The following is a 57,349-nucleotide window of genomic DNA, read 5'->3' as shown; positions in this document are numbered from 1 at the left end:
CGAACCAACCACCGTGCTCGCTATCGCGCAGGGGCCCACTCAGGGCGGCCACACCGTGCGCCACCAAGTCGGCATAACCGGGCAACCCCATGGCGTGGGCCATGGCAAAGCTGTGGGTCATGCGGGCGGTGTTCATGGTTTCGGCGTGGGCATCGGCGGGCAACTGGCCGTTGTCGTCCAGGTTGCCGAAGCCCTCGGGCAGTCGAGAGGCCTTGGCGAACGACAGCAGGCGCTGGCCTTCATTGGCAAGCCAGGCGTGATGGGCAGGTGCGTTCAGCCAACTGCTGGCAGGCAGTGGGTGCGTGGTCATGGGTGGCCCTTATTATTTTTTGTGGGATGACCGAAGTCTAAACAAGGGCGAGGTGGGGGCAAGTAACGAAGGGCAAGGGAAATGTCACCGGCCCGTGACAATTCCAACGATGTAAAGAGGGCACTTGTAGTGAGCGGGCTCGCCCCGCGCTGGGTGGCGCAGCCGTCCCAACCCAGGCAGCGCATCTATCCAGTTAACCTGCGTTGGCAGGTTTTGGGGCCCCAGCGCGGGGCAAGCCCGCTCACTACAGGCAGCTCAGCGGGCGGGGGTGTTGAGTTGCTGTTGCAGGTTCTGCACCTGGCTTTGCAAGGTGGTGATGTTGCGCGTGGTCTGGATGCGGAACACGTCGAACTCTTTGTTGGTCGGCGCGTCGCTGTTGCCCGGCTGGTTGTCCTGTGCACTCTTCAACACCACCAGGTCCTGCTCGAGACGGGCGATGGCCGCGCTCGGGTTGCCCTGTTTCTTCAGGGCGGCCACGTCGGCAGACAACTCCTTGATCTCGGTATCACGCTTGCCTGCATCACCTTGCGCGGCTTTCAGGGTCGCGACGGCATCGGTCAGGGCCTGGACCTGCCCCTGCAGCTTGGCGTTGGCGTTCGACAGGTCGGTGGTGCTGGCGGTCATCTGCGCCAGGCGCTGGTCCAGCACGGTGGCCTGGCCGGCGACGCCGACCTGCTGCTTGCCCTGTTCCAGCAACTGGCTTTCCAACTGCTTGATCTGCAACTTGAGGGCTTCGCTGCCATTGTTCACGCTGGCTTCGCTGGCCACCACCTTGCCGGAAATATCCTGCAGGCGCCCCGCCGCTTCTTCGCTGATGCGTGCAAAACTTTCCTGGGTAGCGACCAGTTGCTGACCCATCAGGGAGATCTGCTGGAAGCTCCACCAGGCGAGGCCGGCGAAGGCGATCAGCAGCGCGCCGACCAGCGCCCACAGCGGGCCGGTGCTGGCACTCTTGACCTTGACCACCGGCGTCGTGCGCGAACGCACGGAGGTGGCGGGAGTCGGCTCGAAATCATCATCGTCCCCGTGGTCTGCCCGCAGGCTGGGAACATTGTCGAAATCGTCGTTAGCATCGTTACGCATGTATCAACCCTGAATCGGTGAGATGGCTGCCTGGAAAGCCGAGCGACCGGAGTATAAACCGCGCTCGCGCCGCACTGGTCGACCCGAAACCTCGAATTCGGTTCCCGATGTGTTGCCTGATGTGAGCTTACTTGAGCCCAGGATCCTGGGCTTTCCACCAACTGCAGAACTCGTCGAGGGCGGTCCACAGGCTGACCTTGGGCTCGTAGTCCAGATAATGCCTGGCCCGGCTGATATCCAAGGTGAAATCTTTGTTCATCACCTGCATGCCCAGGCGTGACAACGCCGGCTCCGGACGCCCCGGCCACATCGCGCAGAACGCTTCGTTCAACGCCGCCACGCTGTAGGCCAGGCCGTAGGACCGATATCGGGTGACCTGCGGCATGTCCATCTGGCGCATCACGTAGTTCACCACATCCCACACCGGCACCGGCGTGCCATTGCTGATGTTGTAGGCCTTGCCCAAGGCCGAGCCCGTGGCCAGCAAACTGCTGAGCAGCGCCTCGTTCAGGTTGTGCACGCTGGTGAAATCGACCTTGTTCAAGCCGTCGCCGACGATCGCCAGGCGGTTCTTGCGCTGCATTTTCAGCAGGCGCGGGAAAATGCTCATGTCCCCGGCGCCGGTGACAAAGCGCGGGCGCAGGGCAATCACCTCCAGGCCAAACTCCTGGGCGCCGAACACCTTTTGCTCGGCCAGGTACTTGGTGGCGGCATAAGGATGCTTGAAACGCTTGGGCACCTGCTCTTCGGTCAGGCCCAGGTGGTCGCGCCCATCAAAGTAGATCGACGGCGACGACAAGTGCACCAGGCGCCCCACCCGTTGTTTCAGGCAGGCCTCGACGACATTTTCAGTGACCAGCACATTGCCTTGGTGGAAGTCCTGGTACTTGCCCCACAACCCGACGGCACCGGCGCAATGCACCACGGCCTCGACATCGCGGCACAGCTCGCGCACCAGGTCGGCGTCGTTCAGATCACCCTGGATAAACTCGGCGCCACGCCGTATCAGGTGCTCCACACCTTCGGCACGTCGCCCGTTGACCCGCACGTCCAGGCCCTGCTCCAGAGCGAAACGCGCAAAGCGCCCGCCAATGAAGCCGCTTGCGCCGGTGACCAGAATTTTCATGTATTACCCCGTGTTCTTTCGTTTTTCATCGCTGTTGCCTTGACGCCCGCTGTCACCCCAACGGCACCAGCCATTGGCCACACGCCTGGGCCAGATGGTCGGTCAACAAGCCCAACAATTGCCCGCCACTGCGCCAATGATGCCAGTACAGCGGCACATCGATGGGCTTATCTGGCAATAACTCCACCAAAACGCCCTTTTCCAGTTGGTCACGCACCTGCAACTCCGGCACCAGGCCCCAGCCCAGGCCGGCCTCTGTCAGGCGGATAAACCCTTCGGACGAAGGACACAAATGGTGTTCGAAACCGCCGTCCACACCGAGGGAAGCCAGGTAGCGATGCTGCAGGAAATCATCCGGGCCGAACACCAGCGCCGGTGTGCGGGCCAACTGATCAGCACGTACGCCGTTTGGAAAATGCCGCGCAATAAAGGCCGGGCTGGCCAACGCCCGATAGCGCATGGCACCGAGCAACAAGCTGCGGGCGCCGGCCACCGGGCGCTCGCTGGCGCAAATACAGGCCGCCACTTCACCGGCACGCATGCGCTTGAGGCCCACGGTCTGGTCTTCCACCACTAGGTCCAGCAACAAGTGCTGCTCGGCGCAAAAGCCACTGACCGCTTCGGCCCACCAAGTGGCGAGGCTGTCGGCATTCAAGGCGATGCGCAGGCGCTCGGGCATGCCTTCTTCGTCCAGCGCCGGCACCTGGCTTTGCAGGTCGCGCTCCAGCAGCCGCACCTGTTGCACATGGTTGAGCAGACGGCGGCCGATGTCGGTGGGCGTCGGCGGCGTAGCGCGCACCAGCACCGGTTGGCCAATACGGGCTTCCAGCAACTTGATGCGCTGGGAGATCGCCGATTGCGACAGCCCCAACACCTGGGCGCCGCGCTCAAAACCGGCTTGTTCCACAATCGCCGCCAGGGCGGAAAGCAATTTATAGTCGAACATCAGTTTCTCTAATGAGCGATCAGCAATATTGGTTTTTCTTATACAGCGTAGCCCGTGAGAATGACCAGCATTGCTTCTCTCTACTTCAAGGAACTTCACATGGCTGGCGAAACCGCCCTGGCAACCCTGCTGCGCAGCATGAGCCCGCAACTCAATGACGGCGACTACGTGTTCTGCACCCTGCCCGACAACCGTATCCCGCCAGGGTGCGAGGTGATCGGCAGTTTTCGCGAAAGCGAAGGCCTGACGGTGATTGTCGAGCGCCAACAAGCAGAAGACGCCGGGCTGGGCTTCGACTACGTCGCCGCCTGGATCACCCTGAATGTGCATTCGGCCCTTGAAGCCGTTGGCCTGACGGCTGCGTTTGCCAGCGCCTTGGGCAAGGCTGGCATCAGTTGCAATGTGATCGCCGGTTTCTACCACGACCACCTGTTTGTCGGCCGGGCCGATGCCGAGCGCGCCATGGCCGTCTTGCGGCAGCTGGCAGCAGACGCGGAGTAACTCGCTATGTGGCAAAGCTATCTGAATGGGCTGCTGGTGGCCCTGGGCCTGATCATGGCCATCGGCACGCAGAACGCGTTTGTGCTGGCGCAAAGCCTGCGTCGTGAACATCACTTGCCCGTGGCGGCGCTGTGCGTGGTGTGCGATGCGTTGCTGGTGGCTGCGGGTGTGTTCGGCCTGGCCACGGTGCTGGCACAGAACCCGTTGTTGCTGGCGGTTGCGCGCTGGGGCGGCGCGGCGTTCCTGTTGTGGTACGGCACCCTGGCGTTACGCCGAGCGTTTTCCAAACAAAGCCTTGAGCAGGGCGAAAACCTCAAGGTGCGCTCATTGCGCGCCGTGTTGCTCAGCGCTTTGGCCGTGACGCTGCTCAACCCCCACGTGTACCTGGACACCGTGCTGCTGATCGGCTCGCTGGGCGCCCAACAAACCGAACCGGGTGCCTACGTGGCCGGTGCGGCCAGCGCGTCGTTCCTGTGGTTTGCCACCCTGGCGCTCGGCGCTGCGTGGCTGGCGCCCTGGTTGGCACGCCCGGCGACCTGGCGTCTGCTCGACTTGCTGGTGGCGGTGATGATGTTCAGCGTGGCCTATCAATTGATCGCCGCGTAGCGAATATTCCAAAACGCTCTGGAACCTCTATCCCACACAGTTGTTGCGTGGTTTTGCCGCACCCCCGGTGCTATGATCCAGCCCCTGCGCCGCAAAGAGTACAAACTCCCCGGCGCTTGTTTGGCCGCCCGTGATCGGCCTTGCGCTCACCGCAACTGACCTGATTAGGAGAATCATCATGGCTTTCGAATTGCCGCCGCTGCCCTACGCACACGATGCCCTGCAGCCGCACATTTCCAAGGAAACCTTGGAATACCACCACGACAAGCACCACAACACCTATGTCGTGAACCTGAACAACCTGGTGCCTGGCACCGAGTTCGAAGGCAAGACCCTGGAAGAGATCGTCAAATCCTCTTCGGGCGGCATCTTCAACAACGCCGCTCAGGTCTGGAACCACACCTTCTACTGGAACTGCCTGGCGCCAAACGCTGGTGGCCAACCTACCGGCGCGCTTGGCGACGCCATCAACGCTGCGTTCGGTTCGTTCGACAAGTTCAAGGAAGAGTTCACCAAGACGTCCGTCGGCACCTTCGGTTCCGGTTGGGGCTGGCTGGTGAAAAAGGCTGACGGTTCCCTGGCCCTGGCCAGCACCATCGGCGCCGGCAACCCGCTGACCAGCGGCGACACCCCGCTGCTGACCTGCGACGTGTGGGAACACGCCTACTACATCGACTACCGCAACGTGCGTCCAAAGTATGTGGAAGCGTTCTGGAACCTGGTCAACTGGAAGTTCGTGGCTGAGCAGTTCGAAGGCAAGACCTTCACTGCCTAAGCAACCCTTGCAGTAGAAAGAGCCCGGCAATTGCCGGGCTTTTTTGTGGGCGTTACTTGGAAACACCGACGAAGAATCATGGAACTCACTAATGAAATATTTCCACTCAAGTCGCGGGAGGAATAACCCTCCCAATCAGATGTGGAGTATGACGATGGACCCTATTTCGATGGTTGTAGGTGCAGTGCCGATGGTAACGGGCCTTCTCGATAAGGGAATGGACTTGGCAAAAGGCGCGTTGGACGTGGCTGGCAAGCTGCTGGACAAAATGCCAGATGCAGAAAAAATTGCAGGTAATACAGAGTCGCAGCCTCAGAACCAGATTACTTTCTGACCCAGGCACGTCTCACTGGAAGGCCGGCCCGTACGGCCTTCTATCCTACAAGCCCTCAACATTGAGGGTCAGTGACCGGCACCCAGACTCTCAGCCCCCCACGCTTACCCAGCCACAATCTCAATTGAGTCTTCCCCCCAATGTTCCTTTGACTGCCATCACGAGATTGCCAATACTCATGGCATATTGAGGCTACCCGCATGGAACAAGGAATGACCCTTTGAAGCTGGAACTCAAAAACAGCTTGTCGGTGAAGTTGCTACGGGTTGTGCTGCTGTCGGCATTGATCGTGGGCGTGGCGCTGAGTGCGGCGCAGATCGTTTTCGATGCCTACAAGACGCGCCAGGCCGTGGCCGGCGATGCCCAGCGCATCCTCGACATGTTTCGCGACCCCTCGACCCAGGCCGTCTACAGCCTGGACCGCGAAATGGGCATGCAAGTGATTGAGGGCCTGTTCCAGGACGATGCCGTGCGCATGGCCTCCATCGGCCATCCCAACGAAACCATGCTTGCGGAAAAAAGCCGCGCGCTGCAGCAGTCCCCGAGTCGCTGGCTGACCGACCTGATCCTTGGCCAGGAACGCACCTTCACCACCTCACTGGTCGGCAAAGGCCCGTATAGCGAGTATTACGGCGACCTGAGCATCACCCTCGACACCGCCACCTACGGCAAGGGCTTTCTGGTCAGTTCGGTGATCATCTTCATTTCCGGCGTGCTGCGCGCCCTGGCCATGGGCCTGGTGCTGTACCTGGTCTATCACTGGCTGCTGACCAAGCCGTTGTCGCGGATCATCGAACACCTGACTTCGATCAACCCGGACCGGCCCAGCGAACACAAGATCCCTTCACTCAAGGGTCACGAACGCAACGAGCTGGGCCTGTGGATCAATACCGCCAACCAGTTGCTAGAGTCCATCGAGCGCAACACCCATTTGCGCCATGAAGCCGAAAGCAGCCTGCTGCGCATGGCCCAGTACGACTTTCTCACCGGTTTGCCGAACCGCCAGAAACTGCAGGAGCAACTGGACAAGATCCTGATCGACGCCGGCCGTCGTCAGCGCCGCGTGGCGGTGTTGTGCGTGGGCCTGGATGACTTCAAAAGCGTCAACGAACAGTTCACCTACCAGGCCGGTGACAAATTGCTGCTGGCCCTGGCCGATCGCCTGCGCGCCCACAGCGGCCGCCTGGGTGCCCTCGCCCGCTTGGGCGGTGACCAATTTGCGCTGGTGCAGGCCGATATCGACCAGCCCTACGAAGCCGCCGAACTGGCGCAAAGCATCCTGGATGACCTGGAAGCCGAGTTTGCCCTGGAGCATGAGCAGATTCGCCTGCGTGCCACTATCGGCATCACCTTGTTCCCGGAAGACGGCGACAGCACCGAGAAGCTGCTGCAAAAAGCCGAACAGACCATGACCCTGGCCAAGAGCCGCTCGCGCAACCGCTATCAGTTTTATATCGCCAGCGTCGACAGCGAAATGCGCCGGCGCCGCGAGCTGGAAAAAGACCTGCGCGAGGCCCTGAACCGCGAGCAGTTCCACCTGGTGTACCAGCCGCAGATCAGCTACCGCGACCATCGCGTGGTGGGTGTGGAAGCGTTGATTCGCTGGCAGCACCCGGAGCACGGCCTGGTGCCGCCGGACCTGTTCATCCCGCTGGCAGAACAGAACGGCACCATCATTCCGATCGGCGAATGGGTGTTGGACCAGGCCTGCCGACAACTGCGTGAATGGCATGACCTGGGCTTCACCGACCTGCGCATGGCGGTCAACCTGTCCACGGTGCAACTGCACCACACCGAGCTGCCGCGGGTGGTCAACAACCTGATGCAGATCTACCGCCTGCCGCCGCGCAGCCTGGAACTGGAAGTCACCGAGACCGGCCTGATGGAAGACATCAGCACCGCCGCCCAGCACCTGCTGAGCCTGCGTCGTTCCGGGGCGCTGATCGCCATCGATGACTTCGGCACCGGCTATTCGTCGTTGAGTTACCTCAAGAGCCTGCCGCTGGACAAGATCAAGATCGACAAGAGCTTCGTCCAGGACCTGCTCGATGACGACGACGATGCGACCATCGTGCGCGCCATCATCCAACTGGGCAAAAGCCTGGGCATGCAGGTGATCGCCGAAGGGGTTGAAACGGCCGAACAAGAGGCCTACATCATCTCCGAGGGCTGTCATGAAGGTCAGGGCTATCACTACAGCAAACCGCTGCCGGCCCGGGAGTTGGCGGCCTTCCTGAAGCAGTCCGAGCGCAACAACGCGGCGATTCTCTGAAGCGGCAAAACGATACTAAATATTTCCCTCGTATAAACCTTTACACAAAATGCAAATCTTTCGCATTATGTCGCAGTTTTTTGCGCTCCCCCGCGCGCCCTATCAACAACCGAAGCAGGATGTTCGCCATGATTCGTATGCCCCTGGCCACCGCCAGTCTGCTGGCCATTGCCATTTCTCTCGCCGGTTGCGGCGAAGGTAAAGACAAGGCCACCGCAAACCAGGCGCCGACCCCGGCTGCCAGCACTACCGCTCCAGCGGCTGCCACCCCAGCAGGCCAGGTCGACGAAACGGCCGCCAAAGCCGTGGTCGCGCATTACGCTGACATGGTGTTCGCGGTGTACAGCGACGCCGAGTCCACTGCGAAAACCCTGCAAACCGCCATCGACACCTTCCTCGCCAACCCGAACGACGAAACCCTCAAAGCAGCCCGTACCGCCTGGATCGCCGCGCGCGTGCCGTACCTGCAGAGCGAAGTGTTCCGCTTCGGCAATACCATCATCGACGACTGGGAAGGCCAGGTGAACGCCTGGCCCCTGGACGAAGGCCTGATCGACTACGTCGACAAATCCTACGAGCACGCCCTGGGTAACCCAGGCGCCAACGCCAACATCATCGCCAACACCGAGATCCAGGTTGGCGAAGACAAGGTCGACGTCAAGGAGATCACCCCGGAAAAACTCGCCAGCCTCAATGAGCTGGGCGGTTCCGAAGCCAACGTTGCCACCGGCTACCACGCCATCGAATTCCTGCTCTGGGGCCAGGACCTCAACGGCACCGGCCCTGGCGCGGGCAACCGCCCTGCCTCCGACTACCTGACCGGCGACGGCGCCACGGGCGGCAACAACGAGCGTCGCCGCACTTACCTGCGCGCCGTGACCCAACTGCTGGTCAGCGACCTGGAAGAAATGGTCGGCAACTGGAAACCCAACGTCGAAGACAACTACCGCGCCACCCTGGAGGCAGAACCTGCCACCGACGGCCTGCGCAAAATGCTGTTCGGCATGGGCAGCCTGTCCCTGGGCGAACTGGCCGGTGAGCGCATGAAGGTTTCCCTGGAAGCCAACTCGCCAGAAGACGAGCAGGACTGCTTCAGCGACAACACCCACAACTCGCACTTCTACGACGCCAAGGGCATCCGCAACGTCTACCTGGGCGAGTACACCCGCGTCGACGGCACCAAGCTGACCGGCGCCAGCCTGTCGTCCCTGGTGGCCAAGGCCGACCCGGCCGCCGACAGCGCGCTCAAGGCCGACCTGGCGTCGACCGAAGCGAAGATCCAGGTCATGGTTGACCACGCCAACAAAGGCGAGCACTACGACCAGTTGATCGCTGCCGGTAACGACCAGGGCAACCAAATCGTGCGCGACGCCATCGCCGCACTGGTCAAGCAGACTGGTTCGATCGAAGCCGCCGCCGGCAAGCTGGGCATCAGCGACCTGAACCCGGATAACGCTGATCACGAGTTCTGATCCGCGCCGCGTTGAGAGAGGCGACCTGCGGGTCGCCTTTTTTATGTCTGTGGTTCTGCGATCAATCAAATACCGCAAAACCCATGTGGGAGCGGGCTTGCTCGCGAATGCGGTAGGTCAGCCAAATATCCAGTGACTGACACACCGCATTCGCGAGCAAGCCCGCTCCCACATTTGCTCCGTATCGCCTGAAGGGGCCGGTTTACTTACCCTGCACCCCGGGTAGAATGGCGCCTCTGCCCAATCACCCGAGCTCACTTCATGGCGTTGCCGACCCTACGCATCATCGGTTTCATCATCGGCATCTTCCTGATCACCCTTGCGATCGCCATGGTCGTCCCGATGGCCACCCTGGTGATCTTCGAACGTACCCAAGACCTGCCCTCGTTCCTGTGGGCCAGCATGATCACCTTTATCGCCGGCCTGGCCCTGGTCATTCCCGGCCGTCCCGAGCACGTGCACCTGCGCCCCCGGGACATGTACCTGCTCACAGTGACAAGCTGGGTGGTGGTGTGCGTGTTTGCCGCCTTGCCGTTCCTGCTGACCCAGCACATCAGCTACACCGACTCGTTTTTTGAAAGCATGTCCGGCATCACCGCCACCGGTTCCACGGTGCTGAGCGGGCTGGACAGCATGTCCCCGGGCATCTTGATGTGGCGCTCGTTGCTGCACTGGCTCGGCGGCATCGGCTTTATCGGCATGGCGGTGGCGATCCTGCCGCTGCTGCGCATCGGTGGCATGCGCCTGTTCCAGACCGAGTCTTCGGACCGTTCAGAGAAGGTCATGCCCCGTTCACATATGGTGGCGCGCCTGATCGTGGCGACTTACGTGGGCATCACGATCCTCGGCAGCCTGGCGTTCTGGTGGGCCGGGATGGGCCTGTTCGATGCGATCAACCACGCGATGTCAGCCATTTCCACCGGGGGTTTCTCCACCTCCGATGAATCCCTGGCCCACTGGAAACAACCCGCCGTGCACTGGGTGGCGGTGGTGGTGATGATCCTCGGCAGCCTGCCGTTCACCCTGTATGTGGCCACGTTGCGCGGCAACCGTCGGGCACTGATCAAGGATCAGCAAGTACAAGGCTTGCTCGGCCTGTTGATCGTGACCTGGCTGGTGCTGGGCACCTGGTACTGGTGGACCACCAACTTGCACTGGCTGGACGCGCTGCGGCATGTGGCGGTGAACGTCACGTCCGTGGTCACCACGACCGGCTTTGCACTGGGGGATTACAGCATCTGGGGCAACTTCTCACTGATGCTGTTCTTCTACCTGGGCTTTGTCGGCGGCTGCTCCGGCTCTACGGCGGGCGGCATCAAGATCTTCCGGTTCCAGGTCGCCTATATCCTGCTCAAGGCCAACTTGAACCAGCTGATTCACCCGCGCGCGGTGATCAAGCAGAAGTACAACGGCCACCGCCTCGATGAAGAAATCGTACGCTCGATCCTGACCTTTTCGTTCTTCTTCGCCATCACCATCTGCGCGATTGCCCTGGCCTTGTCGCTGCTGGGGCTGGATTGGATGACCGCGTTGACCGGCGCCGCCAGCACCGTGTCCGGCGTGGGCCCGGGCCTGGGCGAGACCATCGGCCCGGCCGGCAACTTCGCCAGCCTGCCAGATGCAGCCAAGTGGATCCTGTCGTTCGGCATGCTGCTGGGACGGCTGGAGATCATTACAGTCTTTGTTCTGTGCATTCCGGCGTTCTGGCGTCACTGATCGTCGAGGCTTCCAGCAACCGCGCCCGGTATTCGCCGGGCGTGGCGTCGAACCAGCGGCGAAACGCGCGGAAGAAATTGCTCGGGTCGGCAAACCCCAACAGGTAGGCGATTTCCAGCAGGGTCATGCTCGGCTGTGCCAGGTACTGCTCGGCCAGTTCGCGGCGGGTGTCATCGAGCAGCGACTGGAAACTGGTGCCCTCCTCCTGCAAACGCCGCTGCAACGTGCGCTGGGACAGGTGCAGGGTCTGGGCGACCACCTCACGCTTGGGCTCGCCCTGAGGCAGCAGGCGGCACAGCACCTGCCGCGCCTTGTGGGTCACGCGGCTTTCCGAAAAACGCGCCAGGTATTCACCGGCAAACCGATCATGCAGCAGCGCCATGGCCTCGTTGGCCGTGGGCAGCGGCGCGTCCATGTCGGCCCGCTCGAAAATCAGCGCGTCATAGGGCGCGTTGAATTCCAGGGGCGCGTGGAAAGCTTGTTTGTAGGGCGCCAGGTCCACCGGTTGATCGCCTTGCAACAGCACCTTGCGCGGCTGCAGGGTACGCCCGGTCAACCAGCCGCACAGCGCCAGGGCACTGGCCAGCGAAGCCTCGGCGCTTTGCCGGGTGGGGGGCAAGTGATCGCCATGCACCGTCAGAATCAACGCATAGCCTTCGGGCAAGAGTCGGAAACTCAGGTCGGCGCTTTCGGCGATGATCCGCTGGTAGCGCACCAGGCGCATAAAACCTTCGGCCAGCGTGTTGCTGGACATCAGCGCATAACCGGCCACATGAAACGATGCCGGACGCACCACCTTGCCCATGTTCAGGCCGATCGCCGGGTTGCCCGACAGCTCGACCGCCCGTTGCCAGAGTCGGGTCATGGAGTCTTGTGGAAAACGCGCGTCAGGGTCACTGAGGGCGGCATAGTCCAGGCCCAGTTGCTTGAACAAGGCCCGGCAGTCCAAGCCGTCCATTTCCAACGCCTTGACTATCCCCATCGCCCAGCTTGCAGAAGTTGTTCGTTCGCTCATGGCGTCTTCTTAAAAAAGCAGGCTTAAAACGGCAGCCAGGAAGCCAAGGATACTAAAGTGGCATCTATTGTCACTGGCTGTTACCACTGATCACTCTAGACTCAAATAAGCTCCCCGCCGAACATCTGTTGGGCACCACAATAACGAGAGGGCCGGCTACCGTGGAAAATGTCAGACAATTCAACAGCTTCGCCGAGTTCTACCCGTATTACCTGAGCGAACATGGCAACAGCACCTGCCGGCGCCTGCACTTTATCGGCACCACGCTGGTGATTGGCATCCTGGCCTACGCCATCGGCAGAGGTTCGTTGGGCCTGTTGCTGGCTTTGCCGATAGCCGGTTACAGCTTTGCCTGGGTCGGCCATTTCTTCTTCGAAAAAAACCGCCCGGCGACCTTCCAGCACCCGTTCTACAGCCTGCTGGGGGATTTTGTGATGTACCGCGACATGATCCTGGGCAAGGTGCCGTTCTAGCCCCACGACCGTTTTAACCGTGAAAGTTCGTACATCCGGCGAGATAAAAATCTTTTTGTCATTTTAGGTGCTGTATCCTGCCAAGGCTTTTTGAGAGCGCGGAATCACCTGCGATTGATAAAACAGACCTTGCGAGGAGCGACGACGATGCACGAGATACCTAATCTCCCCTTCCCAAGCCTGCACCCAACCGAGCAGCCAACACCGCAGCAGGCCAGCAACAAGCAGCCTGAGGCCAAAGAAGCAAAACCAGTCGACAGCAAACGCCAGGACTGACGCCGTAACAGACCGTGTGGAAAGCGCAACATTGAGCGCTTTCCACACTGCCTGAAGACTTTGGATACCGCGATGACCGACACCCTTCCCGACGCCGCCGTACTCGACGCTGCCCTGCAGATGGTTGAAGTATGGAACCGTCTGAGCGCCGACAAACAGGCCCTGCTGCTCAAGCGCTTCGGCACCCAGGAAAACGCCTTGGCCGCCCTGGTGACCACCCAACTGTTGGCCCCTGCCCAGCCTTGACGTCTTTTTGAGCTGACGTTTTTTGCTTTTGCCACCCTGCGCAGGCCAAAGCACCGGTATCATTAGCAGCCTATCTTTACCTGCTGCGACAGTGGACCTTTCCCATGCCAGATACCCAGCGCCCCATGGCGGTCACGCTGCAAGTCGTTTCCATCGTGTTGTTTACCTTTATCGGCTACCTGAACATCGGCATTCCCCTCGCCGTCTTGCCGGGCTATGTGCACAGCGAACTGGGCTATGGCGCGGTGATCGCCGGCCTGGTGATCAGCGTGCAATACCTGGCCACCCTGCTAAGCCGCCCGTATGCGGGAAAAATCATCGACAACCTGGGCAGCAAGCGCGCGGTGCTGATCGGCTTGGCCGGTTGCGGCCTGAGCGGTATGTTCATGTTGTTTGCGGCGTTCTTTTCCAGCTTGCCGGCCTTGAGCCTCGGCAGCCTGTTGATCGGCCGCCTGGTGCTGGGCAGCGCCGAAAGCCTGGTAGGTTCCGGCGCCATCGGGTGGGGCATTGGCCGCGTCGGTGCGGCGAATACCGCCAAGGTCATCTCCTGGAACGGCATCGCCAGCTACGGGGCGCTGGCCGTCGGCGCACCGCTGGGCGTGGTGCTGGTCAGGCACTTCGGGCTGTGGAGCATGGGCGTCAGCATTATCCTGCTGGCGCTCATCGGCCTGTTGCTGGCCTGGAACAAAGTTGCCGCGCCCATCGTTGCCGGCGTGCGCCTGCCGTTCATGAACGTGCTGGGTCGGGTACTGCCCCACGGCTGCGCCTTGGCCCTGGGCTCGATCGGCTTCGGCACCATCGCCACCTTCATCACCCTGTACTACACCACCCAGCATTGGGATAACGCGGTGTGGGCCTTGAGCCTGTTCGGCGCCAGTTTTATCGGCGCGCGCCTGCTGTTCGGCAACTTGATCAACCGGATCGGCGGTTTTCGCGTGGCAATCGCCTGCCTGTCGGTGGAGGTCCTCGGCCTGCTGTTGCTGTGGCTGGCGCCGGACGCCAACCTGGCCCTGGCCGGTGCGGCGTTGAGCGGGTTCGGCTTTTCCCTGGTGTTTCCGTCCCTGGGCGTGGAGGCGGTCAACCTGGTGCCCGCGTCCAGCCGGGGTTCGGCCGTGGGGGCCTATTCGTTGTTTATCGACTTGTCCCTGGGCATCACCGGCCCGCTGGCAGGCGCTGTGGCGGCAGGTTTTGGCTTTGCATCGATCTTCCTGTTCGCCGCCCTGGCCGCCTGCGGTGGGTTGGTGCTCAGCGTGTACCTGTACCGCCAGGCCCCCAAAGCCCGCGAGGCGCGCGACGCCTAGAAGTCGACCTTGCCGCGCCCGGCCTTGATCGTGCCGCGCTTGGTCTTGGATTCCAGGCGACGTTTTTTCGAGCCCAGGGTCGGCTTGGTCGGGCGGCGCTTCTTTTCCACCTTGGTGGCGCTGAGGATCAGTTCCACCAAACGCTCCAATGCATCCGCGCGGTTCTGCTCCTGGGTCCGGTATTGCTGGGCCTTGAGCACCAGCACCCCTTCGCTGGTGATCCGACTGTCACGCAGCGCCAGCAAACGCTCCTTGTAGAACGCCGGCAGCGACGAGGCCGGAATATCAAAGCGCAGGTGCACCGCGCTCGACACCTTGTTGACGTTCTGCCCACCGGCGCCCTGGGCGCGAATGGCGGTCAGCTCGATCTCGGCGTCGGGCAGGTGCACATTATTGGAAATCACCAGCATCAATTAAAAACCTTAGGCAACGGACAAGCCCAACTCGGACAACAACATCGACGCCTGGGCTTTGGAAATCACGGCGCCTTTGAACAGTTTGGCATCATTGAGGCGAAACCCGCTCAAATCCGCGCCCCGCAAGTCCGCGCCGGCGAAATTGGCGCCGTTGATGCGCGCATGGGCCAGGCTGCAGTCGATCAGTTCAGCCTTGCGAAAATCTGCGTCCGACAAGTCGCTGTCAGAAAAATCCAGGTTATTGAGCACCGTGCGCGCAAACGACAAACCAGATAAAAACGCGCTGTTGAGCAAACTCTCACTGAAGCTCAGGCCCAATGAAGCGCAATGGGTGAAGTTGGCGCCGGTCAGCTTGCACTGATCAAATTGGGCCTGGGACAGTTTGCTGCGTTGCCAGCGGGTGTTGTTCAGGTCGCAACTGTGGAACTGTGCTTCCAACAGATTCGCCGCTTCAAAGACCGCCTGGCCGGCGCGACAGCTTTTCCACTGCGTACCTTCCAGGCGCGAGCCGAGGAACGAGGCCTGGGCCAGGATGCAGCGTTCGAATATCCAGTGGTCCAATGCCATGCGCGACAGGTCGGCCCCACTCAGGTCGACACCCACCAGGCGCAAAGGCCCGCCGTGTTGGTCGATCAGGTCTTCCAGCTCGTCGCGCTGCAGGGTGCCGCCGTCGATATCGGTGTGGTGCATGGGGCCTCCGGGCGCGGAACAGGTGAAAACGAGGCGGGAGTCTAACCCGTGAGCGCCCACAAAAAACCCGGCAATATGCCGGGTTTTCTGTTTGCGCAAGGCGGGTTACTTCAGTGCCGCACTCGTCGAGGTCAGCGCCGCTTCGGCACTGCGCTTGTTCTTGACCCAGTAGCACACCGCCATGAACGCCACCCACACCGGGATCGCGTACACCGACACCTGGATCCCCGGGATCATCAGCATGATCACCAGGATAAACACCACGAACGCCAGGCAAATGACGTTGCCGTACGGGTACCACAGCGCCTTGAACAGCGGCACCTGGCCGGTGCGGTTCATGTGCTGGCGGAACTTGAAGTGGGAGAAGCTGATCATCGCCCAGTTGATCACCAGCGTGGCCACCACCAGGGACATCAGCAGTTCCAGGGCATGCTGCGGGATCAGGTAGTTCATCAGCACCGCCACCAGGGTGACGGCCGCCGAGGCAAGGATCGAGCGCACCGGCACGCCGCGCTTGTCGATCTTGGCCAAGGCCCGTGGCGCATCACCCTGCTCGGCCATGCCCAGCAGCATGCGGCTGTTGCAGTAGGTGCCGCTGTTGTACACCGACAACGCCGCGGTCAGTACCACGAAGTTGAGGATGTGCGCGGCGGTGTTGCTGCCCAGCATCGAGAACACCTGCACGAACGGGCTGCCACTGTAGGCATCGCCGGACGCGTTGAGGGTTTGCAGCAGGCTGTCCCAAGGGGTCAGCGACAGCAGCACCACCAGTGCGCCGATGTAGAAGATCAGGATGCGGTAGATCACCTGGTTGATCGCCTTCGGGATCACGGTGCGCGGTTTGTCTGCTTCGGCAGCGGTGAAGCCGAGCATTTCCAGGCCGCCGAAGGAGAACATGATGATCGCCATGGCCATCACCAAACCACCGACGCCGTGGGGGAAGAAGCCGCCGTGTTCCCACAGGTTGCTCACCGAGGCTTGCGGGCCGCCGCTGCCACTGACCAGCAGGTAGCTGCCCAAGGCGATCATGCCGACGATGGCGACCACCTTGATGATCGCAAACCAGAACTCGGCTTCACCGAAGACTTTGACGTTGGCCAGGTTGATCGCGTTGATCAGTACGAAGAACGCGGCGGCCGAGACCCAGGTCGGGATCTCGGGCCACCAATAGTGCACGTACTTGCCGACGGCAGTCAGCTCCGACATGCCCACCAGGATGTACAGGATCCAGCAGTTCCAGCCCGACAGGAAGCCGGCGAAACCGCCCCAGTACTTGTGGGCAAAGTGGCTGAAGGAACCGGCGACCGGCTCTTCGACGATCATTTCGCCGAGCTGGCGCATGATCATGAAGGCGATGAAGCCGCAGATGGCATAGCCCAGGATCATCGACGGGCCGGCCGACTTGAGCACCCCGGCCGAGCCCAGGAACAGGCCGGTGCCGATGGCGCCCCCGAGGGCGATCAACTGGATATGCCGATTTTTCAGGCCGCGTTTCAGCTCGCCTGAAGAGGAATGGGGTCCACTCATGAAAAGGGTCTCACGCAAGGTTTGATGATGTTGAATGCACGTTGCTGTCTTGAATCTCGACTCAAGCAGCGCCGCTCAAACCCCAGCGCAGGCACCAGGAGTACAGCGTCGTTCTAAAGGTCATGCGTCACCTGTTTGTTTTTATCTGTGACGAAATCGAACCCGTCTGGCTCGTGGCCAGGCGGAGTGATCAGGGAAGGTAAACCCTGAGGTCTTGGCCTTTTGCGTGGGTACGCAAGGGGGGTCACAGTAAAACGCGGCGCATTGTACACCGCTCGACAGCTTAGGGCGGCCCTCGGCAAGGGCACGCGACAATCTGTCAGGCATTCCTTACAGCATCGCCACGCCCAGAAATGCAGCGACTTTCACGTAAATTAATCGTTACAGCGCGGAAAATAAGCGTTACAGCCAGCAACGAACAGAAAAATGTCGGTAGGAAATCTCCGACAAATTACCCTCGCCAGTCCGTTGTTTTTTCTAAATAAATATTTCTGGCGAAAAAACAGAACAAAAAATCCAAATGAGACCGTGTCAATAAATATTTTGCATTCCGAAACACTCTCTCCTAGGTTCTTCCCACTTGCCCAGTGAAGCCCGCTGGCAAGCCGTTCTCAAACAACGTCCTCTAGGAGAAACACCATGCAAGCACTGGAAAACGACCTGGAAACCGAACTGCAACTCGACGATTGGTTTGAAGCGCCGACCCATGAGGCCGCCGTTGAAATGATGCAAGCCGACGCCGTCGTGCCATTCGGCACCGCGATGTGGCCGTTCTAACACCCGGCAGGCACTGGCAGGTGCTGTGCACGGCATCTGCCTCCTTACCCAAGGCACAGAAGGACACCCGTCATGGACAAGGCCCGCGCCGTCGAACACTTTCTCTACTACCTGGCCCACCACCCGGCCCTCAGCGGCCTGAACTGCCCGAACGTGCTGCTGGGCCATACCGAACGCTATGACGCCATCGCCCAGGCGATCACCCACGGCAGCGCCGCCCGTTTCAATTTCCAGGTGCAGCGCCTGGACCTGGCCGCCTGCGACAGCCTGGCCCAGGCCATTGAAGCCTGCGACCTGTACCTGTTTCTCTACGACTCTTCGACCCTGCCCAACCCACGCGCCGAAGGCCCGGACTTTATCCGCGCCCTGCAAGGCGTGATGGCCGAGCACTGGAAGAAATCCCTGCTGTTCAAGGACTATGGCGACTATTTCTACGACACCTTCAGCGTCGAACCACAGCGCATTGCCGACCTCAACGCCACGCTGATCCGGCGCATGTCCCAAGCCAACGTGCTGAGCTTTACCGACAAGCACGGCTCACGCCTGGAAGCGCCGATGAGCAGCATCAAGAAGTGGACCAATATCAACGGCGTCGGCAACCACGACCTGGCCCCCGGCGAGATCGCCACCCACAGCGAGGCCATCAATGGCCAGGTGCGGTTTGTCGGCACATTCCTGAGCACCATCCCCTTTGCGCGCAAATACGGCGTGTTGCAGTCACCGTTGGAACTGTGGATCGAGAACTCGACCATCTGCAGCGTGGCCAGCGACGTGCCGGGGCTGGCGGATGACTTCAACAAGTACCTGAACGCCAACCCGTCGAACCGGCGTGTGGAGGAGTTGGGGATTGGCACCAACGAAGGCGTGAAGGACCTGTATGCACGCAATGCCGGGTTCGAAGAGCGCCATTGCGGGCTGCACCTGGGCCTGGGCGGCGGGCAGAAAGGCAGCCATCACCTGGATCTGATCTTTGCCAGTGGGGTGTTGGCGTTGGATGACAAGCCCGTCTTCGACGGCACCTTTGCCTTCTGATCAGTGATTTAGAAACCTATGAAGATCCAAATGTGGGAGCGGGCTTGCTCGCGAAGGCGGAGTATCAAGTAACACATGCATCAACTGACACGCCGCCTTCGCGAGCAAGCCCGCTCCCACATTTTTGACCGTATTCCAAGGCATAAAAAACGCCAACCCTAGGGTTGGCGTTTTTTTGTGCAGCACTTAAACCATCACTGCGGTTTCTTGCGACCAAAACCAGGACGCTGACCCGAACCGGCCGGGGCGCCCCGGCGCTTGCCCGACGGCTCGTCCGCCACCAGTTTCGGGCCAGGGCGCTTGTTCGCCGCTGGCTTGGCTGGACGCTTGGTGCTGGCGTTGTCGGCCGGACGTTCGCTTTCACCGCGGTTGCTGCGACCACCGGCCGGCGCTGGGCGCGGTGCACGTGGCGCACGTTCACCTTCCTGGCGCGACGGCGCGGTTGGGCGACGCTCGCCTTCGATCTGCGGCTCACGGGAAATACGACCGCCGGTTGCCGGTGCATTCAGCGCCGGGCGCAGGGTGCGGGCCACGCGTTCGGTACGCGGCACAGGGCGCGACGATTTACGCTGCATCCGCTCAAGCTTGTCTTTGCTCTTGGCGTTCATCTGCGGCATGGCGACCGGCGTCAGGCCCACTTCGGCGCTGAGAATGTCGACTTCGTACTGGCTCATTTCGCGCCAGCGGCCCATCGGCAGGTCGGAGTTCAGGAACACCGGGCCGAAACGCACGCGCTTCAGGCGGCTGACCACCAGGCCCTGGGATTCCCACAAGCGACGTACTTCGCGGTTACGGCCTTCCATCACCACGCAGTGGTACCAGTGGTTGAAACCTTCGCCACCTGGCGCCTGCTTGATGTCGGTGAACTTGGCCGGGCCGTCTTCCAGCACCACGCCCGCCTTGAGGCGTTCGATCATCTCGTCGTCAACTTCGCCACGTACGCGCACGGCGTATTCGCGGTCCATCTCGTACGACGGGTGCATCAGGCGGTTGGCCAGCTCACCGTCGGTGGTGAACATCAGCAAGCCGGTGGTGTTGATGTCCAGGCGACCGATGTTGATCCAGCGGCCTTCTTTGGGCTTGGGCATCTTGTCGAACACGGTCGGACGGCCTTCCGGGTCGTCACGGGTGCAGATCTCGCCGTCCGGCTTGTTGTACATGATCACGCGGCGCACCGATTCGGCGGCCTCTTCACGCTTGATGACCTTGCCATCAATGGTGATTGCATCGTGCAGGTCGACGCGCTGGCCGAGGGTAGCCTCGACGCCGTTGACCTTGATGCGCTTCTGGGTGATCCAGGCTTCGACGTCGCGGCGCGAGCCCACGCCGATACGCGCCAGCACCTTTTGCAGTTTTTCGCCTGCTGGGCCGATTTCCTGGCTGTCGTTCTGGTCTTTGTCGTTCATCTTAAGCACCTCCCGGTGGGTCGATTCAGGCGTGGCCTGAAGAGTGTTGAAAGCGGGGCTTTGGCCGACTATGCCGGCAAAGGGTCGCGAATCATACGCGTATGGCGCGCGTTGCGCATCAGAGACTAGTCGATAAAGGCCAAGTCACCTGCTTTACGCCGACCGGTGGACCACAGCAGGTCAAAATGTGGGAGCGGGCTTGCTCGCGACTGCGGTGGATCAGTCGCCATCTCCGGTGACTGACCCTCCGCTTTCGCGAGCAAGCCCGCTCCCACAGGGGTTCAGCAGTGTTTGCAGGAACGCGTCAGTCCTCGAACTGGCGGCGCTCGGCCTCAATGGCTTCGGCCAAGGCGCGGGCTTCGTCCTCTTCGTCGCTCAGGGGCGGCTGCTCCAGGGCGGCGACGGCGGCGAGGAGTTTTTCGCGGGCTTCGGCGACGCCGAGGATGTCTTCCTCGGGTTCCGGCTCAGGCTCGGCCTCGGGTTCACTGTTTTCCTGGGTTTGCGGCTCGGCAGCGCCGTCACGCAGCAAATCGTCGAAGTCGGTCTTGATGCCCTGCTCCATATCGTCCAGTTCCAGCAGCAAGGTGTGGAAACTGGTTTCGTCCTTCGGTTCTTCCGGTTCGGCGCTGGCGTCGGCCAGTTCCTGCAGGCCCTCGGGCACCGGCGCATCGTCGAAATCGAGCACCGGCTCGGCTTCCATCTCGCGCAGTTCGGCAAGCGGCGGCAAATCATCAAGGTTCTTCAGGTTGAAGTGGTCGAGAAACACCTTGGTGGTGGCGAACATCGCCGGTTTGCCGGGCACGTCGCGGTAGCCGACGATGCGGATCCACTCCCGTTCCAGCAGCGTCTTGACGATATGGCTGTTGACCGCCACGCCCCGCACGTCCTCGATCTCGCCCCGGGTGATCGGCTGGCGATAGGCGATCAGCGCCATGGTCTCCAGCATCGCCCGGGAATAACGCTGCGGGCGTTCTTCCCACAAACGGCCGACCCACGGGGAAAACTTCTCACGGATCTGCAGGCGATAACCCGACGCCACTTCGCGCAGCTCAAAGGCACGGCCGTCGCAGGACTTGCGCAGGATCTCCAGCGCCTTCTTGAATACCGGCGGCTCGGGGCGCTCGGCTTCTTCAAAGAGTTCGAACAGGCGCTCCAACGATTGCGGTTTGCCCGAGGCCAGTAGAAAGGCCTCCAGCAACGGGGCCAGTTCGCGGGGTTCAGTCAGATTCATTGATTCAGCTCTTTATTCGGCTCGCGCCCGCACGTGGATAGCCGCAAAAGGCTCATTCTGGACCAGCTCGACCAAGGATTCCTTGACCAGTTCGAGGATCGCCATAAAGGTCACCACCACCCCCAGGCGTCCTTCTTCCGCAGTAAACAGCTCAACAAACGGCACAAAGCCGCCGCCCTTGAGGCGTTCCAGCACATCACTCATGCGCTCACGGGTGGACAGCGCCTCGCGACTCACCTGGTGGCTTTCAAACATGTCGCCACGGCGCAGCACCTCGGCCATGGACATCAGCAATTCTTCCAGGCTCACGTCCGGCAGCAGCTTGCGCGCGCGGGCCTCGGGGGCATCGAGCTTGGGCACCACCACGTCACGGCCCACCCGGTTCAAGCCGTCGATGCCTTCGGCGGCGGCCTTGAAGCGTTCGTACTCCTGCAGGCGGCGGATCAGTTCGGCGCGTGGGTCGTCCTCTTCGGCTTCCACCGTCTCCGAACGCGGCAGCAACATGCGCGACTTGATCTCGGCGAGCATGGCGGCCATCACCAGGTACTCGGCAGCCAGTTCCAGGCGCACCGACTGCATCAACTCGACATAGCCCATGTACTGGCGGGTGATTTCCGCCACCGGGATGTCGAGGATGTTGATGTTCTGTTTGCGGATCAGGTACAGCAGCAAGTCCAGCGGGCCTTCGAAGGCGTCGAGGAAAACCTCCAGGGCATCCGGCGGGATGTACAGGTCCAGGGGCATTTCCATGACCGCCTGGCCATAGACCATGGCAAATGGCAGCTCCTGCTGGGCGCCGGCCTGGGGGTCAACCGTTTCCACCACCGACATTCAGGCCTCGACCATGAACGGAGCCGGGTCACCGCAACCCACGCGGATCACTTCGGGTTCACCGTCGGCCAGGTTGATCACGGTTGAGGCCTTGTTGCCGCCGTAGCCGCCATCGATGATCAGGTCCACCTGCTTTTCCAGCAGTGAACGCATTTCGTACGGGTCGTAAAGCGGCTCGGTCTCGCCGGGCATGATCAGCGACACGCTCATCAGCGGCTCACCCAGCTCCTCCAGCAGCGCCAGGGCAATCGGGTGCTCGGGCACGCGCAGGCCGATGGTGCGCTTCTTGGGGTGCAGCAACAGGCGCGGCACTTCACGGGTGGCGTTGAGAATAAAGGTGTAGGGCCCCGGCGTGTGGGCCTTGAGCAAACGGAAGGTGCCGGTGTCGACCTTGGCGAACAGGCCGAGCTGGGACAGGTCGCTGCAGATCAGCGCGAAGTTGTGCTTGTCGTCCAACTGACGCAGGCGTCTGACACGCTCGACCGCACCCTTGTCGCCGATCTGGCAACCAATGGCGTAGGACGAGTCCGTTGGATAGATCACCACGCCACCGGCACGGATGATCTCCACGGCTTGCTTGATCAGGCGCGCCTGGGGGTTTTCCGGATGAATCTGGAAGAATTGACTCACGTGTTCTACCTGTTCAGACGGTGGCAATAATGGGGTCATGCTTGAATCGCCCCCACAAGAGCGGCAGGTCTTCCGGGACGGGGCGGTACTCGCCGATCTCGGACCAGCCGCCTGGGCCATGAAAATCACTGCCGGCGCTGACCAGCAGACCAAATTCGCGGGCAAGAATCGCCAGGCTGCCCACCTGCTCGGCGGGTTGGTGCCCGTTGACCACCTCGATGGCGTGGCCCCCCGCTCCAATATAGTCGGCAATCAGCTTGCGGCGCTTGCTGCGGGTGAAATCGTAATGCCAGGGATGCGCCAGGCTGACCCAGGCCCCGGAGGCCCGCAAGGTCTCGACGGTGTCTTCCAGGGTCGGCCAGTGCTGCTTCACATCCCCCAACTTGCCGGCGCCCAGCCATTTGCGGAAGGCTTCGGCGCGGTCTTTGACAAAACCTTCACGCACCATCCAGTCGGCAAAGTGCGGCCGGGCCGGTGCGTTGCCGCTGTCCCCCAGTTCCTGCTGGATCGCGCGGGCGCCTTCGAGGGCGTTGGGCATGCCTTTGAGGCTGAGTTTTCGGCTTATTTCTTCGGACCGCAGCCAGCGGCCATCGTGCAAATCGGCGATGGCCTGCACCAACGGCGGGGCCTTTTGGTCGAAACCGTAGCCCAGTACATGAATGGTGGCGCCACCCCAGGTGCAGGACAACTCCACGCCGTTGACCAGTTGCATGCCCAATGAATGGGCGGCTTCACGGGCTTCGTCCAAGCCTTCGAGGGTGTCGTGGTCGGTCAACGCCAGGACTCGCACGCCTTTTTCAAACGCACGCGCAACCAGTACCGCAGGCGCCAGGGCGCCGTCGGAGGCCGTGCTGTGGCAGTGCAAATCAACATTCACGGGGATGTGTAACCTCAAGTCAGGTGGCGCTTTCGCTACCAAGGATGTTTGTTATTATGCCGCCACATCCAGCTTCTGGCTCTTACTGTGAAACAATTCATCGACTTCATCCCGCTGTTGCTGTTTTTCATCGTTTATAAACTCGACCCCAGGGTCATCGATCTCGCCGGCCATGAGCTGACGGTCGGAGGCATCTACAGCGCCACCGCCGTGCTGATCATCAGCTCCGTCGTGGTCTACGGCGCCATCTTCATCTCCCAGCGCAAGCTGGAAAAAAGCCAATGGCTGACCCTGGTCGCCTGCCTGGTCTTCGGCAGCCTGACCCTGGCCTTCCACAGCGAAACCTTCCTCAAGTGGAAAGCCCCGGTGGTGAACTGGCTGTTCGCCCTGGCCTTCATTGGCAGCCACTTCATCGGTGACCGCCTGCTGATCAAGCGGATCATGGGCCACGCACTGACCCTGCCGGAGCCGGTCTGGACACGCCTGAACGTGGCCTGGATCGTGTTTTTCCTGTTCTGTGGCGCTGCCAACCTGTTCGTGGCGTTCACCTTCCAGAGCTACTGGGTCGACTTCAAGGTCTTCGGCAGCCTGGGCATGACCGTATTGTTCCTGATCGGCCAGGGTATCTACCTGTCGCGCCACCTGCATGACACCGACCCTACCACGCCAAAAACCGAGGACTGACATGCTCTACGCCATCATTGCCACCGACGTCGCCAATTCGCTGGAAAAACGCCTGGCCGCACGTCCGGCCCACCTGGAGCGCCTGAACGTATTGCAGGCCGAAGGCCGTCTCGTGCTGGCGGGCCCGCATCCGGCTGTCGACAGCAATGACCCGGGCGCGGCGGGTTTCACCGGCAGCCTGGTGGTTGCCCAGTTCGCTTCCCTGGCTGACGCCCAGGCCTGGGCCAAGGCCGATCCGTATGTCGCGGCAGGCGTTTACGCCGACGTCGTGATCAAACCGTTCAAGCAAGTCTTGCCTTGATAACGGCGGCGCCGAACCTATTCGGTTCGGCAATCGCCTGATGGCTCATCATTCTCGGTAACCTGCCGACAACGTTCTGAATATTCGTGTGGAATCAGGAGTTCCGATGCGCTTAAGTCAGTTGTGTCTGTTGGCAGTGTTAATGATCGGGGCCACGGCCCACGCTGAAGAACCCTCGAACACCGGCAGTTCCACGCCCCTGTCCTTGAGTGCCGGCAGCCAGATCACCGATTTGCAGCAACGTTTGAAAGAAAGCGAGCGGCTGCGCGAAGAACTGAGCAAACAATTGCAAAATGCAGACGCTGCTCGCGAAAGCGCCCAACTGAGTCGCTTGCGCCAGGAGAACCAACGCCTGGTCCAGCAACTCAAAGAAACACAAAGTGGCGCCTTGACCCGCTGGCTGACCGAGCAACAACAGTGGTTTGTCACCGGTGGGGCTGTCGCACTGATCGCCTTGCTGTGCGGGATCTTCGCCAGCGGTGGGCACCGTCGCCGTCGACAATGGCTAAATTGAGTGAGTCATGAGCGAGCTGTTACTGATAGATGATGACCAGGAGCTCTGTGAGCTGCTGACCAGTTGGTTGAGCCAGGAAGGTTTCCAGGTGCGTGCCTGCCACGACGGCTTGAGTGCGCGCAAAGCCCTGGCCGACAGCGCACCGGCCGCGGTGGTGCTCGACGTGATGCTGCCCGACGGCAGCGGCCTTGAGCTGCTCAAGCAATTGCGCAACGACCATCCGGAGTTGCCAGTGCTGATGCTCTCGGCCCGGGGCGAACCGCTGGACCGCATCCTCGGCCTGGAACTGGGCGCCGACGACTACCTGGCCAAGCCCTGCGACCCGCGCGAACTCACGGCCCGGTTGCGCGCCGTGTTGCGCCGCAGCCACCCGGCCGCCGTGTCCACCCAGCTGGAACTGGGCGATCTGTGCTTCAGCCCGGTGCGTGGCGTAGTCACCATCGATGAACAGGAATTCCCCCTCACCGTCTCCGAAAGCCGCCTGCTGGAAGCCTTGCTACGCCAGCCGGGCGAGCCGCTGGACAAGCAGGAACTGGCGCAGATCGCCCTGGGCCGCAAGCTGACCCTTTACGATCGCAGCCTGGACATGCACGTGAGCAACCTGCGCAAGAAGATCGGCCCGCACCCGGACGGCCGCCCACGCATCGTGGCGCTGCGTAGCCGGGGCTACTACTACAGCCTCTGAACACGCTGCAGAAGTCCTGTGGAAGCTGGCTTGTGTGGGAGCGGGCTTGCTCGCGAATGCGGTAGATCAGCCACTCTTTGCGGCGACTGACACACCGCCTTCGCGAGCAAGCCCGCTCCCACATTCGAATAGCTAAGCCCTGATAGTTTTGTCAGTTCGCACCAAAACCCTCTTTACCCAAGCTTTACCCACACCTGACCGCCGCTGACCTCTATCTCCTTAATCTACTCACATCCGGACTCACCGGAATAGAGACAGGAGAATCACCATGCGCAAGACCCTTATCGCTTTGATGTTCGCCGCTGCCCTGCCAACCGTTGCCATGGCGGCACTGCCTGACGGCCCAGGCCCGATGGGCGGCCCCGAAGGCCACATGATGGGTGGCCCGGGCCACGGCGGTGAACACGGTCCGCGTGGCAAAGGCGGCCCCTTCAGCCAGCTGGACCTGACCAAGGAACAGCGCCAGCAGATCGGCAAGCTGATGGGCGACCAATGGCACGCTCGCAAAGACCTGGTCAAAAAGTACCTGGATAAACTCCCGGCCGCAGACCAGAAAGCCATGCAGGACGAAATCGCAGCCGGCAAGCAGAAAACCCAAGCCGACATCCGTGCCGTGCTCAAGCCTGATCAGCAGAAGAAGTTCGACGAGATCGTCAAGAAACAAGCCGAGCGCCGTGCCGAGTGGAAGGAATTCCAGGCCTGGAAAGCGCAACAACCGCAAAAAGCGCAATAATGGCTTAGCGTCACGCTCCAGCCCAGTGGTCACCGCCACTGGGCTTTTCCTGTTTGAGGGTTTCCTGTGCGTTCATTGTTCTGGCGTATCCTGGCCAGTTTCTGGCTGGCCATCGCCCTGGTTGCCGGGTTGTCGATTCTGCTTGGGCACATGCTCAACCAGGACGCCTGGATTCTCAGCCGTCACCCCGGCCTCAATACCCTGGCGCAGGAGTGGACGCAGCGCTATGAAACCCAGGGCGAAGATGCCGCTCAGGAGTTGCTGCAACAGCGCAAACGCCAGTACCACATCGACGTACAAGTGCTGAATGAAAGCGGCGACCCGGTGGTTCGCGGCACCTTCCCGCGCCGTGCCGCCGCCTTCGAAGCCCGGCAAAACGACAGCCAGGACGGTCACCTGCCTTGGCGCCGCCTGACCGCCGAATACACCAGTGAAAAAACCGGCGATACCTACCTGCTGATCTACCGCATTCCCCACCCGGAACTGGATGCCTGGCACCGCAGCAGCCTGGCCTGGCCCTTGAGCGCGCTGGCAATTGCCCTGGTGGTGCTGACCCTGTTCAGCCTGCTGGTGACGCTGTCCATCACCCGCCCGCTCAGCCGCTTGCGTGGCGCGGTGCATGACCTCGGCCAGACCACCTACCAGCAAAACAGCCTGGCGCGCCTGGCCAACCGGCGTGATGAGTTCGGCGTATTGGCCACCGACTTCAACCGCATGGGCGCGCGCCTGCAAAGCCTGATCGGCAGCCAGCGCCAGTTGCTGCGCGACGTGTCCCACGAACTGCGCTCGCCCCTGGCGCGCCTGCGCATCGCCCTGGCCCTGGCCGAACGCGCCAGCCCCGAAGAACGGGAAAAACTCTGGCCACGCCTGACCCGTGAATGCGACCGCCTGGAAGCGCTGATCAGCGAAATCCTGGTACTGGCCCGCGTCGATGCCGACAATGCCGGCGCCGAAGAGGTTGACCTCACCCCACTGCTCAAGGCCCTGCAAAAGGACGCGCAACTGGGCGCCCCCGACCAGGTGGTGCAACTGACTGCCGAACCCGACCTGCACCTCAAAGGCTGGCCGACCATGATTGAACGCGCCGTGGACAACCTGCTGCGCAACGCCCAGCGTTTCAACCCGCAAGGCCAGCCCATCGAGCTGAGTGCCCAACACTTGAGCGAACGCATTCTGATCAGCGTGCGCGACCACGGGCCCGGTGTTGAAGAGGAACACCTGAGCCAATTGGGCGAGCCGTTCTTTCGCGCCCCCGGTCAGGTCTCCCAAGGCCACGGGCTGGGCCTGGCGATTGCGCGCCGCGCGGCCGAGCGGCATGGCGGCAGCCTGATCCTGGCCAACCATCCGCAAGGCGGTTTTATTGCCAGCATCGACCTGCCATTGGAGCCGGGGGTTGCCACACCGCCCTGAGGATCTTCTATAGTGGCCCTTCTCTTACGGAGGGCCTTTGATGACTGACCTGCTGACACCCATCCAAGCCGCACTCGCTTTACCCCCTACACCGCTGACCTTTACCGAAGCCGGCGCCCTGCCCTCGACCTTCGCCGTGACCGACCTGGCCAGCGCCAGCATCGGCGCCGCCGGCCAGGCCGTGGCCCAGTTGATCGAGCAACAGACCGGGCGCTTGCCGGGTGTCACCGTAGACCGGCGCCTGGCGTCCTTCTGGTTTTCCTCGTCCATTCGCCCGGTCGGCTGGCAAGTGCCGCCCCTGTGGGACCCGGTGGCCGGTGATTACGCCTGCGCCGACGGCTGGATCCGTTTGCACACCAACGCGCCCCACCACCGCGCCGCCGCCGAACGCGTGCTGGGCAAGGTCGCCGACCGTACCGAGATGGCGAGCAAAGTAGCCCCCTGGAACGCTGCCGAACTGGAACAGGCGATTGTCGATGCAGGCGGTTGCGCCGCGCAGATGCGCACCTGGCAAGCCTGGCAGGCCCACCCGCAAGGGCTGGCGGTGAATGCCGAAGCGCTGGTGCAGCGCCAGACCTATGACACCACCACCGACAAACCCTGGCTCGGTAACGTGGCGCGCCCCTTGGCCGGCCTCAAAGTGCTGGACCTGACTCGCGTACTGGCTGGCCCAGTGGCCAGTCGCTTCCTCGCAGGCCTGGGCGCCGATGTGCTGCGCATCGATTCACCCGCCTGGAACGAACCCGGCGTAGTGCCGGAAATGACCCTGGGCAAACGCTGCGCCCGCCTGGACCTCAAGAGCGCCGAAGGCCGGCAGGTCTTTGAAACGTTACTCAAAGAGGCCGACATCCTGTTCCACGGTTACCGTGCCGATGCCTTGGAAGAACTGGGCTACACCGCCAACGCGCTGCAGCAGATTGCGCCCGGCCTGATCGACGTGAGCCTCAACGCCTACGGCTGGAGCGGACCCTGGCGCAACCGTCGGGGCTTCGACAGCCTGGTGCAGATGAGCAGCGGGATCGCCGACGCCGGCATGGCCTGGAAACAGGCGGACAAACCGGTGCCTTTGCCGTTGCAGGCACTGGATCACGCCACCGGGTATCTGATGGCGGCCGCTGCGATTCAGGCGTTGAGCGAGCGGCTGAAGTCAGGGCGTGGCGGTTCGGCGCGGTTGTCGTTGGCGCGCACGGCGACGTTGTTGGTGGAGGCTGGGCAGGTGCCGGAGCAGCCTGCGTTGCGGGCCGAGGAGCCGAGTGATCAGGGGTTGGTGGTAGAGCAAACCAGTTGGGGGCCCGCCCATCGGTTATTGGCGCCGTTGACCATCAGCGGCACGCCGTTGCAGTGGGATTTGGCGGCGGGGGAATTGGGGTCACACCGGGCGCAGTGGTGACCTGACGAACGCCTTCGCGAGCAAGCCCGCTCCCACATTTTGACCGTATTTCAAAGGGTGTACGCGGTATAAATGTGGGAGCGGGCTTGCTCGCGAAGAGGCCCTCACAGCCACCCTCAATCTCCCCTTTGCAACGACGTCCACAAATGCTGCGCCGCATACGCCCGGAGCGGCCGCCACGCCTCGGCCCGGGCCAATAACTGTCGCGCCGACACTGGTCCACCCTCCAGCGCCGCCAGCGCGTTGATCAAACCGATATCCCCCGACGCAAACGCATCGGCCTCGCGCATCTGGCGCATGGCGATGTACTGCGCGGTCCAGTCGCCAATCCCCGGCAACGCAACCAAGCGCGCCACGCCTTCCTTGAGGCTGGCCTTGGGTTCAAACAGTTCAGGATCATCCAACAGCGCCTGGGCCACTCCGGACAAGGTGCGGCCACGGGCTTTGGGCATGCCCAACGTGGCCAGGTCCGCCGCCGCCAACACTTCGGCGGTGGGAAATACATGGGTGATGCCCCCATGGGGCGTCTCCAGCGGCGTACCGTATTGCGCCACCAACTTGCCCGCCAGGCGGATCGCCGCGACCACCGTGATCTGTTGGCCCAGCACGGCACGAATGGCCAGCTCCAGGCCGTCCCAGGTGCCCGGCACCCGCAAGCCGGGGCGTGCGGCAACCAATTGCGCCATCAGCGGGTCCTTCGCCAATTGTGCGTTGATCAGTTGCGGCTGGGCGTCCAGGTCAAACATGTTGCGCAACCGCCGTTCGATCTCGGGCAAGGCCGACGGGCTCGGAAAATCGACATCAACGTCCAGCCAATCCCCTGCCCCCGGCGCCACGCTGATCAGGCCAGGTTGCCCGTTCACACGGATACTGCGCCGGTACACGCCGGCCTCGACGGTCTCCAACCCGCTGATCGCCCGCAGCGACAAAAAACCCACCATCGCCGCCCAGTCATAGGGCGGTTGATACGCCAGTCTCACAACGACAGCACCCCACTGTACAACCCATACGCCGCCAACCCCGCGCCAGCGATCACGCAGCTGAAAATGCCTTTTTCCATGGCCGTGAACAAGGGCTGGCCCTGCTCACGCTTGGCCAGTGCAAACAGGATCACCCCCGGCGCGTACAGCAGCGCCGACAGCAACAGGTATTTCAAGCCGCCGGCATACAAGAGCCACACGGCGTAGCCGAGGGCGATCAGACCGACGAGCAAATCCTTCATGCGACGGCGCTGGGCACCTTCATAGGTTTCACCGCGCCCGCTCAACAGCACAGCGTAGGCCGCCGACCACAGGTACGGCACCAGAATCATCGAGGACGCCAGGTAGATCAGCGTGGTGTAGGTGCTTTGGGAAAACAGCGTAATCACCAGGAACAGCTGGATCATCACATTGGTCAGCCACAAGGCATTGACCGGCACCTGGTTGGCATTTTCCTTCTTCAAGAACGCCGGCATGGTCTTGTCATGGGCGGTGGCGTAGAGGATTTCCGCGCAGAGCAACGCCCAGGACAGCAAGGCACCGAGCAACGAAACCGCCAGGCCGATGCTGATCGCCATCGCGCCCCAAGGGCCGACGATATGCTCCAGCACACCGGCCAACGACGGGTTTTGCAATTGCGCCAGTTCTGGCTGGCTCATGATCCCCAAGGACAACACATTCACCAGCACCAACAGTGCGAGCACGCCGAGAAACCCGATCACCGTGGCGCGCCCCACGTCCGAACGTTTTTCGGCGCGGGCCGAATACACGCTGGCGCCCTCAATGCCAATAAACACAAACACGGTGACCAGCATCATGTGACGCACCTGGTCCACCACGCTGCCCATGCTCGGGTTGCCCAGGCCCCAGATATCGCGGGTGAAGATATCGGCCTTGAACGCCACGGCAGCAATCACGATGAACATCAGCAGCGGCACGATCTTCGCCACGGTGGTCACTTGGTTGATGAACGCCGCCTCCTTGATCCCGCGCATCACCAGAAAATGCACGGCCCACAGCAACAGCGACGCGCAAGCGATGGCTATAGGCGTGTTGCCCTGGCCGAACACCGGGAAAAAGTAGCCGAGGGTACTAAATAGCAACACGAAGTAACCGACGTTGCCCATCCACGCACTGATCCAATAGCCCCAGGCCGATGAAAACCCCATGTAATCGCCAAAACCGGCCTTGGCGTAGGCATACACACCCGAGTCCAGCTCGGGTTTGCGATTGGCCAGGGTCTGGAATACGAAGGCCAGGGTCAGCATGCCGACGGCGGTGATCGCCCAGCCGATCAACACGGCACCGACCTCGGCACGGGCCGCCATGTTCTGCGGCAATGAGAAAATCCCGCCGCCAATCATCGAGCCCACCACCAGGGCAATCAGAGCACCAAGTCGAAGTTTCTGGGCCGGTTGGGACATGAAAACTCCTGAATAAAAATAATTGCTTGAGCTGACAACTGTGCACTCAACTCATTAACTCAGCGAGTGTAGCGTTTATTAGGGTCCGCGATAAAACAGGCAGGCTCATAACGTAATGGCATGTCAATTATTCAAGTTTAGGCTTATTTAGAATTTAAATACCGCTTGAACTTCGCCGTTCGCGAGCTACGCCACACTGTCAATGAGAAAAGTTTGCACATTCAAAAAAACAGACTAGCTTCAAACGTCCACACCCCTGACTAAATGATTAACCACAACGGGCGCAAGGCTCTGGAACAAGCCTTCCCGAGGACTTCTATCGCCCACTAACTTTCAGCCTAAGTCATTAATTCACAATGGAATGTGCCAATGAAGTGATCTGAGTCAGCTGTTTGAATAGCGCACGGAATTATTCTGTGGTCTCTCTTCTCCTGCATTGGAGTCACGCAATGTCTGAAACTCCCGGAAAACTAAGGCTTGGTGCACTCGTTGCACTTGTCGTGGGCTCGATGATCGGCGGGGGGATCTTCTCACTGCCGCAGAACATGGCCGCCAGCGCCGACGTCGGCGCCGTGTTGATCGGTTGGGTCATCACCGCCATCGGCATGCTGACCCTCGCATTTGTGTTCCAGACCCTCGCCAACCGCAAACCTGACCTCGACGGCGGCGTCTATGCCTACGCCAAGGCCGGCTTCGGCGACTACATGGGTTTCTCGTCCGCCTGGGGCTATTGGATCAGCGCCTGGCTGGGCAACGTGGGTTACTTCGTGTTGCTGTTCAGCACCCTCGGCTACTTCTTCCCTATCTTCGGCGAAGGCAACACGCCAGCGGCCGTGATCGGCGCCTCGGTGTTGCTGTGGGCCGTGCACTTTCTGGTGCTGCGCGGGATCAAGGAAGCGGCGTTCATCAACCTGGTGACCACCGTCGCCAAGGTGGTGCCGCTGGTGCTGTTCGTGTTGATCGCCCTGTTCGCGTTCAAGCTGGACATCTTCACCGCTGACATCTGGGGCGTGAAAAACCCGGACCTGGGCAGCGTGATGAACCAGGTGCGCAACATGATGCTGGTCACCGTGTGGGTGTTCATCGGCATCGAAGGCGCAAGCATCTTCTCGTCCCGTGCGGAAAAACGCTCCGACGTGGGCAAGGCCACGGTGATCGGCTTTATCACCGTGCTGCTGTTCCTGATGCTGGTGAACGTGCTGTCCCTGGGGATCATGACCCAGCCGGAACTGGCCAAGCTGCAGAACCCCTCGATGGCCGCCGTGCTGGAGCATGTGGTGGGCCACTGGGGCGCGGTGCTGATCAGCGTTGGCTTGATCATCTCGCTGCTGGGGGCGCTGCTGTCGTGGGTGCTGCTGTGTGCGGAGATCATGTTCGCTGCCGCCAAGGACCACACCATGCCGGCGTTCTTGCGCAAGGAGAACGCCAACCACGTGCCGGTCAACGCCCTGTGGCTGACCAACGCCATGGTGCAGCTGTTCCTGGTGATCACGCTGTTTTCGGCCAGCACCTACCTGTCGCTGATCTACCTCGCCACCTCGATGATCCTGGTGCCTTACCTGTGGTCGGCGGCCTACGCGCTGCTGTTGGCGGTACGCGGCGAGACCTACGAAACCGCCCTGGCCGAGCGCAAGAAAGACCTGTTCATCGGCGCCATCGCCCTGGTGTACGCGATCTGGCTGCTCTACGCCGGCGGCACCAAATACCTGCTGCTCTCCGCCCTGCTCTACGCCCCCGGCGCAATTCTGTTTGCCAAGGCCAAGCGTGAACTGGGCAAACCGATTTTCACCAACGTCGAGAAGCTGATTTTCGCCGCAGTGGTCATTGGCGCCCTGGTGGCAGCCTATGGGCTCTACGACGGCTTCCTGACGCTGTAATTGTTGATAACTGGAGGATCTGTAATGACCACGGAAAAAGTGAAGTACGGCGTACATTCCGAAGCCGGCAAACTGCGCAAAGTCATGGTGTGCTCCCCAGGTTTGGCCCACCAGCGGCTGACCCCCAACAACTGCGATGAACTGCTGTTCGATGACGTGCTGTGGGTGGCCCAGGCCAAGCGCGACCACTTCGACTTCGTGACCAAGATGCGCGAGCGGGATATTGATGTGTTGGAAATGCACAACCTGCTCACCGACATCGTCGCCATCCCCGAAGCGCTGGACTGGATCCTGGAGCGCAAGATCACTGCCAATACCGTTGGCCTGGGCCTGGTCAATGAGGTCGGCTCCTGGCTGCGCAGCCTGGAACCGCGCAAGACCGCCGAGTATCTGATCGGGGGCGTGTCGGCCGATGACCTGCCGAGCACCTTCGGCGGCAAGGCCATCGAGATGTTCCGCGATTTCCTCGGCCACTCCAACTTCATCCTGCCGCCGCTGCCCAACACCCAGTTCACCCGCGACACCACGTGCTGGATCTACGGCGGCGTGACGCTCAACCCGATGTACTGGCCGGCGCGACGCCAAGAGACCCTGCTGACCACCGCCATCTACAAGTTCCACCCCGAGTTCACCAACGCCGACTTCCAGATCTGGTACGGCGACCCCGACCAGGAACACGGCGCCTCGACCCTGGAAGGCGGCGACGTGATGCCCATCGGCAACGGCGTGGTCCTGATCGGCATGGGCGAGCGTTCGTCCCACCAGGCGATCGGCCAGCTGGCGCGCAACCTGTTCAAGAACAAGGCGGTGGAAAAGGTGATCGTGGCCGGCCTGCCGAAATCCCGTGCGGCGATGCACCTGGACACCGTGTTCAGCTTCTGCGACCGCGACCTGGTCACCGTCTTCCCCGAAGTGGTCAGCCAGATCGTCCCGTTCACCCTGCGCCCTGACGAGAGCAAGCCCCACGGCATCGATATCCAGCGCGAGAAAACCAACTTCCTCGACACCGTCGCCGCCGCCCTCGGCCTCAAGGCCCTGCGCGTGGTGGAAACCGGTGGCAACAGCTTCGCCGCCGAACGCGAGCAGTGGGACGACGGCAACAACGTGGTGGCCGTGGAGCCAGGCGTGGTCATCGGCTATGACCGCAACACCTACACCAACACCCTGCTGCGCAAGGCCGGGGTGGAAGTCATCACCATCAGCGCCGGTGAACTGGGCCGTGGCCGTGGCGGCGGCCACTGCATGACCTGCCCGATCATCCGCGACCCAATCGACTACTAAGCGACCATCCCTGGCCGGCGTCCATAAGACACCGGCCAGGCAGATCACCGAATCCTAGGAGAATCATCATGGCGTTCAACATTCACAACCGTAACCTGCTCAGCCTGGAACACCACACCCCACGTGAGCTGCGCTACCTGCTGGACCTGTCCCGCGACCTCAAGCGTGCCAAGTACACCGGCACCGAACAGCAACACCTCAAGGGCAACAACATCGCGCTGATCTTCGAGAAAACCTCCACCCGCACCCGTTGCGCCTTCGAAGTGGCGGCCTATGACCAGGGCGCCAATGTCACCTACATCGACCCGAATTCCTCGCAGATCGGCCACAAGGAAAGCATGAAGGACACCGCCCGCGTGCTCGGGCGCATGTACGACGCCATCGAATACCGTGGCTTCAAGCAGGAGATCGTCGAGGAGCTGGCCAAGTTCGCCGGCGTGCCGGTGTTCAACGGCCTGACCGATGAGTACCACCCTACCCAGATGATCGCCGACGTGCTGACCATGCGCGAACACGCCGACAAGCCGATCCACGAGATCAGCTACGCGTACCTCGGGGACGCGCGCAACAACATGGGCAACTCGCTGCTGCTGGTGGGCGCCAAGCTCGGCATGGACGTGCGCATCTGCGCGCCAAAAGCGCTGTGGCCCCACGACGACCTGGTAGGTCGCTGCAAAAAATACGCAGAAGAAAGCGGTGCGCGCATCACCCTCACCGAAGACCCGAAAGCGGCGGTGAAGGGTGTGGACTTCATCCACACCGACGTGTGGGTGTCGATGGGCGAGCCGGTGGAAGCCTGGGCCGAGCGTATCGAGCAACTGCTGCCGTACCAGGTGAACGCCGAGCTGATGAAAGCCACCGGCAACCCGCGCACCAAGTTCATGCACTGCCTGCCGGCGTTCCACAACAGCGACACCAAGGTGGGCAAGCAGATTGCCGAGCAGTACCCGCACCTGGCCAACGGCATTGAAGTGACAGACGACGTGTTCGAGTCGCCAGCCTGTATCGCCTTCGAGCAAGCGGAAAACCGCATGCACACCATCAAGGCGATTCTGGTGTCGACCCTGGCTGACCTCTAAGGCACGACACCGTCAATGTGGGAGCTGGCTTGCCTGCGATGCAGGCAACTCGGTCGCTCAGGTAGACCGCGGTGATGCCATCGCGGGCAAGCCCGGCTCCCACAAAAAACCCGGCTCCCACATTGACGGTGTTCCTTCATCAGAATTTTTAGAAGGACATTCGCTATGCGTATCGTCGTTGCACTGGGCGGTAACGCCCTGCTCCGCCGTGGTGAACCCATGACGGCGGACAACCAACGCGCCAATATCCGGATCGCCACCGAACAGATCGCCAAGATCCACCCCGGCAACGAGCTGGTGATCGCCCACGGCAATGGCCCGCAAGTCGGCCTGTTGTCGTTGCAGGCGGCGGCCTACACCCAGGTCTCGCCGTACCCGCTGGACGTGCTCGGCGCCGAAACCGAAGGCATGATCGGCTACATCATCGAACAGGAACTGGGCAATCTGCTGGACTTCGAAGTGCCATTCGCCACCCTGCTCACCCAGGTGGAAGTGGACGCCAAGGACCCGGCCTTCAAGAACCCGACCAAGCCCATCGGCCCAGTGTATTCCAAGGCCGAAGCGGAAAAGCTCGCCGCTGAAAAAGGCTGGGCCATTGCGCCGGATGGCGACAAGTACCGCCGCGTGGTCGCCAGCCCACGGCCCAAACGCATTTTTGAAATCCGCCCGATCACCTGGTTGCTGGAAAAAGGCAGCATCGTGATCTGCGCGGGTGGCGGTGGTATCCCGACGATGTACGGCGAGGACGGCAAGCTCAAAGGCATTGAAGCGGTGATCGACAAAGACCTCTGCTCCTCGTTGCTGGCCGGGCAGTTGAAAGCCGATTTGCTGGTAATCGCCACCGACGTCAACGCGGCGTTTATCGACTACGGCAAGCCCACCCAAAAGGCCATCGGCCAGGCCCACCCGGACGAAATGGAAAAACTCGGCTTCGCCGCCGGCTCCATGGGGCCCAAGGTGCAAGCGGCCTGCGAGTTCGCCCGCCAGACTGGAAAAACCGCCGTCATCGGTTCACTCTCGGACATCGAAGCCATCGTCCAGGGCAGCGCCGGCACACGCATCAGCACGGCAACACCTGGCATCACCTACCTGTGAAGTAGAGGAGAAACGCCTATGGCCACCTTTGAACCGGGTCACTTGCACGTCGAACGTCATGCGCTTAACGCCCAGGACTATAGCTACAACCTGTGCATCGACTACGAAGTCAGCCAGGACCCCAAGGAAGGCAAGGGGATGCTGTTCAAACTGCATGGCTCGGTCCAGGGCAAGGACCTCAAGGAAGAGTTTTTCCTGCCCAAGGACCAGGCGTTCGACTTTGCCCGGCATGCCATGAACATCGCGCAGAAGTACGGCATGCCGAAGATCGCCGTGCTCAATGGCGCGATGCACAAGCAGTACGACTTGATGTTCGAGGATGTGCGGCATCAGCTGGATGTAAAACCCGGCGATCCGATCAAGCCTGAACACCTTGAGTAAAAACACCGCAAGTCCCCTGTGGGAGCGGGCTTGCTCGCGAATGCAGTGGATCAGTTAGCACATCTATGACTGACCCACCGCATTCGCGAGCAAGCCCGCTCCCACATTTTGATCTCCACCCGCTCCAAGGCATACTTGCCGCCTCTGCTCTCCAGAATTGCGAATCGCCCCATGCGTATCCACGTCAGCTTCATCGACCGCGTCGGCATCACCCAGGAAGTCCTGGCCCTGCTCGGTGGGCGCAATCTCAACCTGGATGCGGTAGAGATGGTGCCGCCCAACGTCTACATCGATGCGCCGACGTTGAGCGCCGAGGTGCTCGAAGAGTTGCGTGACGCGCTGTTCAGCGTGCACGGTGTGCAGGCCGTGACCGTGGTGGACATTCTTCCAGGCCAACGCCGCCACCTGCAACTCGACGCCCTGCTGGCCGCCATGACCGACCCGGTGCTGGCCCTGGACAGCGCGGGCAAGATCCTGCTGGCGAACCCGGCCCTGATCGCGCTGTACGGGCGTGAACCGGCCGGCGAAAGCATCAGCGACCTGTTCAACGACCCGGCACTGCTCGACACCTTGCTCGAACACGGTTTTCGCCTGCCGCTGCGCGAGATCAGCGTCAACGGCCAGACCCTGCTGCTGGACGCCACGCCGATCACCGACGCCGGCGCCCTGCTAACCCTCTATCAACCCAACCGCATCGGCGAACAACTGTCGGCGTTGCACCACGACCATGCCGAAGGCTTTGACGCGCTGCTGGGCGAGTCACCGGTGATCCGCACCCTCAAGGCGCGGGCGCAGCGAGTGGCAGCCTTGGATGCGCCGCTGTTGATCCAGGGCGAAACCGGCACCGGCAAGGAGTTGGTGGCCCGCGCCTGCCATGCCATCAGTGCACGTCACAGTGCGCCGTTCCTGGCATTGAACTGCGCGGCGCTGCCGGAAAACCTCGCCGAAAGCGAACTGTTCGGCTATGCGCCCGGTGCCTTTACCGGCGCCCAACGGGGCGGCAAGCCGGGGTTGATGGAGCTGGCCAACCAGGGCACGGTGTTCCTCGATGAGATCGGCGAAATGTCGCCGTACCTGCAGGCCAAGCTGCTGCGCTTTCTCAATGACGGCAGCTTTCGCCGCGTGGGTGGCGACCGTGAAGTAAAGGTCAATGTGCGCATCCTCAGCGCCACCCATCGCGACCTGGAAAAGATGGTCAGCGAAGGCACCTTCCGCGAAGACCTGTTCTACCGCCTCAACGTGCTCAACGTCGAAGTGCCGCCCTTGCGCGCACGCGGCCAGGACATCCTGTTGCTGGCGCGCTATTTCATGCAGCAGGCCTGCGCGCAGATCCAGCGCCCGGTGTGCCGCCTGGCGCCCGGCACGTACCCGGCACTGCTGAGCAACCGCTGGCCAGGCAATGTGCGTCAGTTGCAGAACGTGATCTTCCGCGCCGCCGCCATTTGCGAAAGCAGCCTGGTGGACATCGGCGACCTGGACATCGCCGGCACCTCGGTGGCGCGCCAGAGCGACGGCGAAATCGACAGCCTGGAACAGGCCGTGGAGGACTTCGAGCGCAACCTGCTGGAAACCCTCTACACCAGCTACCCCTCCACCCGCCAGCTGGCCAGCCGGTTGCAGACCTCCCACACGGCGATTGCCCATCGCCTGCGCAAATACGGCATTCCCAACAAGCCCTGAACGCACGCAGATCAAACTGTGGGAGCGGGCTTGCTCGCGAAGGCAGAGGGTCAGTCAACTCATTCAGCGACTGACACACCGCTTTCGCGAGCAAGCCCGCTCCCACATTTGAATTCCACTGCATGTCGAATTTGGTCTGAGAACGACATCGGCTGTACTGAAAGCGCTACAGCGTAACGATATCGCTACAACCCTGTTTTTTGCGCGCCATGCAAGGCTTTGATCCACATAGGCTTTTTTTCTTGCGCCTGACTGTAGCGAAATCGCTACACCCAAACCGCATAACGCTATCAGCCATTTCTCTAAGTTATTGTTTTGTAACGATTTAAAAACCTTGGCCGCGATTTTGCTAAGCAACTCCCCATTATTCCAATCCCGTCCACCAGACGAATCTGGCCCCGAGGAGTTTCCATGAGCGAGTTGCGTTTCACTGAAGATCACGAATGGCTGCGCGCCGAAGCCGACGGCAGCGTCACCGTGGGTATCACCGCTTTCGCGCAGAACGCGCTGGGTGATGTGGTTTTCGTGCAACTGCCGGAGTTGCAGGCCTATGACAAAGGCGCCGAAGCCTCCACCGTGGAATCGGTCAAGGCCGCCAGCGGCGTGTACATGCCCCTGACCGGTGAAGTGCTGGAAGTGAACGACGCACTCAGCGACAGCCCGGAACTGGTCAACGAAGACCCGATGGGTGAAGGCTGGTTCTTCCGCTTTAAACCGGCCGATGCCGAAGCGGTAGCTAAACTGTTGGATCAGGACGCGTACGACCGCCTGATCAAAGCCAACGCTGAAGCCTGAGGAGCGCGCCATGACTGTTCAACTGACCACCGCCAATGAATTCATCGCCCGCCACATCGGCCCGCGCGCGGAAGACGAGCAGCAGATGCTCGCAAGCCTGGGCTTTGACTCCCTGGAAGCCCTGAGCGCCAGCGTGATCCCGGAAAGCATCAAGGGCACCAGCGTGCTGGGCTTGGAAGACGGCTTGAGCGAAGCCGAGGCCCTGGCCAAGATCAAGGCCATCGCCGGCAAGAACCAACTGTTCAAGACCTACATCGGCCAGGGCTACTACAACTGCCACACGCCGTCGCCGATCCTGCGCAATCTGCTGGAAAATCCGGCCTGGTACACCGCCTACACCCCATACCAGCCAGAAATCTCCCAAGGCCGCCTGGAAGCGCTGCTGAACTTCCAGACCCTGATCAGCGACCTCACCGGCCTGCCGATCGCCAACGCCTCCCTGCTCGACGAAGCCACCGCTGCCGCCGAAGCCATGACCTTCTGCAAACGCCTGAGCAAGAACAAGGGCAGCAACGCTTTCTTCGCCTCGGTCCACAGCCACCCGCAAACCCTCGACGTGCTGCGCACCCGTGCCGAGCCGCTGGGCATCGACGTGGTGGTGGGCGATGAGCGCGAACTGACTGACGTCAGCCCGTTCTTCGGCGCCCTGCTGCAATACCCGGCGAGCAACGGCGACGTGTTCGACTACCGCGCACTCACCGAACGCTTCCACGCCGCCAACGCCCTGGTGGCCGTGGCCGCCGACCTGCTGGCCCTGACCCTGCTGACCCCGCCGGGTGAGTTCGGCGCCGACGTGGCCATCGGCAGCGCACAACGCTTCGGCGTGCCGCTGGGCTTCGGTGGCCCGCACGCGGCGTACTTCTCCACCAAGGATGCATTCAAGCGCGACATGCCGGGCCGTCTGGTCGGTGTGTCGGTCGACCGTTTCGGCAAGCCGGCCCTGCGCCTGGCCATGCAGACCCGCGAGCAACATATCCGCCGCGAGAAAGCCACGTCGAACATCTGCACCGCACAGGTGCTGCTGGCCAACATCGCCAGCATGTACGCCGTGTACCACGGCCCCAAAGGCCTGACCCAGATCGCCCAGCGTGTACATCAGCTGACCGCGATCCTGGCCAAGGGCCTGACCACCCTGGGCCAGAAGGTCGAGCAGGAACACTTCTTCGACACCCTGACCCTCAACACCGGCGCCAACACGGCCGCCCTGCACGACAAGGCCCGTGCCCAGCGCATCAACCTGCGTGTAGTCGACGGTGAGCGCCTGGGTGTCTCGGTGGACGAAACCACCACCCAGGCCGACATTGAAACCTTGTGGGCGATCTTTGCCGACGGCAAGGCCCTGCCAGCTTTCACCCAAACTGAAAGCACGCTGCCAGCCGCCCTGCTGCGCCAGTCGCCTGTGCTCAGCCACCCGGTGTTCAACCGTTATCACTCCGAAACCGAGCTGATGCGCTACCTGCGCAAGCTGGCCGACAAGGACCTGGCGCTGGACCGCACCATGATCCCGCTGGGCTCGTGCACCATGAAGCTCAACGCCGCCAGCGAAATGATCCCGGTGACCTGGGCCGAGTTCGGCGCCCTGCACCCGTTCGCCCCGGCTGAGCAAAGCGCCGGCTACCTGGAGCTGACCTCCGACCTGGAGGCCATGCTCTGCGCGGCCACCGGTTACGACGCGATCTCCCTGCAGCCGAACGCCGGTTCCCAGGGTGAGTACGCAGGCCTCCTGGCCATCCGTGCCTACCACCAGAGCCGTGGCGATGAGCGCCGCGACATCTGCCTGATCCCGTCGTCGGCCCACGGCACCAACCCGGCGACCGCCAACATGGCCGGCATGCGCGTAGTCGTCACCGCCTGCGATGCGCGTGGCAACGTCGACATCGAAGACCTGCGCGCCAAGGCCATCGAGCACCGCGATCACCTGGCGGCGCTAATGATCACCTACCCGTCCACCCACGGCGTGTTCGAGGAAGGCATCCGCGAAATCTGCGGGATCATCCACGACAACGGCGGCCAGGTGTACATCGACGGCGCCAACATGAACGCCATGGTCGGCCTGTGCGCACCAGGCAAGTTCGGCGGCGACGTGTCCCACTTGAACCTGCACAAGACCTTCTGCATCCCACACGGCGGTGGCGGCCCGGGCGTTGGCCCGATTGGCGTCAAGTCGCACCTCACGCCGTTCCTGCCCGGCCACGCGGCCATGGAACGCAAGGAAGGCGCGGTGTGCGCGGCACCGTTCGGCAGCGCGAGCATCCTGCCGATCACCTGGATGTACATCAGCATGATGGGCGGCGCAGGCCTCAAGCGCGCTTCGCAGTTGGCGATCCTGAATGCCAACTACATTTCCCGTCGCCTGGAAGAGCACTACCCTGTGCTCTACACCGGCAGCAACGGCCTGGTGGCGCACGAATGCATCCTTGACCTGCGCCCGTTGAAAGACAGCAGCGGCATCAGCGTGGACGACGTGGCCAAGCGCCTGATCGACTTCGGTTTCCATGCGCCGACCATGTCGTTCCCGGTGGCCGGCACCTTGATGATCGAGCCGACCGAAAGTGAATCCAAGGAAGAGCTGGACCGCTTCTGCAACGCCATGATCGCGATCCGCGAAGAAATCCGCGCGGTGGAAAACGGCACCTTGGACAAGGACGACAACCCCCTGAAAAACGCCCCGCACACCGCTGCAGAACTGGTGAGCGAGTGGACACACCCCTACACCCGCGAGCAGGCGGTGTACCCAGTGCCATCGTTGATCGAAGGCAAGTACTGGCCGCCGGTCGGGCGTGTGGACAACGTGTTTGGTGATCGCAACCTGGTGTGCGCTTGCCCGTCGATCGAGAGCTACGCGTAACCGACTGACGGAACACGGTCCAATGTGGGAGCTGGCTTGCCTGCGATAGCGGTGTATCAGACACAGAAATGTTGCCTGACCCACTGCCATCGTGGGCAAGCCCGGCTCCCACATTGACCGAGATCAACCACAAGATTCTCGCCCAATAATAAGAAACCGGAGAACAACTCATGTCTTTAAGCGTGTTCGACCTGTTCAAGATTGGCATCGGCCCCTCCAGTTCCCACACCGTCGGCCCGATGCGCGCCGCCGCTCGATTTGTCGAGGGCCTCAAGCGCGACAACCTGTTGAGCGCCACTGCCTGCGTCAAGGTGGAACTCTATGGCTCGCTGGGCGCCACCGGTAAAGGCCACGGCAGCGACAAGGCCGTGTTGCTGGGCCTGGAAGGCGAACACCCGGACACCGTGAATACCGAAACCGTCGCCGCTCGCCTGGCGCAGATGCGCAAGGACGGCCGCCTCAATTTACTCGGTGAACACAGCATTGCGTTCAACGAGAAAGAACACCTGGCGATGATTCGCAAACCCCTCGCCTACCATCCCAACGGCATGATTTTCCGCGCCTTCGACGCCGCCAATATCCAGATCCGCAGCCGCGAGTATTACTCGGTGGGTGGGGGTTTTGTGGTGGATGAGGACGCCGCCGGCGCCGACCGCATTGTCGAAGACGCCACGCCCCTGACCTTTCCGTTCAAGCACGGCAAAGACTTGCTCAACCATTGCACCACTTACGGGCTGTCCATCAGCCAAGTCATGTTGACCAACGAAAGTGCGTGGCGCCCGGAAGCGGAAACCCGCGCCGGCTTGCTCAAGATCTGGCAAGTGATGCAGGACTGTGTGGACGCGGGCTGTCGCAATGAAGGGATCTTGCCGGGCGGCTTGAAGGTCAAGCGGCGTGCAGCGGCGTTGCATCGCCAGCTGTGCAAGAACCCGGAGTCATCACTGCGCGATCCCTTGTCGGTGCTGGACTGGGTCAACCTCTACGCCCTGGCCGTCAACGAAGAAAACGCCAACGGCGGGCGCGTGGTCACCGCGCCCACCAATGGTGCGGCCGGGATCGTGCCAGCGGTACTGCATTACTACATGCGCTTTATCCCGGGCGCGAACGAAGACGGTGTGGTGCGCTTTCTGCTCACCGCTGCCGCCATCGGCATTTTGTACAAGGAGAACGCCTCGATCTCCGGCGCCGAAGTCGGCTGCCAGGGTGAAGTGGGCGTGGCCTGTTCCATGGCGGCCGGTGCGCTGTGTGAAGTCTTGGGCGGCACGGTTTCCCAGGTGGAAAACGCCGCTGAGATCGGCATGGAACACAACCTCGGCCTCACGTGCGATCCGATTGGCGGGCTGGTGCAGGTGCCCTGCATCGAGCGCAATGCCATGGGTTCAGTGAAAGCCATCAATGCGGTGCGCATGGCGTTGCGCGGGGACGGACAGCATTTTGTGTCCCTCGACAAAGTCATCCGCACCATGCGCCAGACCGGCGCCGACATGAAAAGCAAATACAAGGAAACCGCCCGTGGCGGTTTGGCGGTCAACATTATCGAGTGCTGACGCCCCAAGGCGCGCCAGCACGTTTTTCAGGAGCTGAATATGTCCACCGAAACCCTGTTGAAAACCCCGTTGCACGCACTGCACCTCGAACTGGGCGCGCGCATGGTGCCCTTCGCCGGCTACGACATGCCGGTGCAATACCCGTTGGGCGTGATGAAGGAACACCTGCACACCCGTGATCAGGCCGGGCTGTTCGACGTGTCTCACATGGGCCAGATCCGCCTCACCGGCGCGAACGCCGCCAAGGCCCTGGAAACCCTGGTGCCGGTCGACATCATCGACCTGCCGGTGGGCATGCAGCGCTACGCGATGTTCACCAACGAACAGGGCGGCATCCTCGACGACCTGATGGTGGCCAACCTGGGCAACGACGAGTTGTTCCTGGTGGTCAACGCCGCCTGCAAAGAGCAGGACCTGGCCCACCTGCGCAAGCACATCGGCGACCAGTGCAGCATCGAGCCGCTGTTTGAAGAGCGTGCACTGCTGGCCCTGCAAGGCCCCGCAGCGGTGAAAGTGCTGGCGCGCCTGGCGCCGGAAGTCACCAAGATGACCTTCATGCAATTCGCCTCCCTGCGCCTGCTGGGCGTGGACTGCTACGTCAGCCGTTCGGGCTACACCGGTGAAGACGGTTTTGAAATCTCGGTGCCCGCCGCCAACGCCGAGAGCCTGGCCCGCAGCCTGCTGGCCGAGACCGAAGTACAGGCCATCGGCCTGGGCGCCCGCGACTCCCTGCGCCTGGAAGCCGGCCTGTGCCTGTATGGCCACGACATGAACACCGACACCACGCCAATCGAAGCCAGCCTGTTGTGGGCGATCTCCAAGGCCCGCCGTACCGATGGCGCGCGCGCTGGCGGGTTCCCGGGCGCCGACCGGATCTTCACCCAGCAACAAGCCGGTGTGAGCCGCAAGCGTGTGGGCCTGCTGCCTCAAGAACGCACCCCGGTGCGTGAAGGCGCAGAAATCGTCGATGAACACGGCACCGTGATCGGCACCGTGTGCAGCGGCGGTTTTGGCCCGACGCTGGGCGGCCCGCTGGCCATGGGTTACCTGGACAGCGCGTTCATCGCACTGGACACCGAAGTGTCTGCGTTGGTACGTGGGAAAAAGGTGCCACTACGTGTAAGTAAAATGCCATTTGTGCCGCAACGTTACTACCGTGGCTCAGTGACTGTTTCTATAAGTAACGCGGTTGCGTTAACGTGCACTAAACTGTAACGCAACCGCCATAAAACAGTGCATTGACGATAGTCAATGCACTAGGGAATAACCTATAACAAGTGATCAACTCTATCGAATAAGTGGGATCCACATTGTTGACCAAACTGTCACAAAGCCAAGCAAAACCTGGGCTTTGGGCAGGGCTTGTTTTTTCTCCTTTAGTTGGCGTAGAGTTTGCTCACTGTGTTTGCATGGGTCGCTTTGAACCTGGACCTGGGCAGTAGCTGAAGTAGTTGTGCTACAACCCGTTCGATGTCTCTTACTTTCCTGCAACTCAGCCCAGTACTCTTTCATGCGAAAGGGGCTGTCATTAATTTTTAGCGTCAAAGGAAAGAAGAAAATGGCTGAACGTCAGAGCGGTACCGTCAAGTGGTTTAACGACGAGAAAGGGTTTGGTTTTATCACTCCAGAAAGCGGTCCGGATCTGTTCGTCCATTTCCGCGCTATTCAGGGCAACGGCTTCAAGAGCCTGAAAGAAGGCCAGAAAGTGACCTTCATCGCCGTGCAGGGCCAGAAAGGCATGCAGGCTGACGAAGTACAAGCAGAAGGCTGATCCTTCCTGCGACAAAAAGCCCCTGATGGTGACATCAGGGGCTTTTTTATGCGCGTTTGTTCGTAGAATGGCTTTTTATTCAGAGAGCCCTGCCATGTCCAAACCCCTGCTCAATCCCCAGGGCGAGTTCCCCGCCGTTGGCCTTGGCCGGCGTCTGGCGGCCATGTTCTATGACTTCCTGCTGTGCACCGCCCTGCTGATTGTCACCGCATTCCTCTACAAGCTGGTGTGGATGGCGTTTATCGGCGAGGCCAAGATGCGTACGCTGACCGAGTCCGGGGCACTGGACGGCGACCCATTGCTGTCGACGATCCTGTTCTTTGTACTGTTTGGTTTCTTTGCCAAGTTCTGGACCCATTCGGGCCAAACCCTGGGCATGCAGGTGTGGGGCGTGCGCGTACAGAACGCCGACGGTTCGCGCATCAGCCTGTGGCAAGCGCTGCTGCGCTTTGTGGTGGCGATTGCGTCGTGGCTGTGCGTGGGGCTGGGTTTTTTCTGGTCGCTGTTTGATAAGCGCAAGCGCAGCTGGCATGACATCTACTCGGACACGCAGCTGGTGCACATTCCCAAGCAGAAGAAGTAATCCAGGCTGGCGAAAATCCAAATGTGGGAGCGGGCTTGCTCGCGAAGGCGCTGTGTCAGTCGATACATTCATTGACTGATGCACCGCATTCGCGAGCAAGCCCGCTCCCACATTTTTAATTGTGCCCGCTCTGGATCAGGCGTTGCCGGCGAGTTTCAGTCGGGCAGCCTGGGTGAAGTCGAGCATGCGCTTGAGCGGGCGCACCGCGTGCGGGATCACCGAAGGCTCCACGAAGATCTCGTTACTGCCCTCGCGCAGGCACTGCAACGTGCGCTCCAGCGTGTTCATCGCCATCCACGGGCAGTGTGCACAACTACGGCAAGCGGCGCCGTTGCCGGCGGTAGGCGCTTCGACGAAGACCTTGTCCGGGCACAGCTGCTGCATCTTGTAGAAGATGCCGCGGTCAGTGGCCACGATGAAGGTCTTGTTCGGCAAGCGCTGCGCCGCAGCAATCAGCTGGCTGGTGGAGCCGACCGCGTCCGCCAGCTCGATCACCGAGGTCGGCGACTCCGGGTGCACCAGAATCGCAGCGTCCGGGTACAGGGCCTTCATGTCCTCCAGTTGCTTGGACTTGAACTCTTCGTGGACGATGCACGCGCCGTCCCACAGCAGCATATCGGCACCGGTCTGGCGCTGGATGTAGGTGCCCAGGTGCTTGTCCGGGCCCCAGATGATCGTCTCGCCGTTGTCCATCAGGCTCTCGACGATTTCCAGTGCGCAGCTGGAGGTCACCACCCAATCGGCACGGGCTTTGACCGCCGCCGAGGTGTTGGCGTACACCACTACGGTGCGCTCGGGATACTGGTCGCAGAACGCCGAAAACTCATCCACCGGGCAGCCAAGGTCCAGGGAGCACGTGGCCTCCAGGGTGGGCATGAGGATGCGTTTTTCGGGGGTGAGGATCTTGGCGGTCTCCCCCATGAAACGCACGCCGGCCACCAAAACGGTCTTGGCCGGGTGGGCAGCGCCAAAGCGTGCCATTTCGAGGGAGTCGGAGACACAGCCCCCGGTTTCTTCGGCCAAGGCCTGAATCACCGGGTCGCAATAGAAGTGGGCGACCAGCACCGCGTCTTGAGCCTTGAGCTCGGCAGCGATGGCGGCGCGCAGGCTCGCCTCTTCTTCGATGCTCAGGGCCTTGGGCTGCTTGGCATCGAGGTGGGCTTGAACCAGAAGGCGTTCGGAAATGTGCGTCATGTTCGCAAGACCTGCAGGCGCAGTTGCGCGAAAGTCGAGTGTACCACCGGCTCTGGAGCCCTTCGGGCGCCGCCGGACGAAGTGATTGTGTTCATCAAGCACGGGTGAAGCTGCGCAAGGCTACAGAATATCGAGTGGATTCAAAAGCCTGAAGGTGCGTTACAGAGACCGGAGCGGACGGCCGTGCAGGATCAACCGCAGACCTTGACGGGGCTCAATAACGCTCTTGTGCAAAACACACCCGCTCTACGACATAACAGAAATCTCTCAACGTTTATAAACATTTAAACCCCATGCCCCTCAACTCATACAGGAAAATTAAATTTAAGACTTGTCTCAAAAAAACCCTGATAAATTGCCAATCTCGTAAGTAACGGTAAGAATTGCCGCAACTCAATTCATGCACGAGCCACGCCGTGAATAACAGAACCGTCATCGCCGACAATCATCCGATCATCCGCTTGGGTCTTCGAAAAACGCTAACGATAGCGGTTATAACGTTGTCGGCGAAGCCAACTCTGCGCACGCCGCATTGAAACTTTGCACGTCACTGCGCCCTGGCTTTTTACTGCTGGATGTCGCACAGCCTGAATTGGATGGTTTGCACTTGATCAGGCAGTTGGCACTGCAAAGTCTTCCCACAAAGATAGTGGTATTCACGAGCCTGGTATCCAGCACCATTACCGAGCGCTGTATGGCAGAGGGTGCACACGGCCTGGTCTACAAGCATGAAGAGGCGTCCCGGCTGATCGACTCTATCCGCACAATCGAGACGGGATACAACTATTTCCCGAATAAGGGGGCAGCCACCACTGATCAGGAATATGACACTCAAAGGGATGAAAAACTATTGAGTTCACTGTCCCTTCGAGAACTGAACATTCTGCAGAGGCTGTCCTGGGGGCAAACACAAAAATCCATTGCCGAGAGCATGTGCTTGAGCAGTAAGACCATCAGCACTTACAAAGCCAGGCTGTCCTTAAAGTTGAACGCCAATACCACCGTTGAACTGTATGAAATAGCCAAGCGCAATGGACTGTCCTGAAACACTAATACCCGCACCAGCGTTTTATTCAACACACATTCCATTATCAACTTCAACATCAGCACTATCCACCTGTAAGAGATATGCGTGCACGCTCGCACACTGTTTATATCAAGTTCAAGGAGGTTGGATTGCAATAGAGGTCTACCGATGAACACGGCCAACACACTCTTGTGTTTAGCATTAAATATTTACCACGAGGCCCGTGGAGAGCCCGAATACGGCCAAATCGCGGTAGCGTCCGTCACCATGAACCGCGCCGGCTGGCAAACCGAAAACATTTGCAGGGAGGTATACCGGGAACGGCAGTTTTCCTGGACGCACTCCAATGCCCAGCGCCAACCGATGGAAGAAAAGGCCTGGCGCAAGGCCAAGACCCTCGCGGCACAAGTGATTAACGGGGAACACAAGGACCCCACTGACGGCGCCACACACTTCCATGCTTCAAGCATCAAACCCTATTGGAGTCGATCCTTTCAGAAAAAAATGCGCATCGGCCGGCATATTTTCTACGCGGAGAAATAACCACCGGGCGAGCGGGCGGCTTCAAATGTCCTTGAGGTGCAGGTGTAATTTGAACAGTTCCGTATCGGTGCGCACATTCAGTTTGCGCAGTGCGGCCTGTTTCTGACCACTGATCGTCTTGCGACTGCGCAGGAACTTGACCGCGATTTGCGAAACGGACATCCCCTCAAGGCAGCAACGCAGCACTTCACGTTCCTTGGGCGACAACGCAGGGTAGTTGACCAGTTGTTCAGGGCCCGAATCGCCTTCCTCACCCGAAGCAGCAGGCGTTTCAGGGGTTGAATCCAACTCTGATGCCATGGCCGGCGAAAGGTACAAACGGTCCAGTGCCACGGTGCGTATCGCACGCACCAGGTGCTCAGGGTTCTGTGACTTGCCGAAGAAACCGTTGGCACCCGCGCGTATGGCCATGTTGACCGTCGCCGGCCGTTCCATGGACGAAAGCACCAGGATGCGCAAGTCAGGGTGATGGCCGCGCAACAGTTGAATCAGGCGCAAGCCGTCGAGTTCACCCTCACTCAATTGGTAATCGAGGATCAGCAGGTCAATGGCCTCTTCACGCAGGGCCTGCAGAAGCTGGTTGCCTTGGGAATACACACCGACGACTTTGATGTCGGACTCGGAGGACAAACGAACCGTCAGTGCGTCACGTATCAACGCATGGTCATCCAGGAGAGCCACCTTGAGCGGTGAAACTACCGACCATCTCATCGTAAAGCCCTCCTGATACATACGAAATTACGCGAATTGCCTGACAGGTCATTCGCCATTGCAAATACACACTATCCTAAGTCTGTGAGAAAAAAAACCAGGGAATTGCGTTTCTGAACGATCGATCTAAAAACTCGAAAAATGCTAACTAACGCCTTGTATTTAAAGTATTTTTTTAAAAATACCAGTCGAGCGGGCGCTGTGTGAAGTTCGTCGATTTCGCGCCAATACAGCGCTCTTCATTTTTCATTCGACAGCGGTACGCGATGAAGCAGCAGCAAGCATTTGCCGCTGGAAAAAATGGTTCACAGGGAGGTCTTGCACAGGGCACGGATGCGGCGACGAAGCTATCTTGACGGGTAATAATTCGTACAAAATAGAATGAAATGTACTACGGACGCTAACCTCTTCCGAGGCGCGCTTCCGAGCGGACTGGATCGTCAATGCTGCCTATTGGACCTGACACCTTGAAGAACTTTAAACGTTTGTTCGCCTGGTTATCGGGCACCCTGGTCTTGCTGATGGCTACCGGCGCCCTGGCGCTGACCCGTGAGCCGGTAACGTTGCTGGTCAACGCCCCCACCAACATTCCTCACGTCGAATTCGATACCCAGACCCGCGCCTGGCTGGCCACCGGCCCCCAAATCAATGTGGCGATCTGGAACGGCGCGCTACCGCCGCTGCACATGGGCTTCGACCAAAGCCAGTTCGAAGGCGTGGCGGCGGACTACCTGGGCGCCATCCGTGCAGCCACCGGGCTGCGCTTGAAGATCTGGCGCTACCCCAGCCCCAAAGAAGCACGGGAAGCGTTGGCCCGAGGCGAAGTGGACCTGCTGGCCCTGCATGACGTCACCCAAGGCCAGGAAGGCGCCCTGACACAATCGCGCCCCTACTTGCTTAATCGCAAGGTCATCGCCCGGCGCATCGGTGAAACTTGCCGCCGACCACCGACCTGGAAGGCCAGCGCCTGGCCTATGTGGGGGACGACAACGTCGGCGCGGCCCTGCAAGCACAGTACCCCAAAGCCCGGTTGATCCAGTATTCCAACCACCTGATCGGCCTCACCTCACTGGTGTACAACCAGGCGGACGCCATGTGGATGGATGCGATTACGGCGGAGTTCATGATTCGCCTGCTCTACAACAACGATGTGTATATCTCCGGCGACGCCCTCCCCCGCGTCTCGGCCGATATCAATTTCGCGATCAGCGACCGGCAACCGCAGTTGTTGAAGGCGATCAACACCACCCTCGACGCCATCCCGCCCCTGGACATGATGCGCATCACCACACGCTGGGGCTTGAGCAACAACTTTGTCGTGGACCAGCCCCCGCTGGAGCTGGATGCCGCCGAGACGGCCTGGTTGGCCAACCACAAGAGCATCCGGATTCTGGTGGCCGGCGCCTATGCGCCCCTGACGTTCTTTGATGACCATGATGAGTTCCAGGGCCTCAGCGCAGACTTGCTGAAAATCGTCAGCCAACGTACCGGCCTGAAACTGGAGATCGTGCGCAGCAACAGCATTCCCACCATGCTCAAGCAGCTGCAGGACAATCAGGCCGACCTGATCGCCGCCCTCAGCATTGGCGAGGCGCGGCTCAAGCCCGAACAATTCACCCGGCCTTACCTCATCAACCCGTTCGTGCTGGTGACCCGACGCTCGGGCACCACGCTGGACACCCTCGACGCACTCAACGGCAAACGCCTGAGCATTCCCACCGGTAACCCGCTGGCCAACTGGCTGACGCAACACTACCCACAGATCATCCAGGTACCGGTTCCCAATGCCGTGCGCGGCATCGAAATGCTCTCCAAGGGCGACGTCGACGCGGCGGTGCATATCCAGATCGGCGCCGATTACTTCATCAAGCAGCATTTCCAGGATGCCTTGCAGATCAGTGCCGTGATCGGCGAATACCCCGCCCGTATCGCCATGGCGGTCGGTGATGACGACCCGCAGCTCAAGAGCATCATCAACAAGGTGCTCCTGGGCATTCCCCCCGAAGAGCTCAAGACCTTGAGTGACCGCTGGCGCAACCACGCCGCCCCGGCCGTTTCCAGTTCGTGGAACGCCTACAAGGATGACCTCTACCCCATCATTGGCGCGGCCGTGGCCTTTGTCCTGGCGTTCCTGGTGTGGAACTACTACCTGCAGATCCAGATCCGCAAACGGCGCAGTGCCGAACGCGCCCTCAGCGACCAATTGGCGTTCAGCAAGACCTTGATCGACGGCTCCCCTATCGCGCTGTACGTGCGCGACAGGTCGGGGCGCCTGGCCCAGTGCAACCTGGCTTACCTGGAGTTTCTGCACACGACCCAGGAGGACGTCATCGGCAAGACCTTGAGTGAAACCGGGGTCATTTCGCCAGCGCTCAGTGCCCAGTACCAACAGATCTATGCGCAGAGCGAGAAGAGCCAGGAACCGACCTTCGCCGACCTGGACATCGAGATCGACGGCCAGCAGCGCCAGATTTACCACTGGACGCTGCCCTTCCAGAACGCTGCCGGCGAGTTTTCCGGGGTGATCGGTGGCTGGCTCGACATCAGCGAGCGTGAGCAATTGATGGAGCAGTTGCTGCTGGCCAAGGAAGCGGCCGATGATGCCAACGAATCCAAATCGACCTTCCTGGCGAGCATGAGCCATGAAATCCGCACGCCCATCAGTGCGCTGATCGGGCTGATCGAAATGCTGCGGGTACGCGGTGGCACCCCGGAACAGCTGGACGAAAACCTGCGGGTGGCGCACCTCTCCGCGCAGTCGTTGCTGTCACTGATCGGCGACATCCTCGACCTGTCGAAAATCGAAGCCGGCGCGATGCACCCCTTGCATCGCCCCACTCACTTGATCGAACTGCTGGAGTCGGTGCACACCCTGTTCGAGGTCAACGCACAGAACAAACACCTGAGCTTCGACCTGCGGGTCGACGCCCATGACCCGCTGGTGATCATCGATTCGTTGATGCTCAACCAGATCATCGCCAACCTGATCAGCAACGCGATCAAGTTTACTGAACAAGGGTCGGTGACGCTGTCGCTCAAGCAATTGCCGGATGACGCCACAACAGGGTTTTGCCGCTATCTGATCGAGGTACGCGACTCGGGCGTGGGCTTGAGCGAGGCCGCGAAAAAAGCCATCTTCGAACCGTTCGTGCAGGTGGGAGCCGGTACCCGCAGCGCGCGCGGCACCGGTTTGGGCCTGAGCATTTGCACACGCCTGGCGGCGTTGCTGGACGCGCGCCTCAGCGTCACCAGCACACTCGGCCAAGGCTCCTGCTTCCAGCTGGAGTTCGCTGCCGAGCGCACCCAACTCGCGCCCGCCTCACCACCGGCGCAAGCGCCTGGCACAACGAACCACTGCCTGAATATCCTGGTGGTCGAGGACCACGCGCCCAATCGCTTGTTGCTATGCCAGCAACTCGAGTTCCTGGGGCACCGCGTGGTGCCTTGCGACGATGGCGAAACCGCCCTGGCCGAATGGAAACAGGCCGACCCGCCCTTCGACCTGACCATCACCGACTGCAATATGCCGCTGATGGATGGCTATGAACTGACCCGCCAGATGCGCAGCCTGGAGCAGGACCGAGCCATGAGCCCGCACCCCATCTTTGGCCTGACGGCCCATGCCCAGTCGCAAGTCATCCAGGACTGCCTGGATGCGGGCATGACCCAGTGCCTGTTCAAACCGACCGGCATAGAGGCGCTGGCCCAGCACATCGGCGCCGTCTCTGCCGAAGCGGCCCGGCGCGCCGGTGCGGCCAGCGCGAGCGGCGGGGAATTACAGAAGCTCAAGTTCCTGGCGCCTGAGGCGTACAAGCCCCTGGTCGAGAAATTCATCAGTGCCAGCTACGAAGACCGTGCCAGCTTCAAGGCCCTGTTGAGTACCAACGACACCCGGAAAATCGGCACGCTGACCCACAAAGTCAAAGGCGGCGCCTTCATGGCCGGCGCCAGGCAACTGGTCGAGGCCTGCACGCAGTTGGAAGACCTGCTCGAACAAGATCCGCCCGGGGCTTACCAGCCGCAAGTGGAACGCGTCATGGCGGTGATGCAAACCCTGGAACAACAGTTGTTGGCCGAGATTGCGTAACGCCGGGGCACTGGCGGCTAGTCCGTCAGTTCCACTCGCCACTGCCCGGCGCCAAGGGGCGCCGCGACAAAAAACGGCAAGTCCGCCGACCAGTACTTGCCTTGCACTCTCGAGTGATAGCGGCACACTTCCTGGCCGGCCTGATCCAGTACACGCCAGCCCTGGCGCTCACCGCAGGCTTTGGTGCTGTGCCCACGGATCGCCTTGAAGCTCGCATTGCTGCCCACATGAAAACGCTCGGTCTGCCAGCGGATCGGCGCGTGGGCAGGGAGCGGCTGGGCGCCATGAAAATCGAACCAATCATCATGGTTCAACACGCTTTGGCGCAGCATCGGCCACACCTGCTCGCGCAGGAAAATCTGGTCGGCAAAGCGTGTCACGTCAGACTGTTGCGCCAACCAGCGCTGCATCAACGGTTTCAAAGCAGGCAAGCCGCCTCGGCAACCACCCCAAAGCCCCGCCAGAATCAGCTCGGTGTGGGTGAAAGAATCGCGAATGTGGTGAAACCAGTACGGGCTCGCCAACCACTGGTCAATCGCCGCTTGCTCACGCTCGGACAGCAACGAGTCGGCATCGCGGATCAGGTAACGGTCTACCTCTGGGTCATCCACCACCAGAAAACGCCACATCAAAGGATGCACACCGTCGCGCGCCGAACCGCTCATGTCGATCACCTGTGCACCGGCGTCCAGCAGGCGTTGCCGGATCACGGCCGGCACGCTGTCATCCAGGTACACGCGGCAACGCCACGCGGGAAACAACTCCCGGGCCACCTGCACATTGGCGATGGCCGACTCGCAGTAACGCGGACTATCACCGAACAAGGTGTAGGCAATGATGTTGCGTTCCGGGGCCCCCGGCTGAAAGGCTGCCGGTGCAGCCGCGCGCGGCCCGGGTTCGACGGCATGGCCATGGCGCGCGTCGGCACGCTCCAGCGAAAGCTTGCCGTAGGCGTGTACATCGTCGCGCAGGCCCAGGTGGCCGCAGACCTCGGCTAACCCATCCAGCCACGTCGCGCTGGCCTGGGCCTGCAAGGCGGGCGGCGCATTGAAGATCCGCAGGTACACCGCGTGTGCCTGGCTGAAATGATTGAGCCGCATCAGGCACAACGCATAATCCGACAATACGCCCATGTGCTGCGGCACGATCTTCAACGCACCTTCGGCCGCGCCGAGTCCGGCACCGTAGTCATTGCGCGCCATCGCCGCCTGGAACGCCTGGGCGCACTGCTGAAACCTCTGGGCCGGGCTGAACGAGGCCCCCACAGAACGTCCTTTTTTGGCCAGGCTCATCGTGCCTCTCCACGCAACCAGGCGCCCAGCGTGCCGGCACCGGCGTACTGGCGCAAAATCGCCTGGTAACCGTCGAACCGGTTGCTGACTTCGCTGACCCGGTTGCCATAGTGATCGGACTCGGCCGACAACACGTCCAGCAGGGTGCGTTTACCCAGGTGGTACCACTGCTCGTAAAACGCCACGCGAATACCGTCCGACTCGTTCGTCAGGCTGCGGTACAACTCGGCACGCTCCAGAAAGGTCTTGGCCTCATGGTTGGCGGTGCGAATGCCGTATTCCAGGTCCAGGCGCTGTTGCTCGGCCGTCTGGCGACCGGCTTCAGCGCGCTGCAAGGCCGCGCGTTCCGAGGCGCGGGTGGAGCCGCCCCGGAAGGCGCCCCAAGACAACGACAAATGGGTTTCCCACGGCTGTTCACGGCCCAGGGCATCATCGGCCGTGGACTTGTTGATCACCCAGTTCAACTGCGGCAAGGACGATGCACGCACCACCTTGGCCTGCAATTCGGCAGACTCGGTCTGCTCCCGCGCTTGATTGAGCGAGGGATGGTTATCCACCTTGCCCAACAAGGCATCGAGGTTGGCCAGGCGAATGTTCCACTGCGGGGTGCGCGGAATCGCGATCGGCCGGTCGCCGACCAGTTTGCGCAGGTTGATCTCGGCATCCTTGGCTTTCGTCTCGGCCGCATCGCGTGCCGCCTGGGCCTGCAACATGCGGGACTTGGCCTGGGTCAATTCACTGGCGCGGCCTTTGTCCACGGCGACGATACCGGCCAGCATCTTGACCAGTTCGTTCATGCGGTCAACGTACTGCTGGCTGAGGTCGACGATCAGGCGCTGCTTGCCCAGTTCGACAATACGGTTGGTCACGTCGAAGGCCGAGTTTTCCAGCTCGGCCTCAATGGCCGACGCTGCCGCCGCCGACAGGTGCCGACGGCTCTCGATGGTGCTTTGGATGCGTCCCCAGTCATACACAGGGGTGACAATACTCAAGTTGATCCCGGTGCTGCTTGAGCTTTCGTTATCCGACGAGCCGCCGAATTTCTTGGAACCGGCAGTGGTGCTCAGGTCGACCTGGGGCCAACGCTGGCCCTTGGCTTCATCGATGTCGGCGTCGGCGGCATACTGCTCGGCCACCGCGGCCTGCACCTTGGGGCTGCGCTCGGCAGCGGCGCGCACGGCCCGATACAGAATCTCGCGTAGCTCGAATTCAGACGGGCCCACGGCAGTGACCTGCCGCATCGCTACCGATTCGGATACACCCAGGGTGGCCAAGGCCGAAACCCCCGGCAGCTCGCCGCTGCGCGAAGGCGCCACGTTCACCGTCGAAGGCGCACGCGGCACCGGCTTCGCCACGCTGCCGGCATCCACCTTGGTAAACGACAGCGACTCGCTGCGTGACGACACGGGCCGCGCCGATGGCGTAGATGCCGTTGCCGCCGCAGGCTGGAAGGTCACCACCTCGGCGTGACGGGGTTCGGCTTCACGCACCACCGCAGGACGCGGCGGTGGCGTATAAGCCGGTGCCGCTGCGGGCTGAAAAGTCACCACCTCGGTGCGACGCGGTTC

General features: G+C 61.3%; 54 protein-coding genes and 1 pseudogene (1 of these 55 cut by a window edge). 36 read left to right on the top strand and 19 right to left on the bottom strand.

Going from position 1 to position 57,349, the window contains the following annotated elements:
- The 4 genes from ACVWVP_RS26215 to ACVWVP_RS26200 form a co-directional block, all read right to left on the bottom strand.
- Positions 1–310 carry the beginning of a D-mannose isomerase gene (locus ACVWVP_RS26215; protein WP_457408846.1) on the bottom strand. 950 nt of this gene lie to the left of the window's left edge, so 310 of the gene's 1,260 nt are visible here — the first part of the coding sequence; its start codon is at positions 308–310; its stop codon lies off the left edge, out of view.
- A 255-nt stretch (positions 311–565) separates the two neighbouring features.
- The gene (locus tag ACVWVP_RS26210; RefSeq protein WP_457408844.1) at positions 566–1,393 is read right to left on the bottom strand and encodes an ATPase; all 828 of its coding nucleotides are present in this window, start codon (positions 1,391–1,393) and stop codon (positions 566–568) included.
- 127 nt (positions 1,394–1,520) lie between these two features.
- Entirely contained in the window at positions 1,521–2,519 is a 999-nt protein-coding gene (locus ACVWVP_RS26205; protein WP_178925087.1) for an NAD-dependent epimerase/dehydratase family protein, read from the bottom strand.
- Positions 2,520–2,571: 52 nt separating this feature from the next.
- Complete coding sequence (locus ACVWVP_RS26200; RefSeq protein WP_178925085.1) at positions 2,572–3,465, bottom strand: LysR family transcriptional regulator ArgP; 894 nt, start codon at positions 3,463–3,465, stop codon at positions 2,572–2,574.
- 99 nt (positions 3,466–3,564) lie between these two features.
- Between ACVWVP_RS26200 and ACVWVP_RS26195 the strand changes: the two genes are divergently transcribed.
- The 7 genes from ACVWVP_RS26195 (at position 3,565) to ACVWVP_RS26165 (ending at position 11,141) form a co-directional block, all read left to right on the top strand.
- A complete protein-coding gene (locus ACVWVP_RS26195) occupies positions 3,565–3,966 on the top strand; it encodes an ACT domain-containing protein (RefSeq protein ID WP_178925083.1) in 402 nt (133 codons plus the stop codon).
- A gap of 6 nt (positions 3,967–3,972) precedes the next feature.
- Positions 3,973–4,572, top strand: a complete 600-nt coding sequence (locus ACVWVP_RS26190) for a LysE/ArgO family amino acid transporter (protein WP_178925081.1) — start codon at positions 3,973–3,975, stop codon at positions 4,570–4,572.
- Between the two features lie 178 nt (positions 4,573–4,750).
- Entirely contained in the window at positions 4,751–5,347 is a 597-nt protein-coding gene (locus tag ACVWVP_RS26185; protein ID WP_094950838.1) for a superoxide dismutase, read from the top strand.
- A gap of 154 nt (positions 5,348–5,501) precedes the next feature.
- Positions 5,502–5,681 carry a hypothetical protein gene (locus ACVWVP_RS26180; RefSeq protein ID WP_178925079.1) on the top strand — a complete coding sequence of 60 codons (180 nt, stop codon included), beginning with the start codon at positions 5,502–5,504 and terminating at the stop codon, positions 5,679–5,681.
- A 220-nt stretch (positions 5,682–5,901) separates the two neighbouring features.
- Entirely contained in the window at positions 5,902–7,953 is a 2,052-nt protein-coding gene (locus ACVWVP_RS26175; RefSeq protein WP_259173164.1) for a putative bifunctional diguanylate cyclase/phosphodiesterase, read from the top strand.
- Between the two features lie 128 nt (positions 7,954–8,081).
- Entirely contained in the window at positions 8,082–9,425 is a 1,344-nt protein-coding gene (locus ACVWVP_RS26170) for an imelysin family protein (protein ID WP_259173165.1), read from the top strand.
- 261 nt (positions 9,426–9,686) lie between these two features.
- A complete protein-coding gene (locus ACVWVP_RS26165; RefSeq protein WP_259173166.1) occupies positions 9,687–11,141 on the top strand; it encodes a TrkH family potassium uptake protein in 1,455 nt (484 codons plus the stop codon).
- Here the strand turns inward: ACVWVP_RS26165 and ACVWVP_RS26160 are convergent.
- Complete coding sequence (locus ACVWVP_RS26160) at positions 11,098–12,156, bottom strand: AraC family transcriptional regulator (RefSeq protein WP_178925297.1); 1,059 nt, start codon at positions 12,154–12,156, stop codon at positions 11,098–11,100. The two genes, ACVWVP_RS26165 and ACVWVP_RS26160, sit on opposite strands and share 44 nt — an antisense overlap.
- A 161-nt stretch (positions 12,157–12,317) precedes the next feature.
- Here ACVWVP_RS26160 and ACVWVP_RS26155 point away from each other — a divergent pair, with 161 nt between their 5' ends.
- From ACVWVP_RS26155 to ACVWVP_RS26145, 3 genes are all read left to right on the top strand, one after another.
- Entirely contained in the window at positions 12,318–12,629 is a 312-nt protein-coding gene (locus ACVWVP_RS26155; protein WP_178925299.1) for a DUF962 domain-containing protein, read from the top strand.
- A gap of 348 nt (positions 12,630–12,977) precedes the next feature.
- A complete protein-coding gene (locus ACVWVP_RS26150) occupies positions 12,978–13,151 on the top strand; it encodes a hypothetical protein (RefSeq protein ID WP_178925301.1) in 174 nt (57 codons plus the stop codon).
- 104 nt (positions 13,152–13,255) lie between these two features.
- Positions 13,256–14,452, top strand: a complete 1,197-nt coding sequence (locus tag ACVWVP_RS26145) for an MFS transporter (RefSeq protein WP_457408838.1) — start codon at positions 13,256–13,258, stop codon at positions 14,450–14,452.
- Here the strand turns inward: ACVWVP_RS26145 and arfB are convergent.
- The 3 genes from arfB to ACVWVP_RS26130 all read right to left on the bottom strand — a co-directional run bounded on the left by arfB (position 14,449) and on the right by ACVWVP_RS26130 (position 17,085).
- On the bottom strand, positions 14,449–14,862 hold the full coding sequence (gene arfB, locus ACVWVP_RS26140; RefSeq protein WP_176994266.1) for an alternative ribosome rescue aminoacyl-tRNA hydrolase ArfB: 414 nt from the start codon (positions 14,860–14,862) through the stop codon (positions 14,449–14,451). The genes ACVWVP_RS26145 and arfB overlap by 4 nt on opposite strands.
- Positions 14,863–14,874: 12 nt before the next feature.
- Entirely contained in the window at positions 14,875–15,558 is a 684-nt protein-coding gene (locus ACVWVP_RS26135) for a pentapeptide repeat-containing protein (protein ID WP_178925304.1), read from the bottom strand.
- Between the two features lie 105 nt (positions 15,559–15,663).
- Positions 15,664–17,085, bottom strand: coding sequence for an amino acid permease (locus ACVWVP_RS26130; RefSeq protein ID WP_457408835.1), 1,422 nt, complete (start codon positions 17,083–17,085; stop codon positions 15,664–15,666).
- A 639-nt stretch (positions 17,086–17,724) separates the two neighbouring features.
- Between ACVWVP_RS26130 and ACVWVP_RS26125 the strand changes: the two genes are divergently transcribed.
- Positions 17,725–17,862: a hypothetical protein gene (locus tag ACVWVP_RS26125; protein ID WP_003175756.1), complete on the top strand. Its 138-nt coding sequence runs from the start codon at positions 17,725–17,727 to the stop codon at positions 17,860–17,862.
- Positions 17,863–17,934: 72 nt separating this feature from the next.
- Positions 17,935–18,894, top strand: coding sequence for a M29 family metallopeptidase (locus ACVWVP_RS26120; RefSeq protein WP_178925308.1), 960 nt, complete (start codon positions 17,935–17,937; stop codon positions 18,892–18,894).
- A gap of 194 nt (positions 18,895–19,088) precedes the next feature.
- Here the strand turns inward: ACVWVP_RS26120 and rluB are convergent, their stop codons facing one another.
- The 5 genes from rluB to ACVWVP_RS26095 form a co-directional block, all read right to left on the bottom strand.
- Complete coding sequence (gene rluB / locus ACVWVP_RS26115) at positions 19,089–20,300, bottom strand: 23S rRNA pseudouridine(2605) synthase RluB (protein WP_457408833.1); 1,212 nt, start codon at positions 20,298–20,300, stop codon at positions 19,089–19,091.
- A gap of 304 nt (positions 20,301–20,604) precedes the next feature.
- Positions 20,605–21,531 (bottom strand): SMC-Scp complex subunit ScpB, encoded by a 927-nt coding sequence (scpB, locus tag ACVWVP_RS26110; RefSeq protein ID WP_178925312.1) that lies wholly within the window; start codon positions 21,529–21,531, stop codon positions 20,605–20,607.
- A 12-nt stretch (positions 21,532–21,543) separates the two neighbouring features.
- Positions 21,544–22,242 carry a segregation and condensation protein A gene (locus ACVWVP_RS26105; RefSeq protein WP_457408950.1) on the bottom strand — a complete coding sequence of 233 codons (699 nt, stop codon included), beginning with the start codon at positions 22,240–22,242 and terminating at the stop codon, positions 21,544–21,546.
- A 120-nt stretch (positions 22,243–22,362) separates the two neighbouring features.
- Complete coding sequence (locus tag ACVWVP_RS26100; protein WP_178925359.1) at positions 22,363–22,992, bottom strand: L-threonylcarbamoyladenylate synthase; 630 nt, start codon at positions 22,990–22,992, stop codon at positions 22,363–22,365.
- A 13-nt stretch (positions 22,993–23,005) separates the two neighbouring features.
- Positions 23,006–23,869, bottom strand: coding sequence for a PHP domain-containing protein (locus ACVWVP_RS26095; RefSeq protein ID WP_178925314.1), 864 nt, complete (start codon positions 23,867–23,869; stop codon positions 23,006–23,008).
- An 87-nt stretch (positions 23,870–23,956) separates the two neighbouring features.
- Here ACVWVP_RS26095 and ACVWVP_RS26090 point away from each other — a divergent pair, with 87 nt between their 5' ends.
- From ACVWVP_RS26090 to ACVWVP_RS26060, 7 genes are all read left to right on the top strand, one after another.
- Positions 23,957–24,553 (top strand): septation protein A, encoded by a 597-nt coding sequence (locus ACVWVP_RS26090; RefSeq protein ID WP_178925316.1) that lies wholly within the window; start codon positions 23,957–23,959, stop codon positions 24,551–24,553.
- A gap of 1 nt (position 24,554) precedes the next feature.
- Positions 24,555–24,854, top strand: coding sequence for a YciI family protein (locus ACVWVP_RS26085; protein ID WP_178925318.1), 300 nt, complete (start codon positions 24,555–24,557; stop codon positions 24,852–24,854).
- Positions 24,855–24,960: 106 nt separating this feature from the next.
- A complete protein-coding gene (locus ACVWVP_RS26080; protein ID WP_178925320.1) occupies positions 24,961–25,368 on the top strand; it encodes a translation initiation factor 2 in 408 nt (135 codons plus the stop codon).
- A 7-nt stretch (positions 25,369–25,375) separates the two neighbouring features.
- Complete coding sequence (locus ACVWVP_RS26075; protein WP_176994278.1) at positions 25,376–26,053, top strand: response regulator transcription factor; 678 nt, start codon at positions 25,376–25,378, stop codon at positions 26,051–26,053.
- A 268-nt stretch (positions 26,054–26,321) separates the two neighbouring features.
- A complete protein-coding gene (locus tag ACVWVP_RS26070) occupies positions 26,322–26,786 on the top strand; it encodes an LTXXQ domain protein (RefSeq protein ID WP_176994279.1) in 465 nt (154 codons plus the stop codon).
- 66 nt (positions 26,787–26,852) lie between these two features.
- Complete coding sequence (locus tag ACVWVP_RS26065; protein ID WP_457408828.1) at positions 26,853–28,196, top strand: sensor histidine kinase; 1,344 nt, start codon at positions 26,853–26,855, stop codon at positions 28,194–28,196.
- 40 nt (positions 28,197–28,236) lie between these two features.
- Entirely contained in the window at positions 28,237–29,586 is a 1,350-nt protein-coding gene (locus tag ACVWVP_RS26060) for a CoA transferase (RefSeq protein WP_178925324.1), read from the top strand.
- Positions 29,587–29,702: 116 nt separating this feature from the next.
- Here ACVWVP_RS26060 and ACVWVP_RS26055 read toward each other — a convergent pair whose 3' ends face one another.
- Together ACVWVP_RS26055 and arcD (ACVWVP_RS26050) are read right to left on the bottom strand one after the other, a co-directional pair.
- Complete coding sequence (locus ACVWVP_RS26055; RefSeq protein WP_457408826.1) at positions 29,703–30,566, bottom strand: DNA-3-methyladenine glycosylase family protein; 864 nt, start codon at positions 30,564–30,566, stop codon at positions 29,703–29,705.
- A complete protein-coding gene (arcD, locus tag ACVWVP_RS26050) occupies positions 30,563–31,990 on the bottom strand; it encodes an arginine-ornithine antiporter (RefSeq protein ID WP_176994283.1) in 1,428 nt (475 codons plus the stop codon). Before arcD (ACVWVP_RS26050) ends, ACVWVP_RS26055 begins: the two co-directional genes overlap by 4 nt.
- A gap of 449 nt (positions 31,991–32,439) precedes the next feature.
- Here arcD (ACVWVP_RS26050) and arcD (ACVWVP_RS26045) point away from each other — a divergent pair, with 449 nt between their 5' ends.
- From arcD (ACVWVP_RS26045) to ACVWVP_RS25990, 12 genes are all read left to right on the top strand, one after another.
- Positions 32,440–33,867, top strand: a complete 1,428-nt coding sequence (gene arcD, locus ACVWVP_RS26045) for an arginine-ornithine antiporter (protein WP_259173174.1) — start codon at positions 32,440–32,442, stop codon at positions 33,865–33,867.
- Positions 33,868–33,891: 24 nt separating this feature from the next.
- Positions 33,892–35,148: an arginine deiminase gene (arcA, locus tag ACVWVP_RS26040; RefSeq protein ID WP_457408825.1), complete on the top strand. Its 1,257-nt coding sequence runs from the start codon at positions 33,892–33,894 to the stop codon at positions 35,146–35,148.
- A gap of 68 nt (positions 35,149–35,216) precedes the next feature.
- Positions 35,217–36,227, top strand: a complete 1,011-nt coding sequence (locus ACVWVP_RS26035; RefSeq protein WP_176994286.1) for an ornithine carbamoyltransferase — start codon at positions 35,217–35,219, stop codon at positions 36,225–36,227.
- Positions 36,228–36,392: 165 nt separating this feature from the next.
- The gene (gene arcC / locus ACVWVP_RS26030; RefSeq protein WP_178925331.1) at positions 36,393–37,322 is read left to right on the top strand and encodes a carbamate kinase; all 930 of its coding nucleotides are present in this window, start codon (positions 36,393–36,395) and stop codon (positions 37,320–37,322) included.
- An 18-nt stretch (positions 37,323–37,340) separates the two neighbouring features.
- A complete protein-coding gene (locus tag ACVWVP_RS26025; protein ID WP_176994288.1) occupies positions 37,341–37,703 on the top strand; it encodes a DUF5064 family protein in 363 nt (120 codons plus the stop codon).
- Positions 37,704–37,874: 171 nt separating this feature from the next.
- A complete protein-coding gene (locus ACVWVP_RS26020) occupies positions 37,875–39,383 on the top strand; it encodes a sigma-54-dependent transcriptional regulator (protein ID WP_457408822.1) in 1,509 nt (502 codons plus the stop codon).
- Between the two features lie 411 nt (positions 39,384–39,794).
- Positions 39,795–40,178: a glycine cleavage system protein GcvH gene (gene gcvH, locus ACVWVP_RS26015; RefSeq protein WP_056858590.1), complete on the top strand. Its 384-nt coding sequence runs from the start codon at positions 39,795–39,797 to the stop codon at positions 40,176–40,178.
- Positions 40,179–40,188: 10 nt separating this feature from the next.
- Positions 40,189–43,026 carry an aminomethyl-transferring glycine dehydrogenase gene (gene gcvP, locus ACVWVP_RS26010; RefSeq protein WP_457408819.1) on the top strand — a complete coding sequence of 946 codons (2,838 nt, stop codon included), beginning with the start codon at positions 40,189–40,191 and terminating at the stop codon, positions 43,024–43,026.
- Between the two features lie 170 nt (positions 43,027–43,196).
- Positions 43,197–44,573: an L-serine ammonia-lyase gene (locus tag ACVWVP_RS26005; RefSeq protein WP_457408817.1), complete on the top strand. Its 1,377-nt coding sequence runs from the start codon at positions 43,197–43,199 to the stop codon at positions 44,571–44,573.
- A gap of 39 nt (positions 44,574–44,612) precedes the next feature.
- On the top strand, positions 44,613–45,788 hold the full coding sequence (gene gcvT, locus ACVWVP_RS26000; protein ID WP_457408814.1) for a glycine cleavage system aminomethyltransferase GcvT: 1,176 nt from the start codon (positions 44,613–44,615) through the stop codon (positions 45,786–45,788).
- A 343-nt stretch (positions 45,789–46,131) separates the two neighbouring features.
- Entirely contained in the window at positions 46,132–46,344 is a 213-nt protein-coding gene (locus ACVWVP_RS25995) for a cold-shock protein (protein WP_003316897.1), read from the top strand.
- 94 nt (positions 46,345–46,438) lie between these two features.
- On the top strand, positions 46,439–46,927 hold the full coding sequence (locus tag ACVWVP_RS25990; protein ID WP_259173180.1) for an RDD family protein: 489 nt from the start codon (positions 46,439–46,441) through the stop codon (positions 46,925–46,927).
- 135 nt (positions 46,928–47,062) lie between these two features.
- Here the strand turns inward: ACVWVP_RS25990 and nadA are convergent, their stop codons facing one another.
- The gene (gene nadA, locus ACVWVP_RS25985; RefSeq protein WP_457408811.1) at positions 47,063–48,121 is read right to left on the bottom strand and encodes a quinolinate synthase NadA; all 1,059 of its coding nucleotides are present in this window, start codon (positions 48,119–48,121) and stop codon (positions 47,063–47,065) included.
- A gap of 493 nt (positions 48,122–48,614) precedes the next feature.
- Between nadA and ACVWVP_RS25980 the strand changes: the two are divergent.
- From ACVWVP_RS25980 to ACVWVP_RS25970, 3 genes and pseudogenes are all read left to right on the top strand, one after another.
- Positions 48,615–48,869, top strand: a pseudogene (locus ACVWVP_RS25980) (response regulator); the annotation flags it as partial.
- Positions 48,870–48,971: 102 nt separating this feature from the next.
- Positions 48,972–49,166: a response regulator transcription factor gene (locus ACVWVP_RS25975; protein ID WP_457408949.1), complete on the top strand. Its 195-nt coding sequence runs from the start codon at positions 48,972–48,974 to the stop codon at positions 49,164–49,166.
- 150 nt (positions 49,167–49,316) lie between these two features.
- Complete coding sequence (locus tag ACVWVP_RS25970) at positions 49,317–49,691, top strand: cell wall hydrolase (protein WP_259173182.1); 375 nt, start codon at positions 49,317–49,319, stop codon at positions 49,689–49,691.
- Positions 49,692–49,712: 21 nt separating this feature from the next.
- Here ACVWVP_RS25970 and ACVWVP_RS25965 read toward each other — a convergent pair whose 3' ends face one another.
- Positions 49,713–50,402, bottom strand: a complete 690-nt coding sequence (locus ACVWVP_RS25965) for a response regulator transcription factor (RefSeq protein WP_178925349.1) — start codon at positions 50,400–50,402, stop codon at positions 49,713–49,715.
- Between the two features lie 467 nt (positions 50,403–50,869).
- Between ACVWVP_RS25965 and ACVWVP_RS25960 the strand changes: the two genes are divergently transcribed.
- Positions 50,870–51,436, top strand: a complete 567-nt coding sequence (locus tag ACVWVP_RS25960) for a hypothetical protein (RefSeq protein WP_457408809.1) — start codon at positions 50,870–50,872, stop codon at positions 51,434–51,436.
- A complete protein-coding gene (locus ACVWVP_RS25955; RefSeq protein WP_457408806.1) occupies positions 51,337–54,489 on the top strand; it encodes an ATP-binding protein in 3,153 nt (1,050 codons plus the stop codon). The genes ACVWVP_RS25960 and ACVWVP_RS25955 overlap by 100 nt, the downstream gene beginning before the upstream one ends.
- Before the next feature lie 17 nt (positions 54,490–54,506).
- On the opposite strand, the gene ACVWVP_RS25950 is transcribed toward ACVWVP_RS25955, so the two are convergent.
- Entirely contained in the window at positions 54,507–55,781 is a 1,275-nt protein-coding gene (locus ACVWVP_RS25950) for a hypothetical protein (protein ID WP_457408803.1), read from the bottom strand.
- A partial coding sequence (locus tag ACVWVP_RS25945; protein WP_457408800.1) for a TolC family protein occupies positions 55,778–57,349 on the bottom strand: 1,572 nt, incomplete at its 5' end. The genes ACVWVP_RS25945 and ACVWVP_RS25950, both read right to left, overlap by 4 nt.

The sequence above is a fragment of the Pseudomonas sp. TE24901 genome, assembly GCF_054058375.1.
Note: the sequence above shows the minus strand (reverse complement) of the source record. Positions and strands in the feature narration are given on the sequence as shown.

Excerpts from the sequence above, each read along its gene's own strand:
- ACVWVP_RS26210 (WP_457408844.1), bottom strand. The coding sequence starts at position 1,393 with ATGCGTAACGATGCTAACGACGATTTCGACAATGTTCCCAGCCTGCGG.
- ACVWVP_RS26205 (WP_178925087.1), bottom strand. The coding sequence starts at position 2,519 with ATGAAAATTCTGGTCACCGGCGCAAGCGGCTTCATTGGCGGGCGCTTT.
- ACVWVP_RS26200 (WP_178925085.1), bottom strand. The coding sequence starts at position 3,465 with ATGTTCGACTATAAATTGCTTTCCGCCCTGGCGGCGATTGTGGAACAA.
- ACVWVP_RS26195 (WP_178925083.1), top strand. The coding sequence starts at position 3,565 with ATGGCTGGCGAAACCGCCCTGGCAACCCTGCTGCGCAGCATGAGCCCG.
- ACVWVP_RS26190 (WP_178925081.1), top strand. The coding sequence starts at position 3,973 with ATGTGGCAAAGCTATCTGAATGGGCTGCTGGTGGCCCTGGGCCTGATC.
- ACVWVP_RS26185 (WP_094950838.1), top strand. The coding sequence starts at position 4,751 with ATGGCTTTCGAATTGCCGCCGCTGCCCTACGCACACGATGCCCTGCAG.
- ACVWVP_RS26180 (WP_178925079.1), top strand. The coding sequence starts at position 5,502 with ATGGACCCTATTTCGATGGTTGTAGGTGCAGTGCCGATGGTAACGGGC.
- ACVWVP_RS26170 (WP_259173165.1), top strand. The coding sequence starts at position 8,082 with ATGATTCGTATGCCCCTGGCCACCGCCAGTCTGCTGGCCATTGCCATT.
- ACVWVP_RS26165 (WP_259173166.1), top strand. The coding sequence starts at position 9,687 with ATGGCGTTGCCGACCCTACGCATCATCGGTTTCATCATCGGCATCTTC.
- ACVWVP_RS26160 (WP_178925297.1), bottom strand. The coding sequence starts at position 12,156 with ATGAGCGAACGAACAACTTCTGCAAGCTGGGCGATGGGGATAGTCAAG.
- ACVWVP_RS26150 (WP_178925301.1), top strand. The coding sequence starts at position 12,978 with ATGACCGACACCCTTCCCGACGCCGCCGTACTCGACGCTGCCCTGCAG.
- ACVWVP_RS26145 (WP_457408838.1), top strand. The coding sequence starts at position 13,256 with ATGCCAGATACCCAGCGCCCCATGGCGGTCACGCTGCAAGTCGTTTCC.
- arfB (WP_176994266.1), bottom strand. The coding sequence starts at position 14,862 with ATGCTGGTGATTTCCAATAATGTGCACCTGCCCGACGCCGAGATCGAG.
- ACVWVP_RS26135 (WP_178925304.1), bottom strand. The coding sequence starts at position 15,558 with ATGCACCACACCGATATCGACGGCGGCACCCTGCAGCGCGACGAGCTG.
- ACVWVP_RS26130 (WP_457408835.1), bottom strand. The coding sequence starts at position 17,085 with ATGAGTGGACCCCATTCCTCTTCAGGCGAGCTGAAACGCGGCCTGAAA.
- ACVWVP_RS26125 (WP_003175756.1), top strand. The coding sequence starts at position 17,725 with ATGCAAGCACTGGAAAACGACCTGGAAACCGAACTGCAACTCGACGAT.
- ACVWVP_RS26120 (WP_178925308.1), top strand. The coding sequence starts at position 17,935 with ATGGACAAGGCCCGCGCCGTCGAACACTTTCTCTACTACCTGGCCCAC.
- rluB (WP_457408833.1), bottom strand. The coding sequence starts at position 20,300 with ATGAACGACAAAGACCAGAACGACAGCCAGGAAATCGGCCCAGCAGGC.
- scpB (WP_178925312.1), bottom strand. The coding sequence starts at position 21,531 with ATGAATCTGACTGAACCCCGCGAACTGGCCCCGTTGCTGGAGGCCTTT.
- ACVWVP_RS26085 (WP_178925318.1), top strand. The coding sequence starts at position 24,555 with ATGCTCTACGCCATCATTGCCACCGACGTCGCCAATTCGCTGGAAAAA.
- ACVWVP_RS26080 (WP_178925320.1), top strand. The coding sequence starts at position 24,961 with ATGCGCTTAAGTCAGTTGTGTCTGTTGGCAGTGTTAATGATCGGGGCC.
- ACVWVP_RS26075 (WP_176994278.1), top strand. The coding sequence starts at position 25,376 with ATGAGCGAGCTGTTACTGATAGATGATGACCAGGAGCTCTGTGAGCTG.
- ACVWVP_RS26070 (WP_176994279.1), top strand. The coding sequence starts at position 26,322 with ATGCGCAAGACCCTTATCGCTTTGATGTTCGCCGCTGCCCTGCCAACC.
- ACVWVP_RS26060 (WP_178925324.1), top strand. The coding sequence starts at position 28,237 with ATGACTGACCTGCTGACACCCATCCAAGCCGCACTCGCTTTACCCCCT.
- arcD (WP_176994283.1), bottom strand. The coding sequence starts at position 31,990 with ATGTCCCAACCGGCCCAGAAACTTCGACTTGGTGCTCTGATTGCCCTG.
- arcD (WP_259173174.1), top strand. The coding sequence starts at position 32,440 with ATGTCTGAAACTCCCGGAAAACTAAGGCTTGGTGCACTCGTTGCACTT.
- arcA (WP_457408825.1), top strand. The coding sequence starts at position 33,892 with ATGACCACGGAAAAAGTGAAGTACGGCGTACATTCCGAAGCCGGCAAA.
- ACVWVP_RS26035 (WP_176994286.1), top strand. The coding sequence starts at position 35,217 with ATGGCGTTCAACATTCACAACCGTAACCTGCTCAGCCTGGAACACCAC.
- arcC (WP_178925331.1), top strand. The coding sequence starts at position 36,393 with ATGCGTATCGTCGTTGCACTGGGCGGTAACGCCCTGCTCCGCCGTGGT.
- ACVWVP_RS26025 (WP_176994288.1), top strand. The coding sequence starts at position 37,341 with ATGGCCACCTTTGAACCGGGTCACTTGCACGTCGAACGTCATGCGCTT.
- ACVWVP_RS26020 (WP_457408822.1), top strand. The coding sequence starts at position 37,875 with ATGCGTATCCACGTCAGCTTCATCGACCGCGTCGGCATCACCCAGGAA.
- gcvH (WP_056858590.1), top strand. The coding sequence starts at position 39,795 with ATGAGCGAGTTGCGTTTCACTGAAGATCACGAATGGCTGCGCGCCGAA.
- gcvP (WP_457408819.1), top strand. The coding sequence starts at position 40,189 with ATGACTGTTCAACTGACCACCGCCAATGAATTCATCGCCCGCCACATC.
- ACVWVP_RS26005 (WP_457408817.1), top strand. The coding sequence starts at position 43,197 with ATGTCTTTAAGCGTGTTCGACCTGTTCAAGATTGGCATCGGCCCCTCC.
- gcvT (WP_457408814.1), top strand. The coding sequence starts at position 44,613 with ATGTCCACCGAAACCCTGTTGAAAACCCCGTTGCACGCACTGCACCTC.
- ACVWVP_RS25995 (WP_003316897.1), top strand. The coding sequence starts at position 46,132 with ATGGCTGAACGTCAGAGCGGTACCGTCAAGTGGTTTAACGACGAGAAA.
- ACVWVP_RS25990 (WP_259173180.1), top strand. The coding sequence starts at position 46,439 with ATGTCCAAACCCCTGCTCAATCCCCAGGGCGAGTTCCCCGCCGTTGGC.
- nadA (WP_457408811.1), bottom strand. The coding sequence starts at position 48,121 with ATGACGCACATTTCCGAACGCCTTCTGGTTCAAGCCCACCTCGATGCC.
- ACVWVP_RS25970 (WP_259173182.1), top strand. The coding sequence starts at position 49,317 with ATGAACACGGCCAACACACTCTTGTGTTTAGCATTAAATATTTACCAC.
- ACVWVP_RS25965 (WP_178925349.1), bottom strand. The coding sequence starts at position 50,402 with ATGAGATGGTCGGTAGTTTCACCGCTCAAGGTGGCTCTCCTGGATGAC.
- ACVWVP_RS25950 (WP_457408803.1), bottom strand. The coding sequence starts at position 55,781 with ATGAGCCTGGCCAAAAAAGGACGTTCTGTGGGGGCCTCGTTCAGCCCG.